The 56,610-nt window shown below is 66.9% G+C and carries 53 protein-coding genes and 1 tRNA gene (2 of these 54 only partly in view); 17 read left to right on the top strand and 37 right to left on the bottom strand.

Features of this window, described 5'->3' with window-relative positions; genetic code table 11:
• Together DKT77_RS08235 and DKT77_RS08230 are read left to right on the top strand one after the other, a co-directional pair.
• Positions 1-20: the final stretch of a hypothetical protein gene (locus tag DKT77_RS08235; protein ID WP_109811223.1), read on the top strand. Its footprint begins 322 nt before the window's first position; 20 of the gene's 342 nt are visible here — the last part of the coding sequence; its start codon lies beyond the left edge, outside the window; its stop codon occupies positions 18-20.
• 110 nt (positions 21-130) lie between these two features.
• Positions 131-706 carry an exopolysaccharide biosynthesis protein gene (locus DKT77_RS08230; RefSeq protein ID WP_109811222.1) on the top strand — a complete coding sequence of 192 codons (576 nt, stop codon included), beginning with the start codon at positions 131-133 and terminating at the stop codon, positions 704-706.
• A 12-nt stretch (positions 707-718) separates the two neighbouring features.
• Here DKT77_RS08230 and DKT77_RS08225 read toward each other — a convergent pair whose 3' ends face one another.
• From DKT77_RS08225 to DKT77_RS08210, 4 genes are all read right to left on the bottom strand, one after another.
• Positions 719-1,396, bottom strand: coding sequence for an SDR family oxidoreductase (locus DKT77_RS08225; RefSeq protein ID WP_109811221.1), 678 nt, complete (start codon positions 1,394-1,396; stop codon positions 719-721).
• 224 nt (positions 1,397-1,620) lie between these two features.
• Positions 1,621-3,054 (bottom strand): NAD(P)(+) transhydrogenase (Re/Si-specific) subunit beta, encoded by a 1,434-nt coding sequence (locus DKT77_RS08220; protein ID WP_109811220.1) that lies wholly within the window; start codon positions 3,052-3,054, stop codon positions 1,621-1,623.
• 14 nt (positions 3,055-3,068) lie between these two features.
• On the bottom strand, positions 3,069-4,640 hold the full coding sequence (locus tag DKT77_RS08215; RefSeq protein WP_109811243.1) for a Re/Si-specific NAD(P)(+) transhydrogenase subunit alpha: 1,572 nt from the start codon (positions 4,638-4,640) through the stop codon (positions 3,069-3,071).
• A gap of 129 nt (positions 4,641-4,769) precedes the next feature.
• A complete protein-coding gene (locus DKT77_RS08210; RefSeq protein ID WP_109811242.1) occupies positions 4,770-5,219 on the bottom strand; it encodes a methyltransferase family protein in 450 nt (149 codons plus the stop codon).
• A gap of 326 nt (positions 5,220-5,545) precedes the next feature.
• On the opposite strand from DKT77_RS08210, the gene DKT77_RS08205 reads away from it, so the two are divergent.
• On the top strand, positions 5,546-6,037 hold the full coding sequence (locus DKT77_RS08205) for a GNAT family N-acetyltransferase (protein ID WP_238547752.1): 492 nt from the start codon (positions 5,546-5,548) through the stop codon (positions 6,035-6,037).
• Positions 6,038-6,055: 18 nt separating this feature from the next.
• Here the strand turns inward: DKT77_RS08205 and DKT77_RS08200 are convergent, their stop codons facing one another.
• The 3 genes from DKT77_RS08200 to DKT77_RS08190 all read right to left on the bottom strand — a co-directional run bounded on the left by DKT77_RS08200 (position 6,056) and on the right by DKT77_RS08190 (position 8,661).
• A complete protein-coding gene (locus tag DKT77_RS08200) occupies positions 6,056-6,832 on the bottom strand; it encodes a gamma-glutamyl-gamma-aminobutyrate hydrolase family protein (RefSeq protein ID WP_109811218.1) in 777 nt (258 codons plus the stop codon).
• Between the two features lie 111 nt (positions 6,833-6,943).
• Positions 6,944-7,114 carry a DUF2256 domain-containing protein gene (locus DKT77_RS08195; protein ID WP_238547751.1) on the bottom strand — a complete coding sequence of 57 codons (171 nt, stop codon included), beginning with the start codon at positions 7,112-7,114 and terminating at the stop codon, positions 6,944-6,946.
• On the bottom strand, positions 7,114-8,661 hold the full coding sequence (locus tag DKT77_RS08190; protein WP_109811217.1) for an FAD-binding domain-containing protein: 1,548 nt from the start codon (positions 8,659-8,661) through the stop codon (positions 7,114-7,116). The genes DKT77_RS08195 and DKT77_RS08190 overlap by 1 nt, the downstream gene beginning before the upstream one ends.
• Positions 8,662-8,773: 112 nt before the next feature.
• On the opposite strand from DKT77_RS08190, the gene pepN reads away from it, so the two are divergent.
• Complete coding sequence (pepN, locus tag DKT77_RS08185; protein ID WP_109811216.1) at positions 8,774-11,323, top strand: aminopeptidase N; 2,550 nt, start codon at positions 8,774-8,776, stop codon at positions 11,321-11,323.
• Between the two features lie 76 nt (positions 11,324-11,399).
• Positions 11,400-12,272 carry a lysophospholipid acyltransferase family protein gene (locus DKT77_RS08180; protein ID WP_109811215.1) on the top strand — a complete coding sequence of 291 codons (873 nt, stop codon included), beginning with the start codon at positions 11,400-11,402 and terminating at the stop codon, positions 12,270-12,272.
• Positions 12,273-12,320: 48 nt separating this feature from the next.
• Here DKT77_RS08180 and DKT77_RS08175 read toward each other — a convergent pair whose 3' ends face one another.
• From DKT77_RS08175 to DKT77_RS08125, 11 genes are all read right to left on the bottom strand, one after another.
• Complete coding sequence (locus DKT77_RS08175) at positions 12,321-13,082, bottom strand: ABC transporter permease (protein ID WP_109811214.1); 762 nt, start codon at positions 13,080-13,082, stop codon at positions 12,321-12,323.
• Positions 13,079-14,002 (bottom strand): ABC transporter ATP-binding protein, encoded by a 924-nt coding sequence (locus tag DKT77_RS08170; RefSeq protein WP_109811213.1) that lies wholly within the window; start codon positions 14,000-14,002, stop codon positions 13,079-13,081. Before DKT77_RS08170 ends, DKT77_RS08175 begins: the two co-directional genes overlap by 4 nt.
• 14 nt (positions 14,003-14,016) lie before the next feature.
• Positions 14,017-15,141, bottom strand: a complete 1,125-nt coding sequence (ribD, locus tag DKT77_RS08165; RefSeq protein ID WP_338016073.1) for a bifunctional diaminohydroxyphosphoribosylaminopyrimidine deaminase/5-amino-6-(5-phosphoribosylamino)uracil reductase RibD — start codon at positions 15,139-15,141, stop codon at positions 14,017-14,019.
• Entirely contained in the window at positions 15,138-15,605 is a 468-nt protein-coding gene (nrdR, locus tag DKT77_RS08160) for a transcriptional regulator NrdR (RefSeq protein WP_109811212.1), read from the bottom strand. Before nrdR ends, ribD begins: the two co-directional genes overlap by 4 nt.
• Positions 15,606-15,747: 142 nt before the next feature.
• Positions 15,748-16,188 carry a hypothetical protein gene (locus DKT77_RS08155; RefSeq protein ID WP_109811211.1) on the bottom strand — a complete coding sequence of 147 codons (441 nt, stop codon included), beginning with the start codon at positions 16,186-16,188 and terminating at the stop codon, positions 15,748-15,750.
• Between the two features lie 7 nt (positions 16,189-16,195).
• Positions 16,196-16,633: a secondary thiamine-phosphate synthase enzyme YjbQ gene (locus DKT77_RS08150; RefSeq protein ID WP_109811210.1), complete on the bottom strand. Its 438-nt coding sequence runs from the start codon at positions 16,631-16,633 to the stop codon at positions 16,196-16,198.
• Between the two features lie 31 nt (positions 16,634-16,664).
• Positions 16,665-16,952, bottom strand: coding sequence for an HlyU family transcriptional regulator (locus DKT77_RS08145; RefSeq protein WP_109811209.1), 288 nt, complete (start codon positions 16,950-16,952; stop codon positions 16,665-16,667).
• 12 nt (positions 16,953-16,964) lie between these two features.
• Entirely contained in the window at positions 16,965-18,956 is a 1,992-nt protein-coding gene (gene rpoD / locus DKT77_RS08140) for an RNA polymerase sigma factor RpoD (protein ID WP_109811208.1), read from the bottom strand.
• Between the two features lie 123 nt (positions 18,957-19,079).
• Positions 19,080-21,035, bottom strand: a complete 1,956-nt coding sequence (dnaG, locus tag DKT77_RS08135; protein ID WP_109811207.1) for a DNA primase — start codon at positions 21,033-21,035, stop codon at positions 19,080-19,082.
• 81 nt (positions 21,036-21,116) lie between these two features.
• Positions 21,117-22,565: a Glu/Leu/Phe/Val family dehydrogenase gene (locus tag DKT77_RS08130; protein WP_109811206.1), complete on the bottom strand. Its 1,449-nt coding sequence runs from the start codon at positions 22,563-22,565 to the stop codon at positions 21,117-21,119.
• A 104-nt stretch (positions 22,566-22,669) separates the two neighbouring features.
• Positions 22,670-23,155, bottom strand: a complete 486-nt coding sequence (locus DKT77_RS08125; protein WP_109811205.1) for a hypothetical protein — start codon at positions 23,153-23,155, stop codon at positions 22,670-22,672.
• Positions 23,156-23,270: 115 nt separating this feature from the next.
• On the opposite strand from DKT77_RS08125, the gene DKT77_RS08120 reads away from it, so the two are divergent.
• The 5 genes from DKT77_RS08120 to DKT77_RS08100 all read left to right on the top strand — a co-directional run bounded on the left by DKT77_RS08120 (position 23,271) and on the right by DKT77_RS08100 (position 28,009).
• Positions 23,271-23,504, top strand: a complete 234-nt coding sequence (locus DKT77_RS08120; RefSeq protein ID WP_109811204.1) for a hypothetical protein — start codon at positions 23,271-23,273, stop codon at positions 23,502-23,504.
• A 199-nt stretch (positions 23,505-23,703) separates the two neighbouring features.
• Positions 23,704-24,993 (top strand): homoserine dehydrogenase, encoded by a 1,290-nt coding sequence (locus DKT77_RS08115; RefSeq protein ID WP_109811203.1) that lies wholly within the window; start codon positions 23,704-23,706, stop codon positions 24,991-24,993.
• Positions 24,994-25,054: 61 nt separating this feature from the next.
• On the top strand, positions 25,055-26,020 hold the full coding sequence (gene glpX / locus DKT77_RS08110; protein WP_109811202.1) for a class II fructose-bisphosphatase: 966 nt from the start codon (positions 25,055-25,057) through the stop codon (positions 26,018-26,020).
• Positions 26,020-27,786 carry a single-stranded-DNA-specific exonuclease RecJ gene (gene recJ / locus DKT77_RS08105; protein ID WP_109811201.1) on the top strand — a complete coding sequence of 589 codons (1,767 nt, stop codon included), beginning with the start codon at positions 26,020-26,022 and terminating at the stop codon, positions 27,784-27,786. The genes glpX and recJ overlap by 1 nt, the downstream gene beginning before the upstream one ends.
• Before the next feature lie 148 nt (positions 27,787-27,934).
• Positions 27,935-28,009 (top strand) — tRNA-Glu (locus DKT77_RS08100).
• Positions 28,010-28,094: 85 nt separating this feature from the next.
• On the opposite strand, the gene DKT77_RS08095 is transcribed toward DKT77_RS08100, so the two are convergent.
• Positions 28,095-28,805 (bottom strand): GDSL-type esterase/lipase family protein, encoded by a 711-nt coding sequence (locus tag DKT77_RS08095; protein ID WP_109811200.1) that lies wholly within the window; start codon positions 28,803-28,805, stop codon positions 28,095-28,097.
• A 260-nt stretch (positions 28,806-29,065) separates the two neighbouring features.
• Between DKT77_RS08095 and DKT77_RS08090 the strand changes: the two genes are divergently transcribed.
• Positions 29,066-29,968: a lysophospholipid acyltransferase family protein gene (locus tag DKT77_RS08090; RefSeq protein WP_109811199.1), complete on the top strand. Its 903-nt coding sequence runs from the start codon at positions 29,066-29,068 to the stop codon at positions 29,966-29,968.
• 49 nt (positions 29,969-30,017) lie between these two features.
• Here DKT77_RS08090 and DKT77_RS08085 read toward each other — a convergent pair whose 3' ends face one another.
• Entirely contained in the window at positions 30,018-30,776 is a 759-nt protein-coding gene (locus DKT77_RS08085) for a DUF1223 domain-containing protein (RefSeq protein ID WP_109811198.1), read from the bottom strand.
• Between the two features lie 250 nt (positions 30,777-31,026).
• On the opposite strand from DKT77_RS08085, the gene acnA reads away from it, so the two are divergent.
• On the top strand, positions 31,027-33,780 hold the full coding sequence (acnA, locus tag DKT77_RS08080; RefSeq protein WP_109811197.1) for an aconitate hydratase AcnA: 2,754 nt from the start codon (positions 31,027-31,029) through the stop codon (positions 33,778-33,780).
• A gap of 274 nt (positions 33,781-34,054) precedes the next feature.
• A complete protein-coding gene (locus DKT77_RS08075) occupies positions 34,055-34,582 on the top strand; it encodes a VPLPA-CTERM sorting domain-containing protein (RefSeq protein WP_146204979.1) in 528 nt (175 codons plus the stop codon).
• 120 nt (positions 34,583-34,702) lie between these two features.
• Here DKT77_RS08075 and DKT77_RS08070 read toward each other — a convergent pair whose 3' ends face one another.
• From DKT77_RS08070 to yajC, 9 genes are all read right to left on the bottom strand, one after another.
• Positions 34,703-35,239, bottom strand: coding sequence for a DsbE family thiol:disulfide interchange protein (locus DKT77_RS08070; RefSeq protein WP_109811195.1), 537 nt, complete (start codon positions 35,237-35,239; stop codon positions 34,703-34,705).
• Positions 35,232-35,393, bottom strand: a complete 162-nt coding sequence (ccmD, locus tag DKT77_RS08065) for a heme exporter protein CcmD (protein WP_109811194.1) — start codon at positions 35,391-35,393, stop codon at positions 35,232-35,234. The genes DKT77_RS08070 and ccmD overlap by 8 nt, the downstream gene beginning before the upstream one ends.
• Complete coding sequence (locus DKT77_RS08060) at positions 35,390-36,121, bottom strand: heme ABC transporter permease (protein ID WP_109811193.1); 732 nt, start codon at positions 36,119-36,121, stop codon at positions 35,390-35,392. Before DKT77_RS08060 ends, ccmD begins: the two co-directional genes overlap by 4 nt.
• Positions 36,122-36,177: 56 nt before the next feature.
• Positions 36,178-36,834 carry a heme exporter protein CcmB gene (gene ccmB / locus DKT77_RS08055; RefSeq protein WP_109811192.1) on the bottom strand — a complete coding sequence of 219 codons (657 nt, stop codon included), beginning with the start codon at positions 36,832-36,834 and terminating at the stop codon, positions 36,178-36,180.
• A complete protein-coding gene (gene ccmA / locus DKT77_RS08050) occupies positions 36,831-37,517 on the bottom strand; it encodes a heme ABC exporter ATP-binding protein CcmA (protein ID WP_238547750.1) in 687 nt (228 codons plus the stop codon). Before ccmA ends, ccmB begins: the two co-directional genes overlap by 4 nt.
• A 91-nt stretch (positions 37,518-37,608) precedes the next feature.
• Complete coding sequence (locus tag DKT77_RS08045) at positions 37,609-37,968, bottom strand: Mth938-like domain-containing protein (protein ID WP_109811190.1); 360 nt, start codon at positions 37,966-37,968, stop codon at positions 37,609-37,611.
• Between the two features lie 31 nt (positions 37,969-37,999).
• On the bottom strand, positions 38,000-38,968 hold the full coding sequence (gene secF / locus DKT77_RS08040) for a protein translocase subunit SecF (RefSeq protein WP_109811189.1): 969 nt from the start codon (positions 38,966-38,968) through the stop codon (positions 38,000-38,002).
• Positions 38,969-38,971: 3 nt separating this feature from the next.
• Complete coding sequence (gene secD / locus DKT77_RS08035; protein ID WP_109811188.1) at positions 38,972-40,633, bottom strand: protein translocase subunit SecD; 1,662 nt, start codon at positions 40,631-40,633, stop codon at positions 38,972-38,974.
• 66 nt (positions 40,634-40,699) lie between these two features.
• Positions 40,700-40,978: a preprotein translocase subunit YajC gene (gene yajC, locus DKT77_RS08030; RefSeq protein ID WP_109811239.1), complete on the bottom strand. Its 279-nt coding sequence runs from the start codon at positions 40,976-40,978 to the stop codon at positions 40,700-40,702.
• A 351-nt stretch (positions 40,979-41,329) separates the two neighbouring features.
• Between yajC and DKT77_RS21340 the strand changes: the two genes are divergently transcribed.
• Both DKT77_RS21340 and DKT77_RS08020 read left to right on the top strand, forming a co-directional pair.
• Entirely contained in the window at positions 41,330-43,024 is a 1,695-nt protein-coding gene (locus DKT77_RS21340) for a pentapeptide repeat-containing protein (protein WP_274520062.1), read from the top strand.
• Positions 43,025-43,477: 453 nt separating this feature from the next.
• The gene (locus DKT77_RS08020) at positions 43,478-44,143 is read left to right on the top strand and encodes a D-lyxose/D-mannose family sugar isomerase (protein WP_109811238.1); all 666 of its coding nucleotides are present in this window, start codon (positions 43,478-43,480) and stop codon (positions 44,141-44,143) included.
• 84 nt (positions 44,144-44,227) lie between these two features.
• Here the strand turns inward: DKT77_RS08020 and DKT77_RS08015 are convergent, their stop codons facing one another.
• The 3 genes from DKT77_RS08015 to DKT77_RS08005 are packed head-to-tail and all read right to left on the bottom strand — an operon-like array spanning position 44,228 to position 49,573.
• Positions 44,228-47,629 (bottom strand): AAA family ATPase, encoded by a 3,402-nt coding sequence (locus DKT77_RS08015; RefSeq protein WP_109811186.1) that lies wholly within the window; start codon positions 47,627-47,629, stop codon positions 44,228-44,230.
• Positions 47,626-48,819 (bottom strand): metallophosphoesterase family protein, encoded by a 1,194-nt coding sequence (locus DKT77_RS08010; RefSeq protein WP_109811185.1) that lies wholly within the window; start codon positions 48,817-48,819, stop codon positions 47,626-47,628. The genes DKT77_RS08015 and DKT77_RS08010 overlap by 4 nt, the downstream gene beginning before the upstream one ends.
• A gap of 28 nt (positions 48,820-48,847) precedes the next feature.
• Positions 48,848-49,573 carry a hypothetical protein gene (locus tag DKT77_RS08005; RefSeq protein ID WP_109811184.1) on the bottom strand — a complete coding sequence of 242 codons (726 nt, stop codon included), beginning with the start codon at positions 49,571-49,573 and terminating at the stop codon, positions 48,848-48,850.
• 92 nt (positions 49,574-49,665) lie between these two features.
• On the opposite strand from DKT77_RS08005, the gene DKT77_RS08000 reads away from it, so the two are divergent.
• Positions 49,666-50,664 (top strand): helix-turn-helix transcriptional regulator, encoded by a 999-nt coding sequence (locus tag DKT77_RS08000; protein ID WP_109811183.1) that lies wholly within the window; start codon positions 49,666-49,668, stop codon positions 50,662-50,664.
• A 507-nt stretch (positions 50,665-51,171) separates the two neighbouring features.
• Here the strand turns inward: DKT77_RS08000 and DKT77_RS07995 are convergent.
• Entirely contained in the window at positions 51,172-52,005 is an 834-nt protein-coding gene (locus DKT77_RS07995) for a hypothetical protein (protein ID WP_146204978.1), read from the bottom strand.
• A gap of 234 nt (positions 52,006-52,239) precedes the next feature.
• The gene (locus DKT77_RS07990) at positions 52,240-52,659 is read right to left on the bottom strand and encodes a PaaI family thioesterase (protein WP_109811181.1); all 420 of its coding nucleotides are present in this window, start codon (positions 52,657-52,659) and stop codon (positions 52,240-52,242) included.
• Between the two features lie 58 nt (positions 52,660-52,717).
• Between DKT77_RS07990 and DKT77_RS07985 the strand changes: the two genes are divergently transcribed.
• Complete coding sequence (locus tag DKT77_RS07985) at positions 52,718-53,536, top strand: enoyl-CoA hydratase (RefSeq protein WP_420798306.1); 819 nt, start codon at positions 52,718-52,720, stop codon at positions 53,534-53,536.
• Positions 53,537-53,552: 16 nt separating this feature from the next.
• Here the strand turns inward: DKT77_RS07985 and DKT77_RS07980 are convergent, their stop codons facing one another.
• The 3 genes from DKT77_RS07980 to DKT77_RS07970 form a co-directional block, all read right to left on the bottom strand.
• Positions 53,553-54,323: an enoyl-CoA hydratase-related protein gene (locus DKT77_RS07980; RefSeq protein ID WP_109811180.1), complete on the bottom strand. Its 771-nt coding sequence runs from the start codon at positions 54,321-54,323 to the stop codon at positions 53,553-53,555.
• Positions 54,324-54,405: 82 nt separating this feature from the next.
• Positions 54,406-54,879: a cytochrome c-type biogenesis protein gene (locus tag DKT77_RS07975; RefSeq protein WP_109811236.1), complete on the bottom strand. Its 474-nt coding sequence runs from the start codon at positions 54,877-54,879 to the stop codon at positions 54,406-54,408.
• 8 nt (positions 54,880-54,887) lie between these two features.
• A protein-coding gene (locus DKT77_RS07970) for a heme lyase CcmF/NrfE family subunit (RefSeq protein WP_109811179.1) crosses the window boundary here: on the bottom strand, positions 54,888-56,610 show its 3' portion. The gene runs 266 nt beyond the window's last position; the window shows 1,723 of its 1,989 coding nt (coding positions 267-1,989); its start codon lies off the right edge, out of view; it ends in the stop codon at positions 54,888-54,890.

Genomic DNA, 56,610 nt, shown 5'->3' with positions numbered 1-56,610 from the left:
ACGCCGCCGGCTGCCCGTGACCGGCGCGCGCCCCAACTGACAGCGCGTCCGTTACCATGGACGCAAGGGAACCAGACCGCTCGGCGCGCATTGTTCCTTTGCACTCCTCACCGCGAAGGATACCTGACCAATGTCGAACCGGCCGCTTCACACGATCCGGCGGGATCTGTCCAATCTTGCCGAAGACGAATCCCGCGTGTCGCTCGGCGCCGTAGTGCGAACGTTGGAAACGCGCGGGTTCGGACCGCTGCTTGCGGTGCTGGCGGGGTTTCTTCTCTTGCCGGTGGGGATGCTGCCGGGCTTTCCGGCTCTGATCGGCCTGCTGCTGATCGCCACCGGCGGTCAGATGCTGCGTGGCAAGGCCGGATTATGGCTTCCAGGCCCGATCGCGCGGATCGACCTGCCGGCGGACCGGCTTCAGTACAGCAGCGACAAGGCCGGCCCTCCGGTCCAGCGCGTGCGCCAACTGGTGGCCGAACGGATGACATTCGCCGTCGGGGTCACCGCCACCCGTGCCATCGCCGCGATGCTGCTTGTGTTCGGCCTTGCGATGATCGGGCTCGGCTTCGTGCCCGGCCTGCCGTTCCTTCTGGCCCTGCCGGTGCTTCTGTTCGGGCTTGGGCTGACCTTCCGCGACGGTCTTCTGGTCTGTGCCGGGGCGCTGTGCACCCTGCCCGCCGTGGCGACGGGCTGGGCCGGGGTATAGGCCGCGAGGCGATCAGCCGGTCGGCATCACAGTAATTTCCTGAACGCTCGCCCGCTCTGGCCGGGTCAGTGCGAAGACCACCGCATCGGCCACGTCCTCGGGCTTCAACTTGTCGGGCTTGGGTTCCGAAAAGAACGGCGTGTCCACCATGCCCGGCGCGATGACGGTGCAGCGCCCGCCCCATTCGCGCATCTCCTGCGCCATGTTCCCACCATAGCCGTGCACGAACCACTTAGACGCGCCGTAGATCGACCCGGAAATGTGGATCTTGCCTGCAACCGACCCGGTCAGAACGAGGTGCCCGCGCGTCTTGCGCAACTCCGGCAGCGCAGCTTTCGCGGTGTAGAGCAGTGCCATGATGTTCAGGTCAATCAGGCGGCGCCATTCCTCCGGGTCGCCGGTCTCGGTCCCGGGCGTGTCGAGCCCCATGCCCGCATTGGCGAAGGCCGCGTGAAGGCCGCCGAAGCGTTCGGACACGGCGGCGATGGCGGCCGTCTGCGCGTCGAGATCGGTGGCATCGCCGGGGACGATGAAGCTCGCCTCGCCCAGTTCCTTGTGCAGCTTGGCCAGCTTGTCTTCGGAGCGCGCCATCAGCCCGACATTCCAGCCCGCCGCGACAGCGGCCCGCGCCGTGGCCCCGCCGATGCCGCTGGATGCGCCGGTGATGAAAACTGTCTTGCGGTCGGTCATGGGTATCTCCTTCTTGGTGTTATGGATCACCTAAGCACGATCCGCGGCCATGCCAGCCCATGCCTGCCGCGCGACGCGGGTGCCCTTGCGGCACTGTCACCGCGCGGGGGGGTACGGGCTCCCAGCAAGGTTCCTACAACGGTCCGGCGGCCTGCGGCGGGCGCCGGGCATGAAAAAACCCCGGCGGCGACGCCGGGGTTCAAGATCGTTTCGGTCGGGACCGCCTAGCTGATCTTGGTCAGCAGCGCGTTCACAGACTCCTTCGCATCGCCATAGAACATGCGGGTATTGTCCTTGAAGAACAACGGGTTCTCGATCCCGGAATACCCCGCGCCCTGGCCGCGCTTTGACACGAAGACCTGCTTGGCCTTCCACACTTCCAGAACCGGCATCCCCGCGATGGGGCTGTTCGGGTCATCCTGCGCCGCCGGGTTCACGATGTCGTTCGACCCGATCACGATGACAACGTCCGTATCCGGGAAATCTTCATTGATTTCATCCATTTCCAGCACGATGTCATAGGGGACGCGGGCTTCCGCCAACAGCACGTTCATGTGCCCCGGCAGACGTCCGGCCACCGGGTGGATCGCGAAACGCACCTCCTTGCCCTGCGCCCTGAGCCGCTTCGTCAGCTCGCTCACGGCCTGCTGGGCCTGCGCGACCGCCATGCCATAGCCCGGCACGATGATTACGCTGTCTGCCTCGTCCAGCGCCGTCGCCACTCCGTCCGCGTCGATGGCGATCTGCTCGCCCTCGATCTCGGCCGCGGGCCCCTGCGTGCCGCCGAAGCCGCCCAGGATCACGCTGATGAAGCTGCGGTTCATCGCCTTGCACATGATGTAGGACAGGATCGCGCCCGAAGAGCCGACCAATGCACCGACCACGATCAGCAGGTCGTTGCCGAGGCTGAAGCCGATCGCCGCCGCCGCCCAGCCCGAGTAGCTGTTGAGCATGGACACCACCACCGGCATATCGGCGCCGCCGATGCCCATGATCAGGTGGTAGCCGATGAACAGCGCGCAGAGCGTCATCAGGAACAACGGGAGGAACCCGCCGGTGGAGAAGTACCACACGAGGCACAGCACCGAGATCACCGCAGCGGCGATGTTCAGAAGGTGCCCGCCGGGCAGTTTCTTGGCCGCCGACGACACCTTGCCCGCCAGCTTGCCATAGGCGATCACCGACCCGGTAAAGGTGACGGCCCCGATCAGGATGCCGAGATACAGTTCCACCCGCAGGATGGCCTGTTCCACGCCGTCCTTCTTGGCGATCAGCGCGCCGAAACCTTCCAGCCCGGCTCGTGCGGCATCGTCCATCGCCAGCACGCGGCCCAGTTCGAAATGAGCGTTGTAGCCGACGAATACCGCCGCAAGACCGACGAGCGAATGCATCGCCGCGACCAGCTGCGGCATCTCGGTCATCTCGACCCTGGTGGCGACATACCAGCCGATCACGCCGCCCGATGCGATCAGGACGACCGACAGCACCCACAGGCCCGACCCGGGCCCGATGAGCGTGGCGAACACCGCGAGCGCCATGCCGACAATGCCGTACCAGACCGCGCGCTTGGCGCTTTCCTGCCCCGACAGACCGCCGAGGCTGAGGATGAAGAGGACTGCCGCGACCACATAGGCCGCCGTCGTGAATCCGAATTCCATTGTCCCCTAACTCCTTACGATTTCTGGAACATGGCGAGCATGCGCCGCGTCACGAGGAAGCCGCCGAAGATGTTGATCCCGGCCATGAACACCGACAGCGCGGCCAGTACGATCACCAGGAACGACCCGGAGCCGATCTGCATGAGCGCGCCCAGGATGATGATCGACGAAATCGCGTTGGTGATCGCCATCAGCGGCGTGTGCAGCGAATGGCTGACATTCCAGATCACCTGGAACCCGACGAAGACGGACAGGACAAAGACGATGAAGTGCTGCATGAAGCTCGCCGGTGCCACCAGCCCGACCGCCAGCAGCAGCGCCGCGCCCACGGCCAGCAAGGTCACCTGCTGACGGGTCTGCGCCTTGAAAGCTGCCAGTTCCGCGGCGCGCTTTTCCTCGGGCGTCAGTTCCTTGGCCTTTTCCTTCTTGGGCGCTGCCGCGATCGCCTTCACCTTGGGCGGCGGCGGCGGGAAGGTGATCTCGCCCTGGTGCGTGATCGTCGCGCCGCGGATCACGTCGTCTTCCATGTTGTGCACGACCTTGCCGTCCTTCTCGGGCGTCAGGTCGGCCATCATGTGGCGTACGTTGGTCGAATAAAGCGCGCTCGATTGCGCGGCCATCCGGCTGGGAAAATCGGTATAGCCGATGATGGTCACGCCGTTGTCAGTGACGATCTTCTCGTCCTTCACGGTCAGCTTGCAGTTGCCGCCGCGTTCCGCCGCAAGATCCACGATGACCGAACCGGGCTTCATCGCCTCGACCATGTCGGGGGTCCAGAGTTCGGGCGCCTCGCGGTTCGGGATCAGCGCCGTGGTGATCACGATGTCCACCTCGGGCGCCTGCTCGCGGAAAAGCTTGAGCTGCGCTTCGCGGAATTCCGGGCTTGAAGGCGCGGCATAGCCGCCAGACCCGGCGCTGTCCTGACTGTCCTCGAAATCGAGAAACAGGAACTCCGCCCCCATGGACTCGATCTGTTCGGCCACTTCGGGTCGCACGTCGAAGGCGCGCACGATGGCGCCCAGCGACGTGGCGGTACCGATCGCGGCAAGACCTGCAACCCCGGCGCCGACGACCAGCACCTTGGCGGGCGGCACCTTGCCTGCGGCGGTGACCTGCCCCGTGAAGAACCGGCCGAAATTGGCACCGGCCTCGATCACCGCGCGATAGCCGGCGATGTTGGCCATCGACGACAGCGCGTCCATCTTCTGCGCGCGGCTGATGCGCGGCACCATGTCCATTGCGATGACGGTCGCGCCACGCTCCTTTGCGCGCTCCATCAGCGCCTCGTTGGCGGCGGGCCAGAAGAACCCGATCAGGGTCTGACCTTCACGCAACTGGTCGATTTCACCCTCCTGTGGAGGGCGCACCTTGGCGATGACATCCGCGGCAGCGAACACGGCCGCGGCGTCGGGCAGCACTTCGACACCGGCCTCCGAATAGGCATCGTCGGTGATGCCCGCGGCGGCGCCTGCGCCGGTCTCGACCACACAGTCGTAGCCCAGTTTCGCCAGCTGGGCGGCGGATGCGGGCGTCAGCGCAACGCGCGCTTCTCCCGGCTCAACCTCGCGTATAACTCCGAACTTCAAGATGATCGCTCCTTCCTCACGGCGCCTTTCGGCGACCTTGGTGCCCCCATGGATCGGACACGTTCCCTGCAAAGGGCTGCGTCATTGTTGGGACGATTGCAAGATATGCCTTGGATGTAACGCACCCGGTCAGATCCAGCGGCGGGTTGTTTCTGCGTAACGGTCGAACGCGGCGCCGAAGCGCTCGCGCAGCCGGTCCTCCTCGGAAAGGATGAACCGGTCGGTGATCAGCCAGACGAAAAGCGGCACCAGCAACAGCGACGGCCAGGCTTCCCAGCGGAAGATCAGCCCGCACAGGATCAGCGTGTCACCAAGGTAGATCGGGTTCCGGCTGCGCCGGAAGATCCCGGTGCTGACCAGCGCGTCGGGAACGAGGTGCGGGATAACCGTAGTGCGCGCACGGTGCATCTCGGTCGCTGCCAGCACGATCAGCACCAGGCCGCCGCCCACCAGAAGCCCGCCGACAAGATCCGAGGCCGCGCTGTCGCCCGGCCCGACCGGCAGCCGCGCCGATTGCACCCAGGCCAGCGACACGAACACGCCAAGCCAGATCGGCGGAAGGTCGATCCATTTCGTCATGTTCAGTCCCAATCCAGCCTTCCTTGCCCGTTCTGTGATGGTCCGGGCAGACCTTGCCCCGATCCTTGCCGGGCTTGTTTCGTTAACCGGGCAACAAAATTGCTTCCTGCTAGCCCGCCGGTCCTGATTTTTCAAACGGTTTCCTGACCCGGTGCAACATCGGGCCGTCCGGAGGGGTTGTGGCATTGCCCATTGCGGTCCGACCGTGAACCGTGACAGAAGACACACGTTTTTTCCGATGTCACGGAGGCCGCCGCGATGGCGTACCGCTTGTTTCCCCGCACACGGCTTGCGCCGAAGCCGCTGCCCCGCCCGGATCGCGCGCCTTGATCCGCATTCGGCCCTTCATCGCGGCGGATGCCGATAGGCTGGCGGAGGTGTTTTCCCGTGCGGTGCGCGAAGGCGCGGCCGGGGCCTACAACGAGGCGCAGCGCCGTGCCTGGGCCAGCGCGCCCGATGCACCGCCAGCCTGGAACGAGCGGCTTGGGGCCGAGATCACGCTGGTCGGCGAACGCGACGGGCGCGTGGCCGGGTTCATGACATTGGCCCATGACGGACATATCGACCTTGCCTTCGTGCTGCCCGAGGAGATGGGTCGCGGACTTGCTGCAGCGCTGCACGACCGGGTCGTGGCCGAGGCGCAGGCGCGCCGGATGTCACGCCTGACCACCGAGGCGAGCATCATTGCGCGGCGGTTCTTCCTGAAGCAAGGCTGGCGCGAACTGTCGGAACAGCAGATCGAACTGCGCGGCGTACTGTTGACGAACTACGTTATGGAAAAGCGCCTGACTGCCCTCGCGCCTGCGGCAGACGCCTGACGCAGGGAGGCACGCCGCTCAGGCGCTTTTCAGTTGGCTGCTGGCGCCACAAGCACGCCAGTCGGCCAATGCCTTGCCGAACGCGGTGAACAGAACGCGCGAGACCGGGTCGTTCGCCGCGTTCCATTCAGGATGCCACTGCACTGACAGCGTGAAGCCGGGCGCGTCGCGGACATAAATCGCCTCGGGGGTGCCGTCGTCGGCGGTGCCGTCGATCACGATGCGCGCGCCCGGTGTCTTGATCCCCTGCCCGTGCAGCGTGTTGGTCACGACCTCTTCGGCGCCCATTAGTCGGTGGAACACCCCGCCGCGCGTGAATCGGACGCTGTGGCGAAGTTCGAACTTCTCTTCCAGCGTCCCGTCGGGCGGCATGCGGTGGTTCATGCGGCCTGGCAGATCGCGGATTTCCGGGTGCAGCGTGCCGCCCATCGCCACGTTCACTTCCTGAAAGCCGCGGCACACACCCATCACGGGTTGGCCGCGCGCCACGCATGCCCGCACCAGCGGCAACGTGATCGCATCGCGGGCCCGGTCGAATGCGCCATGGGCCTCGGTCGCGGCCTCGCCGTATTCCTCGGGATGCACGTTCGGTCGACCGCCGGTCAACAGGAACCCGTCGCAGATGTCCAGCAATTCCTCGATCGACATAAGGCGCGGATCGGCCGGGATCAGCAGCGGGATCGCCCCTGACACCATCGACACCGCTTCACTGTTCATGGTTCCGCCGGCATGGGCAGGGTATTCGTCGTTGATCAGATGTGAATTCGAAATGATGCCGACAACCGGTCGAGTCATGTCACGCCTTTCCTGTTCGTTTGGAATTTAGTCGTTTTCCCGCCTCGCGTCGAGAAGCGCTCCCGCACAGACCGCCCCGCATATGTGCACTGCCGCGAAAACAGGCAGGTTTCAGCGTTTGTCGCGCCCCGGATCGGCAGGCTTGCGCGCCCCGGCGCAGCGACGCGAGCAATATCGCACCTCGTCCCAGGTGCGGGCCCATTTCCTGCGCCACGTGAACGGCAGCCCGCAGCTTGCACAGGTCTTGGTGGGCAGGTCGGCCTTCTTCACCCCGCGCGGCATCAGAACCCGAAGCTCCCTTGTCGGTCGTCGTCTTGGGCTGCGGGACGGCGGCGTCGCGGCTGGCGATCGTTGACGAAATGCCCGGCGCTATCCTTGCGGCTGGCGTGCTTGTGGACGATCCGCGCGGCTTCTTCCCGAAAGGCGCCGCCCTTGCGCACCGCCCAGACCCGCTCGCGCGCCGTGCGCGCGGCCTCTTTCACATCGACGATGGGCGGCGGATAGCCTTGGTCGGCAAGACTTTCGGCCCCGGACCAGCGCCATGGCTCGTGCACGAACGCATCGGGCACCTCAGCAAGTTCCGGCACCCAGCGCCGCGTGAAGGTGCCGTCCGGGTCCTGGTCGTGGCCCTGCTTGACCGGGTTGTAGATCCGCACCGTGTTCATGCCGGTGGTGCCCGACTGCATCTGCACCTGGCTCCAGTGGATGCCGGGTTCGTAGTCGGTGAACCGACGGGCAAGATGCAGCCCGGTGACGCGCCAGTCCAGCCAAAGGTGATAGGACGCCACCGCCATCAGCATGGACCGCATCCGGAAATTCAGCCAGCCGGTATGATCGAGAAAGCGCATGCAGGCGTCGACGAAGGGCAGCCCGGTGCGCCCCTCGCACCACGCGGCAAGACGCGCGGTGTCGGGCGTGTCGGGGCGCATCCCGTCGTAAGCGCTGTGCAGGCAGCGGAATTCCAGCGAGGGCGCGTCCTCGAGTTTTTGCATGAAATGATCGCGCCATGCGAGCCGTGACTGGAACGACTTCAGCGATCCGGCCCAGCCGTCGCGGGTGCCGCGCACCTCGCGCTGGCGCGCGCCGGTGGCCTGGGCCGCCTCGCGCCCCGACAATGTGCCAAGCGCCAGATGCGGGCTGAGCCGCGAGCACGCCCATTCCCCGTCCAGCGGTGAAGACATGGCCGCGCGGTAGCCCTGGCCGCGTTCCGTCAGGAACCCACCCAGAAGCGCAAGCGCCGCGCTGCGACCACCCCGCTGGCGGCCTGGGCACGGGTCCGGCGCCAGGCTCAGATCAGCGGCCGACGGGATCGGACCGGGCGCTTCTTCCAGATCGGCGAAAGGCACCCCTGTCGCGGCAACGGGTTCTGCTTGCGCCGCGCGCAGGAACCTGTCGCGCCGGGCGGACCAGCCGTCGCGCCCCGGCAGGCGTCGCACCACACCCGATTGCGGTACCTCGTGCCATGCCACGCCGGCCGCGCGGGCCCACGCGGCGACGCGCAGGTCGCGGGCGTAGGTCCAGCCGTTGCCGGTTTCTTCATGGCTGACGATCCGCGAGATGCCGTGCCGGGTGCACAGCGCAGACAGCACCGCGACCGCCTCGCCGCGCCGAACGATCAGCGGCGCGCCGTGGCGGGCACAGTCTGCGCGCAGTTCGTCAAGACATTCGGCGGTGAAGGCCCATTGCCGGGCCGAGGTGTCGGGCAGCGCCCAGTAATCCGGCTCCGCGATGTAGAGTGGAAGCACGCTGTCCGGGCCCCGCGCGGCAAGAGCCATTGCGGGATGGTCGGCAAGGCGCAGGTCGCGCTTGAACCAAAGGATCGTCGTCATAGCGTGTCAGATAGGCGGAGCGGCCCGCCGGGAAAGACCTCGCGTTGTTGGCCCGCCCTTGTGCCGCGCGGCGCAACCGCTACACCTTGAGCAGCCCCAAGCGGAGAGAGCGATGCGCGATCCAGCCCCCAAGACGATCTATCTGGCCGACTATACGCCGCCCGCCTACTGGGTGGATGACGTACACCTGACCTTCCGCCTTGCGCCGTCGTCCACGCGGGTGGTGTCCCGCATCCTGTTTCGCCCGAACCCGGACGCGCCCGGGCCATTCTTCCTGCATGGCGAGGCGCTGACGACGATCTCGGTTCGGATCGACGGACAGCCAGTCTCGCCGACGCCGGTCGAAGGCGGCATCGTCTGCGATGTGCCGGACCGTCCTTTCACCTGGGAAGCCGAGGTGGAGATCGACCCGCAGGCCAACACCGCGCTGGAGGGGCTTTATCTATCTGGCGGGATGTACTGCACCCAATGCGAAGCGGAGGGTTTTCGCAAGATCACATATTACCCCGACCGGCCCGATGTGATGGCCCCGTTCACGGTGCGCATAGAGGGCGACGCGCCGGTGCTTCTGTCCAACGGCAACCCGTCGGGCAGCGGGCCGGGCTGGTCCGAATGGCATGATCCCTGGCCCAAGCCCGCCTACCTGTTTGCACTGGTTGCCGGCAATCTCGTGGCGCACCGGGACAGGTTCACCACCCGGTCGGGCCGCGACGTGGAACTCGCGATATGGGTGCGCGAGGGCGATCTGCACAAATGCGCTTTCGGCATGGACGCGTTGAAGCGGTCGATGGTCTGGGATGAACGGGTCTATGGGCGGGAATACGATCTCGATGTTTTCAACATCGTCGCGGTGGACGATTTCAATATGGGCGCGATGGAGAACAAGGGGCTGAACATCTTCAACGCCTCCGCCGTGCTGGCCAGCCCGGACACCGCGACCGATGCCAATTTCGAACGCATAGAGTCGATCATCGCGCACGAGTATTTCCACAACTGGACGGGCAACCGGATCACTTGCCGCGACTGGTTCCAGTTGTGCCTGAAGGAAGGGCTCACCGTTTTTCGCGACCAGCAGTTCAGCGCGGACGAACGCAGTGCGCCGGTCAAGCGGATCGATGACGTGCTGGCCCTGCGTGGGCGGCAGTTCCGCGAGGACAACGGCCCGCTGGCGCACCCCGTCCGGCCCGAGAGCTTCGTCGAGATCAACAATTTCTACACCGCCACCGTCTACGAGAAGGGGGCCGAGCTGATCGGGATGCTGCGCCGCCTTGTCGGCGCGCAGGCATATGACCGCGCGCTGCAGCTGTATTTCGAACGGCATGACGGCCAAGCCTGCACGATCGAGGACTGGATCGCCGTGTTCGAGGACACGACCGGGCGCGACCTGCGCCAGTTCAAGCGCTGGTATTCGCAGGCCGGCACGCCGCGGCTCGATGTGACGGACAGTTTCGAGGACGGGCGCTACACGCTGCATTTCCGACAGCACACGCCGCCCACTCCGGGCCAGCCGGACAAAGACCCGCTGGTGATCCCGGTCGCGGTCGGGCTTCTTGCCCCGAGTGGCGAGGAGGTGGTGTCGACCACGTTGCTCGAAATGACCGAGGCGGAGCAGAGCTTCGCTTTCGACGGGCTGTCGGCGCGGCCGGTGCCATCGCTCCTGCGCGGGTTTTCCGCGCCGGTGATCCTGACGCGCTCCGCGGACAATGCCGAACGCGCCTTCCTGCTGGCCCATGACACCGACCCGTTCAACCGCTGGGAAGCCGGGCGCGCGCTGGCCAAGGATGCGCTGATGCGCATGGTGACGGACGGTGCCGCACCCGATGCCGCGTTCATCGAAGCGCTGGGGCTGCTGCTGGACGACGACTCCCTCGACCCCGCGTTCCGCGCGCTGGCGCTGCATTTGCCGGGACAGGACGATCTGGCCCAAAGCCTGTTCGACGCCGGGGTGACCCCGGACCCCGGCGCGATCCACGCGGCCTGCGAGGCGATGGCCGATGCAATGGCCGAGGTGCTGGAACAGCGACTTGCCACGATTTACGATGCAATGCAGGTTCCCGGCCCCTACAGCCCCGATGCGTCGGCGGCGGGCCGCCGCGCGCTAGCCAATGGCGCACTCTCGCTGCTCAGTCGCCGGGACGGGGCGGCGCGGGCCGCGACACAGTTCGCGGCGGCGGACAACATGACCCAGCAGCTTGCGGGCCTTGCCGCTCTGGTGCGGCGCGGACGCGGCGAGGACGCCTTGGCCGCTTTCTACGACCAGTGGCGCGGGGACCGGCTGGTGCTGGACAAGTGGTTCGGCCTGCAACCCGGTCTCGCGCAGCCGCAAGACGCGGCGGATGTCGCAACGAGGCTGACTGCGCACCCCGATTTCGACTGGAAGAACCCCAACCGCTTCCGCGCGGTGCTGGGCGCGCTGGCCGCCAATGCCGCGGGATTCCACCACCCGTCCGGCGCCGCCTACACGCTGATGGCGGACTGGCTGATCCGTCTGGATCCGGTGAACCCGCAGACCGCCGCGAGGATGACCACGGTGTTCGAGACATGGCGCCGCTATGACGCGGACCGGCAGGCGCTGATCGCCGATGCTCTGGAGCGGATCGCTGCGACGCCCGGCCTGTCGCGTGACACCGGCGAAATGGTCAACCGCATCCGGGGGGCGTGAGGGGAACCTTTATGTTGCCCGCGTGTTGGGCTAACTTGGTCACACAGGTTTCGCAAAACCGTGGTTTGGTAGCCCGATGAAAGACAGACTCGACCCCCTGATCGCAGAGCGTGCGCCGTGGCTCTATGCCAATCACCCGTGGTCCGCTCCGTCGCGCGCGGTGCTGATGCGGATGCTGGGATACGACCGCACCGTGCGGCTGGGCGAGTACCTTCAGGACCGCTCCATGCCCGAGATCATGGCGACGATGGGCGCACTTCTGGCCAAGGATGTGGAAGTGTCGGGGCTGGGCAACCTGCCCGCCCGCGGGGCCGCGCTGGTCGTGGCGAACCATCCCACCGGGATCGCCGACGGCATCATCCTGAACAGCGTGATCGCCCGCGCGCGGGGTGATGCGTTCTTCTATGCCAACAGCGACATCCTGCGCGTGTTGCCGCAGATGGACAGCCTTATCTGCCCGGTCGAATGGCGGCTGGAGAAACGCACCCATGCCAAGACGCGCGAAACCATGGCCTATACCCGCAAGGCGGTAGATGCAGGCAGGCTGGGCGTGATCTTCCCGTCCGGGCGGCTGGCCAAGCGGCGCGGGCTGCGGCTGTTCGAACGGCCGTGGATGGCCTCGGCCGCGATGATCGCGCGCAAGTTCGACCTGCCGGTGATCCCGGTCAACATCCGCGCGCGCAACTCGGCGCTGTTCTACCTGTTCGACCTGATGCATCCCACGCTGCGCGACATAACGTTGTTCCACGAGACGCTGAACAAGCACCGCCAGCCCTATCGCATCACGGTGGGAGAGCCGATCTCGCCATCGGCGCTGCCGACGAAATCCGAGGACGGGATCGAGATGCTGCGCGCCGCGACGCTGGCGCTTGGCGGGCGCTATGCGCCGTCCGTCTCGTTGGTTCAGAGCACGCGGCTGCCGTCTTGGGCGAAACCGGCCATCGGCTGACCCGACAAGCGGCTCCGCAACACCCTTCGACCCTGCCAGCCCCGGCTGTCAGTCGCGAAGGCGCCAGCCGGTACGGAAGATCCATGCCACGACGCTCACGCAGGCCATCGTGAACAGGGCGATCGCCGCCAGCGACCAACCGACCGCGATATCGGACTGCCCGAAGAACGCCCAGCGGAACCCCGAGATCAGGTAGACCACCGGGTTGAACAGCGACACGGTCTGCCAGATTGGCGGAAGCATGGTGATGGAATAGAAACTGCCCCCGAGGAATACCAGCGGCGTGATGATCAGCAGCGGGACCAGTTGAAGCTGCTCGAAATTCTGCGCCCACAGGCCAATGATGAAGCCCAGCAGGCTGAAGGAGATGCATGTCAGCAGCAGGAAAGCCAGCATGGCCGCGGGGTGCAGGATCGTAAGGTCGACGAAAAAGAAAGCGGTGCCGAGGATGATCAGCCCGACGATCAGCGCCTTGGTGGCTGCGGCGCCGACATAACCGATGACGATTTCGAGAAAACTGACCGGTGCCGACAGGTGTTCGTAGATCGTCCCGATGAATTTCGGGAAGTAGATGCCGAACGAAGCGTTCGAAATGGATTGCGTCATCACCGACAGCATCACGAGGCCGGGCACGATGAATGCGCCATAGGCCACGCCCTCCACCTCGTCGATCCGGGAGCCGAGCGCGGCCCCGAACACCACGAAGTAAAGCGATGTGGACAGCACAGGCGACAGCAGGCTCTGGCCGAGCGTGCGGTTGAAGCGCGCCATCTCGTGGCGGTACATCGTCCAGATGGCGTGGCCGTTCATGCGGTGTCCTTCAGCAGGTCGACGAAGATATCCTCGAGCGAGCTTTCCCGCGTCTGCACGTCCCGCAGCCCGAGCCCCGCCGCCGTGACATCGGCCAGCAGCGGCGCAATGTCCACGCCGTCATTGGCGTCGTAGCTGTGCAGCAGCGCCTGCCCGCCCGGTTCCAGATCCAGCCCTTTGCCCGTCAGCGCGGCCGGCAAATCGGGCAGCGGCGCGCGCAGTTCCATGCGCAGCGTCTTCTTGCCCAGCCGTCTCATCAGCCGCGCCTTTTCTTCCATCAGCAGGATGCGCCCACCGTTGATCACGCCGACCCTGTCGGCGATCGCCTCGGCTTCTTCGATGTAGTGGGTCGTCAGGATGATCGTCACGCCGTCCGCCTTGAGGGCGCGCACGATGTCCCACATGTCGCGGCGCAGCTCCACGTCCACGCCTGCGGTCGGCTCGTCGAGGAACAGCACTCGCGGGTCATGGGCCAGCGCCTTGGCGATCATCACGCGGCGGCGCATCCCGCCCGAAAGCTCGCGTGCCATGGCATCTTTCTTGTCCCACAGCGACAGGCGGCGCAGAACCTGTTCGACCCGCGCGGGATCGGGCGGCAGCCCGAAGATCCCGCGCGAGAAGGCAATCGTGTCGCGCACCTTGGTGAAGGGCTCCAGCACGATTTCCTGCGGCACGAGCCCGATCAGCCGCCGCGCCGCCCGGTAGTCTGCCAGGACGTCATACCCACCCACACGGATCTGCCCGGAGGTTGGCCGGGTAATCCCGCAGATGCTCGAGATGAGCGTGGTCTTGCCCGCGCCATTCGGTCCCAGCAGGGCAAGGATCTCGCCCTCTTCGATGGAAAGGTCCACATCCCTGAGCGCCTGGAAACCGCTGCCATAGGTCTTGCTCAGCGCGTCGATCTGGATAATGGCGGCCACGGCAGGTCCTGTTGTCAAGTCGGGGCAGACAGGGCACGCCGCCGCCAGTGATGAAGAATATCGTCGCCGAGCGCGCGGGTTTCAACCAGCGCGAACCGCGGGGCCTGATTCAGTGCGGAAATGCCCATCGCGCCAAGCCCCGGCCAGCCTTCGGCCCCGAGGATCAGTCCGGCAGTGTAGCCGATCAGGTCGTCCACCACCCCCGCCGCCAGAAGCGAGGCCCCGAAGGCGCCGCCGCCTTCGCAGAACACGCTGTTGATCCCCGCCGCACCAAGCGCCGCCAGGCAAGCCGCCGGGTCGATCTGCCGGTCCGCGCCGGGCTGAACGACCATGCAGCGCGCGCCGCGGTTCTGCCAGCGGGCGATCCGGTCGGCGGGTGCGTCGGGACCATGAAGCAACCAGAGCGGCGCTGTGCCCGCGCCGCGCGCCATCACGCCGTCCTCCGGCAGGTCGAGCCGACGGGACACGATGACCCGCACCGGTTGGTGCGCCATTCCGAGGTCCCGCACGGTAAGCGACGGATCGTCAGCCCGCGCGGTGCCGCCCCCGACCATGACCGCGTCGTGCCGGGCGCGCAGGGCATGGACGTGGCGGCGGGCGGCGGGCCCGGTGATCCAGCGGCTTTCGCCCGATGCGGTGGCGATGCGCCCGTCGAAACTGCCTGCCAGCTTGAGCGTCAGCGCGGGGCGCCCGCGCCTCTGGCGGGACAGAAACCCGAAATGGGCGATCTCGGCCTCGGCCGCGCAGACGCCTTCGGTCACCGGGATTCCGGCCGCGCGAATGCGCGCCACGCCGCCGCCATCGACGCGCGGATCGGGGTCGCGCAGCGCGATCACGACCCGACCGACCCGCGCCGCGACCAGCGCGTCGCAACAGGGCGGTGTCTTTCCGTGATGCGCGCAGGGTTCGAGTGAAACAAAGGCCGTGGCGCCCTCGGCCGCTTGCCCGGCTTGCGCAAGCGCCACGGTTTCGGCATGGGGCCGCCCGCCCGGCTGGGTCCACCCGCGCCCGACGATCCGCTCGCTCTGCACGAGGACGCAGCCCACCGCAGGGTTCGGCCAGCACCGACCCTGTCCGCGCTGCCCGAGCGCAAGCGCCAAAGCCATGAAGCGCGTGTCGCGGGCCGCGCCCCCGGTCACGTTTCGGGAGGTGTTTCGGGCCGCAATTCCGACACGAAACGGTCGAAATCGTCTGCCGCCTGGAAGTTCTTGTAGACGCTGGCAAAGCGCACATAGGCCACGGTGTCGATCCGAGCCAGCGTCTCCATCACGATCTCGCCGATGGTGCGCGACGGGATGTCCTGTTCGCCCAGGCTTTCCAGCCGCCGTACGATGCCCGAGATCATCTTTTCCATGCGTTCGGGCTCGATGGGACGTTTCTGGAGCGCGATGCGGATAGACCGTTCCAGCTTGTCGCGGTCGAAATCCTCGCGGCGGCCGTTGGACTTGATCACCACGAGGTCGCGCAACTGAACCCGTTCATACGTGGTGAAGCGCCCGCCGCATTCGGGACAATACCTGCGCCTGCGGATCGCCACATGATCTTCGGCGGGACGTGAATCCTTGACCTGCGTGTCGACGTTTCCGCAAAAGGGACAGCGCATGTGACCTCTCCTTGCGAGGGTCTTGCCCTCCGTGTCTAGGACTATAGGCACCTTACCACAAATTGGGTAGCCCCGATTTTCGGACGCAAGATCAACGGCGCCGCAGGCGCAAAGGTGCCCCGTGTGCCGTGAACCGCTCGTGTCAGTTGAACGTGAAGCCCACGCCGCGCCCTTCCCAGCACAGCGACTGGGCGAAGGCCACCGTGAAGGACGCCCCGCGCCGGTTCATCGGGGCGTTGGTCACCAGCGGTAGGGTCCGCGGGCCTTGCGGCGCAATCTCGAACACCATGCTGCGCCCGCCCGCCACCGTCTGGCTGGGGCCGTCCGGGTCCGTGACGACGACGCGTTGCGCGCCGCGGGCGTTGCGCATGATCCGGGCGTATTCCCCGGCGGCACAGAAATAGTCGCCCCCCGACGTGCCGGGCCGGGCCAGGACTTCGAACCGCCCTGCCGATAGCTGGTAGATGCGCAGGTCGTTGCGCGCCACGAAGGACGGTTGCGGCCCGGTGAGCGCGGCGCACCCGGCCAGCAGCAAGGCGAAAAGCAGAACGGCGCGACCGGAAAGGCGGATTGCATGGGTCATAAAGCGATCATACGCCCGGCGCTGCGCGAACGGAACCGTCCAAGGCAAGATGCGCCGCAACAGTCCTGCGGTGTGGCGCGGCCCGATGTTCGAAAAGGTAGATGCCTTGCCAGGTTCCAAGCGCAAGCCGACCGTCGATCACCGGGATCGACAGGCTGACCGGAAGCATCGACGCCTTGATGTGGGCAGGCATATCGTCTGGCCCTTCGTTGCGGTGCACCAGATAGCGCATCGACGGATCGTCGGCCGCCGGCACGAGGCGACGAAAGAACGCCTGGAGATCGCGCTGAACATCCGGGTCGGCGTTTTCCTGCACCAGAAGCGAGCAAGATGTATGGCGCACGAACAGCGTCAGCAGCCCTGTGCCCGACACCCACGAGGCCACGTCTCGGCCGAACTCATAAAGCCCCGGACCGCGTGTCCGAATCGTGAAACTGGTCTGCATCGCCCTGCCCGCTCAAGGACTGGATACCGGATCAGTCGAACATCCGGTCGCCCTGTTCGTCGATCACCTGCCGTGCCTTGGCAAGACTGGCCGCCGCCGCCGCGTCGGCGCTGTCCAGCGTGTCGGCCCGGATCAGGCGGTGTGTCTTCTCCACCCCGTCCACCACCTTTACGATCCGCGCGGCAACGCGCCACTTGCCGCTTTCGTTGATAGGTTCCGGATGGATGTCATAGCCGTCGTGCCGAACGGGCTCCGCCGAAGGCGCAGCCTCGGGCGACTTCTCAGGGCCCTTTCCGAACAGGCGGGACAGGATCGACATTCAACGACTTCCTTACTGATCTAGGAACGAGCGCAGCTTGCGCGACCGGCTGGGATGCTTGAGCTTGCGCAGCGCCTTCGCCTCGATCTGACGGATCCGTTCGCGGGTGACGCTGAACTGCTGGCCTACCTCCTCAAGCGTGTGGTCGGTGTTCATGCCTATGCCAAAGCGCATCCGAAGCACCCGTTCCTCGCGCGGGGTAAGGCTGGCCAGAACCCGCGTCGTCGTTTCCTTCAGGTTGTCCTGAATCGCACTGTCCAGCGGCAGGATCGCATTCTTGTCCTCGATGAAGTCGCCAAGCTGGCTGTCTTCCTCGTCGCCGATCGGCGTCTCGAGGCTGATCGGCTCCTTGGCGATCTTCATCACCTTGCGGACCTTCTCCAGCGGCATCTGAAGCTTGGCGGCCAGTTCCTCGGGCGTCGCTTCGCGGCCGATCTCGTGCAGCATCTGGCGGCCGGTGCGCACCAGCTTGTTGATCGTCTCGATCATGTGCACCGGAATGCGGATCGTGCGCGCCTGATCCGCGATCGAGCGTGTGATCGCCTGCCTGATCCACCATGTCGCGTAGGTCGAGAACTTGTAGCCGCGGCGGTATTCGAACTTGTCCACCGCCTTCATCAAGCCGATATTGCCTTCCTGAATAAGATCAAGGAATTGCAGGCCGCGGTTCGTGTACTTCTTGGCAATCGAGATCACCAGACGCAGGTTGGCTTCGACCATTTCCTTCTTGGCTTGCCGCGCTTCCTTCTCGCCCTTCTGGACCTGCTGCACGATCCGCCGGAATTCCGTGATGTCGAGCCCGACATACTGGCCGACCTGGACCATCTCGGCGCGCAATTCATCAACCTTCACATGCGAACGTTCGAACAGCGCCTGCCAGCCGCGCCCGGCATTGGCCTTCATCCGGTCCACCCAGTTCGGGTCGAGTTCGGCTCCGCGATAGGCATCGATGAAGTCGCGCCGGTTGATCCGCGCCTGGTCGGCCAGCTTCACCATGGCGCCGTCGATCGACATGATCCGGCGGTTGATGCCGTACAACTGGTCGATCAGCGCCTCGATCCGGTTGGCGTGCAGGTGCAGCCCGTTGACCAGTTCCACGATTTCCGACCGCAGCTTCTGGTAGATTTCCTCGTCTGCATCGCTGAACCCGTCGTCGCCCGCCAGCGTGGCGTTCATCCGGCGCTCCTGGATCTCGGCCAGCGTTTCGTAGTCCAGCGCGATCCGGTCCAGCGTTTCCAGCACGCGCGGCTTCAGAGCGGCTTCCATCGCGGCCAGCGACATGTTGGCCTGATCGTCGTCCTCGTCGTCGTCCTCGCGCTGGATGGGGTTGCCGTCGGCGTCGTATTCCTCCTGCTGGCTCTTGTCCTCCTTGGCAGCTGGCGCAGCGTCGCCCAGCGGCGCGACGACGGGTTCGACGGCGGCCTCGCCGTCTTCGTCCATCGCATTGCCGAAGGTGGTTTCAAGATCGATCACATCGCGCAGCAGAATGTCCTCGGACAGCAGTTCATCGCGCCAGATTGTGATCGCCTGGAAGGTCAGCGGGCTTTCGCACAGCCCCGCGATCATGGTGTTCCGGCCGGCCTCGATCCGCTTGGCGATGGCGATCTCGCCCTCGCGCGAAAGCAGTTCGACCGACCCCATCTCGCGCAGGTACATGCGCACCGGGTCGTCGGTACGGTCCAGCTTCTCGGTTTCGGTCTGGGCAACGGCAACCTCGCGGGAACCGCCGGTGGTCACGAGGTCGGTTGTCTTGCCATCACCCTCCTCGGCCTCTTCTTCCTCGATGATGTTGATGCCCATCTCGGACAGCATCGACATCACGTCCTCGATCTGCTCCGAAGACACCTGATCGGGCGGCAGGACTTGGTTGAGTTGATCGTAGGTTATGAAGCCGCGTTCTCGGGCCTCGGCGATCATCTTCTTGACCGCGGCCTGGCTCATGTCGAGCATCGGCTCCGCATCGGAATTGTCCTGCTTTCGATCGTCAGTGTCCTTGGCGGCCATTCGGGGCTCCTTGCTGGCGTCGGTGCGTCGCGTCAGGTGATACGAGAATCACATAGGTCGCCCAAGTGATTCGCGCCCGTGTCTAAGCGGTTTTTTTTGACATTTCCCCCATAAAATACCGAATCAATGGCTGCGGTCGCGGGATTTAGTGAAGTCTATGTCACGAATCAGCTGATCGAAGGCCGACCTTTCATCCTTGTTGAGTTTGGCACCGTTGGTGCCTGTATCGTATTCCGTGCGGTCGTCCAGCGACTGCCGCGTCGCGCGGTTGCGCGCCTCGGTCGCCTGAACAAGCCGCCAGACGACCCGATCGGGAACCGGACCGTCGATGTCCTCGACCGCCTCGCGCAATTCCTCGGCATGGCCGCGGGCGGCAGCCAGCTTGCCCAGTTCCTCGGCAAGGCCAAGCGCGGCCAACTCCGTGTTGCCGGGATTGCGCACTGCCGGAACCAGCGCGACATGCGCATGCCCCATCAAGGTTTCAAGGGCCTGCGCGCCCACGACCTGCGAAAGCCGTTCGCGCAGCGTGCCCTGCGGCCGGGCATGCCAGTCCAGGATCGCGGCCCGCAGTGCGGCATGGTCCGATGATCCAAGCGGCAGGTCGGCCAGCGCGTCGGCATGGGTATCGAGAATGGCGGGCGTGCAGATCACTGTCGCCAGGATCACCCGTTCGCGCAGTTCGGTCTCCACCTGCGCGGTGTCCGCGGCAGCCAAGAGCGACCGTCTCAGGCTCTGGGTGGCGGCGTGGTCCACCTGCCAGCCGCCCGCGCCCGGCTTGCGCCCGGTCCTGCGAGCGGGGCGGAACGTCTGCCATTGCAGGTCGCGCAGTTCCTGCCGGTAGTGATGTTTCAGGCTCTGGTCTGGGATCTTCTCGGTCAGTTCCCGCAACCGCTTGTCTAGGCCAGCGCGCCGTTCGGGGCTGTCGAAGACCTGCCCCTCGGTTTCGCGCTGCCACAGCAGGCGCACCATCGTCATCGCTCCGTCGAGAGCACCCTGCATCGCCGCCGGGCCCTGTGCGCGCAGCAGGTCGTCCGGGTCCTGCCCTTCGGGCAAAAGCGCGAAGCGCAGACCGTGGCCGGGCTTGAGCAGCGGAAGCGCAATGTCGATCAAACGCATGGCCGCGCGCAGCCCGGCCTTGTCCCCGTCCAGCGCGATCACAGGTTCGGGCGCGATGCGCCAAAGCAGTTCAAGCTGGCTGGCTGTGATCGCCGTGCCCAGCGGCGCGACGGTTGCGCCGAAACCCGCCTCCACCAGCGCGATCACGTCCATATAGCCTTCGGCCACAATCAGCGGCCCGGCCTTGCCCGCCGCAGTGCGCGCGGGCCCGTGATTGTAGAGCGAGCGCCCCTTGTCGAAGAGCGGCGTTTCCGGCGAATTGAGGTATTTCGCCCGCGCTTCCGGCGACATGGCGCGCCCACCAAAGGCAATGCAGCGCCCGCGCGGATCGCGGATTGGAAACATGATGCGGTCGCGGAACCGGTCAAACGGCGCGCCGCCGTCATCAGGGGCGATGGCCATGCCGCATTCTACGATCAGGTCGGCCGCGATGCCCTTGCCGGTCAAGTGCTGCCAGAGCGCGTGGCGCCCGTTCGGGGCGAAGCCGATCTCGAACCGTTTCAGCGCCTCAGCGCCCAGACCCCGACCCGAAAGATAGTCGCGCGCAGCGCCGGCTGCGCTGGCGGACAGTTGCAAGCGGAAGAAGCGCAAGGCCTCCTCCATCACCTCGGCCAGGCGGGTATTGCGATCCGCCGTCACACGCGCCTGCGGATCGGCGGCAGGCATGGTCATCCCGGCCTCGCGTGCGAGAATCTCGACCGCCTCCATGAAGCCGACGTTCTCGGTTTCCTGAACGAAGCCGATGGCGTCGCCCTTCGCCTGACAGCCGAAGCAGTAATAGAACCCCTTGCGGTCATCCACATGAAAAGATGCGGTCTTTTCCTGATGAAAAGGGCAAGGCGCCCACATGTCGCCCTTGCCCTGGTTGGATTTGCGCGGATCCCACGCGACCTTGCGCCCGACCACGTGAGCAAGGCTGGTGCGGCTGCGCAGTTCGTCCAGAAAACCGGGAGGGAGACTCATGCACGCACTATGCCGCCCGCGCCCCTGCGGTGTCCAGCGGGCAAAATCCGGGGCGCGGCCGACCTGCGGCGCGGCGCGGACCTAAAGGCCCATCGCGCGATAGCTCGCCGCGACCCGTCCGATCGACACGAGATAGGCCGCAACGCGCAGGTCGGTCACGTCCTCACGGCTGTGCCACACCTCTCGCATGGACTGATAGGCCGTGCGCATCGTGTCATCGAGCCCCGAGCGCACCAGTTCAAGTTCGTCCGCGCCGCGCAGGTACTTCGTCTTGAAATCGGGCGTCATCGTCCAGGCATCACCGAGGTACTTGTCCAGCCGCTCCAGTTCGTCCACCACAAGCTGGTGCCGGGCCTCTTCCTGGCGCCGCTGCATCCGCCCGAACCGGATATGGCTCAGGTTCTTGACCCATTCGAAATAGCTAACGGTCACCCCGCCTGCGTTGGCGTACATGTCAGGGATCACGATCACACCCTTCTCGCGCAGGTATTCGTCGGCGCCCGCCGTGATCGGCCCGTTCGCAGCCTCGATGATCAGGTTGGCCTTGATCCGCGTGACGTTGTTGAGGTTGATCACCCCCTCCAGCGCGGCCGGGATCAGGATGTCGCAGTCCGATTCCAGAACCGCAGCGCCATCCTTGCTGTGCGTCGCGTCAGGAAAATCGCTCACTCCACCGTATTTCTTGATCCAGGCTGCCACCGCTTCCACGTCCAGCCCGCGTTCGTCGTAGAGAGCCCCGTCGCGTTCGATGATCCCGATGATCTTCGCCCCGTCCTCTGAGCGCAGGAAACTGGCTGCATGATAGCCGACATTGCCAAGGCCCTGCACGATGATGCGCTTGCCGTCCAGCTTGCCGGAAAGGCCTGCCTCGGCCACGTCCTTGGGGTGGCGGAAGAACTCCCGCAGGGCATATTGCACGCCGCGGCCCGTCGCTTCGACCCGGCCGGCGATGCCGCCCGCGTGCAGCGGCTTGCCGGTCACGCACGCATTGGCGTTTATGTCGGTGGTATTCATGCGCCGGTACTGATCGGCGATCCAGGCCATCTCCCGCTCGCCGGTGCCCATGTCGGGCGCGGGCACGTTCTGCGACGGGTTGATCAAGTCGCGCTTGGCAAGTTCGTAAGCAAATCTTCGTGTTATGCGCTCAAGTTCATGTTCTTCCCAGGCCCGTGGATCGATGCACAGCCCACCCTTGGAACCGCCGAACGGGGTTTCCACAAGCGCGCACTTGAAGGTCATCAGCGCTGCCAGCGCCTCCACCTCGTCCTGGTTGACATTCATCGCATAGCGGATGCCGCCCTTCACGGGTTCCATGTGTTCGGAATGGACCGACCGGTAGCCGGTGAAGGTGTGAATCTGCCCGCGCAGGCGCACGCCGAACCGCACGGTGTAGGTGGCGTTGCACACGCGGATCTTCTCCTCCAGGCCGGGAGATAGATCCATCAGCGCCACGGCGCGGTTGAACATGAGGTTGACGCTGTCGCGGAAGCTGGGTTCGCGGATCGCGGTCCCGTCGGTCATACTGGTCATGGGTGTCCCTTCCTGTGCGGTGCGGGGCCGTTACACCGGCCCTCGGCACAAGCCTAACGCGAGAGCGTTACGGAACCCTAGCAATTTCATGACTTTTGAATGCCCTAAAGGGTGGTACCGTTTTTTTCCATCAACATCAGGGTGATGGCTTCGGCCAAGACCTTACCCTGCGCGTTCGGCGTGACCCCGCCGATACCGAGCCGCCGTCCGAAGCGCCACCAAAGGCCCGGTGCCCAGTCGCGTCCGAGCGGAGTTTTCAGAACGATCGCGAATCCGCCCGACGGCTTGAAGGCGAAGACGCCTCGGTCGACATTGGCGATGTCGTCGATCCGCGCGAGGCAGGCGCCCGAACTGTCGAACAGACCCTCTCGGGTCAAAACGATCCGGCGCGCGGTCGCGGCCCAGAGTTGCCACGCGCACCACAGCATGAACGCCCCGGTTCCAACGGTAAAAGCCAGCCATCCCAGATCATTGGGCGGCGATGTTACAGCAACCCAGAGCAGCAGCGCGGCCACCGCGGACAGGCACAGGACAGCGATGCCGCGGCGGGCGGGAGACGGGGTGAGCGTGCAGAGGATACCGGATTCCATGCCAGCCGCTTACCCCATTCGCGCACCAAGCGCGAGAGGCTTCGGCATCGGGACTGGCGGGCCGCCCGCCCCCGGTGCTAGGGTCGCGCAGCAGACCGGCAAAGGACGGCGCCTTGTGAGAAAAATCATTGTTTTCATTGCCCTGTCGGCCTGCGCGCCGGAAGGTTTCCCGGACGATCCAGTGTTTTCGGACCCTGCCGGGCTGGAGATGCCACGCATCGCCCCGCTGGACCAGATCGTGGATGCGGCGGGCCAGCCGAACGCGACCGAGGGCGCGGAGGCGGAGTTGCAGGCGCGCGGCGGCGCGCTGCGCAGTCGGGCGGACGCGTTGCGCGCTCAACCGCGCTGAAGCGCCATTCGGCGCATCGGAGACCGTGAAGGCGTTCCAAGGAATACTGCAGGAGTATCGTAGCGAAGTGTCGGCATGTGTGCCGCCTCCTCGTCCCGGCCCCCGTTCACCGGTCCCGGCCCGCGCTTCGCGTTGCGCCCCTTCGCAAAGCCGGATAACACCGCCGACGACCGATAACGACATTGACGGAGCGCCGCACATGACCACCCCCCTGCGTCTTGGAATTGCCGGGCTTGGAACCGTGGGCGTGGGCGTGGTGAAGATCCTGCAGCAGCACGGCGATTTGTTGCGCGCCCGCACGGGCCGCGACATCACGCTGAGCGCGGTGTCCGCGCGCAGCCAGAAGAAGGATCGCGGCGTCGACCTGTCCGGTTATGCCTGGGAGGATGACCCGGTCGCGCTGGCGGCCCGCGACGACGTGGACGTGCTGGTGGAACTGATGGGCGGCACCGACGGGCCGGCCAAGGCCGCGACCCGCGCGGCGCTGGCGCGGGGCAAACATGTCGTCACCGCGAACAAGGCGATGATGGCGGTGCACGGGCAGATGCTGGCCGAACAGGCCGAGGCAAAGGGCGTCGCGCTGCGGTTCGAGGCGGCGGTGGCGGGCGGCATCCCGGTGGTCAAGGCGTTGACCGAAGGGCTGGCGGGCAACCGCGTCACGCGGATCATGGGTGTGATGAACGGTACCTGCAATTACATCCTGACGCGCATGGAAAGCGCCGGGCTGTCCTATGCCAAGGTGTTCAAGGAGGCGGCCGATCTCGGCTATCTCGAGGCGGACCCGCAGCTTGACGTGGGCGGGATCGACGCAGGGCACAAGCTGGCATTGCTGGCGTCCATCGCGTTCGGCACGCAGGTCGATTTCGACAGCGTGCAACTTGAGGGCATCGACAGGATCACGATCGAGGACATCACCCGCGCGGGCGACATGGGTTACCGGATCAAACTGCTGGGCGTGGCGCAGATGTCGTCCGGTCGCGGACTGGAACAGCGCATGACGCCCTGCCTCGTGCCGCGCAAGTCGCCGCTGGGCCAGCTGCGCAACGCGACGAACATGGTGGTGATCGACGGCGACAGCAGCGGACAGATCGTATTGCGCGGGGCGGGCGCGGGCGAAGGGCCAACCGCCTCGGCGGTGATGTCGGACGTGATCGACATCGCGCGCGGGCTGATCCTTCCGGTGTTCGGCCAGCCCGCGACCACGCTGGTCGGCTCCACCCCGGCGGTCGCGTCGGCGCCGGCGGCCTATTACCTGCGCCTGTCGCTGTTGGACAAGCCCGGCGCGCTGGCCCGCATCGCCACCGCGCTGGGGGATGCCGGTATCAGCATCGACCGGATGCGGCAGTATGGGCACGCGTCCGGCGCGGCGCCGGTGCTGATCGTCACCCACAAGGCCACGCGCGACGCGCTTGACCACGCGGTGGCCAAATTTGACTCAACCGGCGTTCTGAGCGCGGCGCCGGTGGCGATCCGGATCGAAGAAGTGTAGACCGGGAGCGCGAACTGCCCCGGCGTAACCAGTGCCGACAGAGTGACAGCGAGGAACACCGATGACGACCCCCACCGATTTCAATGACCGTATGCTTTCCCTTGGCCTCGCCCGCGTGTCGGAGGCGGCAGCGATGGCGTCGGCCCGGCTGATCGGGCGCGGCGACGAAAAGGCGGCGGACCAGGCCGCGGTCAACGCCATGCGCACGCAGCTCAACATGCTCGACATCGACGGAACCGTGGTCATCGGCGAGGGCGAGCGAGACGAGGCTCCGATGCTTTATATTGGCGAGCAGGTCGGTACCGGCGACGGCCCGGCGGTGGACATCGCGCTCGATCCGCTGGAGGGCACGACGCTGACCGCCAAGGACATGCCGAACGCGCTGACGGTGATCGCGATGGGTCCCAAGGGGTCGATGCTGCACGCGCCGGACGTCTACATGGACAAGCTGGCGATCGGGCCCGGCTATCCGCGCGACGTGGTCACCCTGGGCATGAGCCCGGCGGAGCGGGTCGCCGCGTTGGCCGCCGCCAAGGGCGGGTCGATGGAGGACATCACGGTTTGCGTGCTGGAGCGTCCGCGCCATGACGACATGGTGGCAGAACTGCGCGGCACCGGTTGCGCGATCCGCCTGATCACCGATGGCGACGTGGCCGGCGTGATCCATTGCGCGGACCCGATCAAGACCGGGATCGACATGTACATGGGATCGGGCGGCGCCCCCGAGGGGGTTCTGGCCGCCGCCGCGCTGAAATGCCTTGGCGGGCAGATCTACGGCAAGCTGCTTTTCCGCAATGACGACGAGCGCGGGCGCGCGGCCAAGGCCGGGATAACCGAGCCGGACAAGGTTTACGATCTTGACGGGTTGGTGATGGATGACGTGATCTTCGCGGCCAGCGGCGTGACCGACGGCTCGCTTGTGTCGGGCATCAAGCGCGAGGTCGGCTACGTGACGATCGAGACGATCCTGATGCGGTCCAAAACCGGGTCGGTGCGGCGCATGAGCTATCGCAACCCCACCAGCTGATGGCCGATCCGGCACCGGCCTCCGCCGACGCGGCCTTTCTCGGGGTCTCGCAGTCGCTTTCCGGCCGGCGCTGGGTCGGGCCGGACGACATGGCTGCACGCGCCGCGCTGGCGCTGGCGCAGCGCACCGGACAGCCACCCGCGCTGTGCGCGGTGCTGGCCCGGCGCGACGTCGCCCCCGAGGACGCCGCGGCGTTTCTGGATCCGCGCCTCAAGGATCTGTTGCCCGACCCGCTTGTGCTGAAGGACATGGGCGCGGCAGCCGAACGCGTGGTCGCCGCCGCGCGCGGTCGGCAGCGGGTCGCCGTCTTCGCCGATTACGATGTGGATGGCGGCGCCTCGGCCGCGCTGCTGCTGCGCTGGCTGCGCGGACTTGGCGTGGCGGCCACGCTCTATGTGCCCGACCGGATCGACGAGGGCTACGGGCCGAACGCGCCGGCGATGGCCGCGCTGGCGGCCGCCCATGACCTGATCGTCTGCGTCGATTGCGGCACGCTGAGCCACGAACCTGTGGCAGCGGCAGCGGGGGCCGACGTGGTGGTGCTGGACCATCACCTCGGGGGCGAAACGCTGCCGCCGGCGCTGGCGGTGGTCAATCCGAACCGTGCGGACGAAGACGGTGCGCTGGGGCATCTGTGCGCTGCGGGTGTCGTGTTCCTGATGTTGGTGGAGGCGAACCGGCAGCTGCGCGCGGCGGGCGTTGCAGGGCCTGACCTGATGGCGCTGCTCGATCTGGTGGCGCTGGCCACGGTGGCCGACGTGGCGCCGCTGGTGGGGGTGAACCGCGCGCTGGTGCGGCAGGGCCTGAAGGTGATGGCGCGGCGCGGCAACGTCGGCCTCGTTGCACTGGCGGACAGCGCGCGGCTGGACGTGGCGCCGGGGGCCTATCACCTTGGCTATGTGCTCGGGCCGCGGATCAACGCAGGCGGGCGGATCGGAGCGGCGGATCTTGGGGCGCGGCTGCTGGCCACCGACGATCCGGCCGAAGCGGCAGGACTGGCGGCGCGGCTTGAGCAGCTCAATACCGACCGCCGCGAGGTCGAGGCCGCGGTGCGCGCCGCCGCGATGGCGCAGGCCGAGGCGCGCGGCCTCGATGCGCCGCTCGTTTGGGCGGCTGGCGACGGCTGGCATCCCGGCGTCGTGGGCATTGTCGCCGCCCGCCTGAAGGAAGCGACGAACCGCCCCGCCGTGGTGATTGGGTTTGACGGCGCGGACGGCAAGGGGTCGGGCCGGTCGGTGACGGGGATCGACCTCGGCGCATCCGTGCACCGGCTGGCGGCGGAGGGATTGATCGAGAAGGGCGGCGGTCACCGCATGGCGGCCGGACTGAGCCTGCACCGCGACGGGCTGGAAGCCGCGATGGCCCGCCTGTCCGAGTTGATGGCGCGGCAGGGCGCGGGTGCGCTGGGGCCGCGGGATCTGCGTCTTGACGGTGTGCTGATGCCCGCGGGTGCGACACCCGAGCTTGTCACCGCGCTGGAGACGGCGGGGCCCTATGGCGCCGCGGCCCCTGCCCCGCGCTTCGCGCTGCCCGACATGCTGGTGCGCGCCGCGCGGCGGGTCGGCGAGACACATCTGAAACTGACGCTGGCCTCGGGTGGCGGCAGCCTCGATGCAATCGCGTTCGGTGCATTCGACGGGCCGATGGGGGCCGCGCTGGAGGCTCGGATCGGCGGCACGGTCCACGCCGCCGGGCGGCTGGAGCTAAACACCTGGGGTGGGCGCACGCGGGTCCAGCTGCGGCTTGAGGACGCCGCCCTGCCCTGATCGGCACCCTGCGACAGCGATGGTCCGCGCTGCGTGAAAGCCGCCGCAACGGCAAGCTAAAGGCGGCCAAAAAATTCGTGGCGCGGGACGAAAAACCCCTTGCGGCCCCCCGCCAGTTTGCCTAAACCCCGCGACACGCCACGGCGCTGGCCCGTTCGTCTATCGGTTAGGACGCCAGGTTTTCAACCTGGAAAGAGGGGTTCGATTCCCCTACGGGCTGCCACTTTTTCCGCAATACACTGAAATATCATATCGCAGTCCGCGAGGCAGCGGTGAGCTTTCTTACTTCCGTTTCAACGCGCGGTGACTCAACGCGCGGTGAGATGGGCGGTGATGCGCGAGGCCCATAGCCGATATCCCCGCGCGTTCAGGTGCACGCCATCATGGCTCAGTCCAGGTGGCAACCCACCGGGGTCCGAAAGCCCCTCAAGCGGCAGGTAGGCCGCCCCCGCCTTTCGCGCGACGTCCGGCAAGACCCGGTTCAGCGCGGCTATCTTGGCCGCCATGCCCGCCCCGCAGCGGGCCGGGTCGCACTGGATCGTGGATTGCAGAACGACATCGATCCCGGCCGCAACAAGTTGCGCGGCGATCCGTTCGTGCCGGGCCGCCACCTGCGGAACCGGCATCCCCCGGCTGATATCGTTGATCCCAGCCATCACCAGCACCGTGCCCACCTGCCCGCTCAGGATCGGGTCGAGCCGTGCCAGTATGTCCGCCGTCGTATCGCCGCCGATGCCCCGGTTGGCGACCCGTGCTGCGCCAAGCAATTCGCCCCACGGGCCCGCTTCGGTCAGGCTGTCGCCGAGCAGCACGAGGTCGGCTTGCGTTCCGAGCGCGGCGAACAGTGCCACGCGGTCCGGGCGGTTGACCTCCTCGGTCAGGTGCGCAGGCACCACGAGGCGCTTCACCGCGGAAAGTTGGAAAAACGGAAAAATCTGATACGCTCCGACCGCCACGCCATATGAAAAGGCGCACAAAACCAGCGCGGCCACCACCGCAAGCGTGCGAGGCTTAAGCACGAAGCCCTCGGCACGCGCGCCGCATCACGGCGCAGGAGACGGCGCGAACGACGTGGCATCGACGACAAGAGCGGTCTGCGTCTGGCATGGAAAGATTCGACCTGCGGACGTGGGCCTTGCCACGTTCACCGCTTTGCGGCGGCGGATCAAGCGCGGCGGCGAGGTCACGGGCCCTAGGCTGTTGTCGGGCTGCAGTTGCCATCCTATACGGGGCGTCGGAGCGGGCCACCGGCAGCCAGGCGGCACGTCGGGACGGTCCGATGCGGACAGGAGGCACGGCGCAGGTGGCGAAAGCTCAGGACGGCAATCCCTGGACCCGGCGCGCGATCCTCGCGCTGCTGGAAGTGCCCCGGCTGCTGCCGTACCGGATGCGCTTGCCGGTGATCGGCTGGCTGATGGCATACGTGTTCGCGCCGCTTGCCGGATACCGTCGCCGGGTGCGGGACAACCTGCACTACGTGCTGCCCGACTTGCCCGAACGCGAGGTGCGCCGTCTGTGCCGCGCCGTGCCCGCCAATACCGGACGGATGCTGGCCGAGATCACGTCCGGGCAGCGCTTCATCGACGAGATCGCCCGCACGCCGATGCAGGGGCCGGGCCTGCCCGCGCTGGACGCAGCGCGCGCGGCGCGGCGACCGATCGTCATCGTCAGCGGGCATTTCGGCAATTTCGACGCGGCACGCTGCGCGCTGGCTCAGCGCGGGCACCAGATCGGCGCGCTTTATCGTCCGGTGGACGATCCGGCGCTGGACCGGTTGTTCCACGACGTGCTGTCGCGCATCGCCGCGCCGGTTTTCCCGCGCGGACGCAAGGGCCTGGGAAGCATGGTCAAGTTCCTGCGCAAGGGCAACGCAGTGGCCATCCTGCTGGACCAGTACGTTCACGAAGGCACGCCGCTGACCTTCTTCGGGAAGGCCGCGCGCACGTCGCTGTCGGCGGCTGAAATGGCGCTGAAATACGATGCCCTTCTTGTGCCGGTCTACGGCATCCGGCGCGGGCACGGCTTCGAGATCGTGGCCGAGGCGCCGGTGCCACATAGCGATCCGGCGACGATGACGCAGGCGATCAACGACAGTCTGGAGGCGCGGGTGCGCGCAGACCTTGACCAATGGCTCTGGATTCACCGCCGATGGAAGCCCGAGCTTGAGGCCGCGCAGGGCTGAGAGGCCGGCCGCGCAAGCGTCGGCGCCGTTCGTTGCTGCAATTGCTTGGTCAGTCCAGCCGGGCCGCCGAAAGGACCGGCCCTGGCCCGTCTTCCTGCACCAGTACCGCGCCGCGCAGCGTATCCGGCCCCGTCGGCTTCTGAAGGGTGAATTCGGCGGGCGCCGTACCGTCCCATGTGCCTATCAGCGTCCAGTCGGTGACGATGTTGGCATAGTGCAGCGTGCGCCCAGCATTCTCGCCGCGTTCGATATGAACTTCCGCCAGCGGGCGGAAGCGCAGCGCGATCACCCGCGCGGGTCCGTCGATCGCCCGAAGCGGGGTAAGCCGCACGGTCAAGGCGCCGTCCTGCGCCGGTGTCACGTCGATGCGCACCCGGGCCGGGCGATCCTTTTCGGAGGCGATGGCGTTGAGCACCTTGTTGGGCTTGTAGCCCGCCACTTCGAGATGCCCGCCGACGATCAGTTGCGGGGTGTAGATCATCCGCCGTCCCGCCGAGCGGGCGTATTCCTTCTGCCGGGTGGTGAAGGCGGCCTGGGCGAAGCTGTCTTCCCAGCCGATGTAATCCCAGTAGTCTACGTGCAGCGCCAGCGGCAGCACGTCGTCGCGCTGTGCGAGTTCGGCGAGAAGCTCGTCCGCGGGCGGACACGACACGCACCCCTGCGAGGTGAAGAGTTCGACCACCACCGGGGCGCGCGCCGCCGGTGCAGCCTCGGCCTGCACCGCCCCGCCGTCCTGCGCCGCAGCGCCGGTGAAGGCGCACGCCCCCGCCAAAAGACCCGCGAGCCATGCCCTTGCCAATTGCTGCATTCGATCGTCCCCTCGTTGACCGCTCTGGCGAAACTAGGCCAAGCGGGGGAGCGGGGCCAATCACCGTTTCGAGATTTTCGCGCCCGGCCGCATCGGTCGGTCGCGGCCCTTGGGGAGGGACCGATGTGGCGCGCGCATTCTGTGTGCGACGGTATACAAAAGGCCGCACCCCCCTGCCCTTGATCGGGTTTCGGCAAAACGGCATACCGGCATCAGCTTCACTCCGCTGGATATCGGGAGAACCACAGCCATGACTATCATTGTCGGCCAAGACACCGCGAAAACACGCAAGACCCTCACGGTCGGAGGCGAGTCCGTCGCCTATTATTCCATTCCGGCGGCCGAGGCGGCCGGGCTTGGCGATTTCTCCAAGTTGCCCGCCGCGCTGAAGGTCGTTCTGGAAAACATGCTGCGGTTCGAGGATGGCAAGACCGTCAGCGTGGACGACATCAAGGCCTTCGCGGAATGGGCGAATCTGGGCGGCAAGAACCCCCGCGAGATCGCCTATCGCCCCGCGCGCGTGCTGATGCAGGATTTCACCGGCGTTCCGGCCGTGGTGGACCTTGCGGCGATGCGCGACGGGCTGAAGGCGCTGGGCGGCGATCCCGAGAAGATCAACCCGCTCAACCCGGTGGACCTTGTGATCGACCATTCGGTGATGATCGACGAATTCGGCAATCCGCGCGCCTTCCAGATGAACGTGGACCGCGAATACGAACGCAACATCGAACGCTACACCTTCCTCAAGTGGGGCCAGAAGGCATTCAACAACTTCCGCGTTGTGCCGCCGGGCACCGGCATCTGCCATCAGGTGAACCTTGAATACCTTGCCCAGACCGTCTGGACCGACGTGGATCAGGACGGCGCCACCGTTGCCTATCCCGACACGCTGGTCGGCACCGACAGCCACACCACGATGGTCAACGGCGCGGCGGTGCTGGGCTGGGGCGTCGGCGGGATCGAGGCCGAGGCCGCGATGCTGGGCCAGCCGATCTCCATGCTGATCCCCGAAGTCGTCGGCTTCGAACTGACCGGCAAGATGATGGAAGGCACCACCGGCACGGACCTCGTTCTGAAGGTGGTCGAGATGCTGCGCGCCAAGGGCGTGGTCGGCAAATTCGTGGAGTTCTATGGCGCGGGCCTCGACAACCTGCCGCTGGCGGACCGCGCGACGATCGCCAACATGGCGCCCGAATACGGCGCGACCTGCGGTTTCTTCCCGATCGACGGCGAGACGCTGCGCTATCTGCGCAACACCGGCCGCGAAGAGGCGCGCGTGGCGCTGGTCGAGGCTTATGCCAAGGAAAACGGCTTCTGGCGCGGCGACGACTACGCGCCGATCTACACCGACACGCTGCACCTTGACATGGGGACCATCGTGCCCGCGATCTCGGGTCCCAAGCGCCCGCAGGATTACGTCACGCTGGACAAGGCGGCGACGAAGTTCTTCGACGTGGTGAACGAATACCGGGGCGTCGACACCAGCCCTGCCGCCCGCGAGATGGCCGCCGAGGCGCCCACACCTGACACGCCGCGCGACCCGCGCAAGTCGGTCAAGGTCAAGGGTGAGGATTACGAGATCCGGGACGGGTCGGTCGTGATCGCTTCCATCACGTCCTGCACCAACACCTCCAACCCCTACGTCATGATCGGTGCGGGGCTTGTCGCCCGCAAGGCGCGCGCGCTGGGGCTGAACCGCAAGCCCTGGGTCAAGACCTCGCTCGCGCCCGGCAGCCAGGTCGTGTCGGCCTACCTCGAAGCCGCCGGCCTTCAGGAAGACCTGGATGCGATCGGCTTCAACCTTGTCGGCTACGGCTGCACCACCTGCATCGGCAACTCCGGTCCGATCCAGACGGAGCTGTCGCAGGCGATCGCCGAGGGCGACCTGATCGCCACTTCGGTGCTCTCGGGCAACCGTAACTTCGAAGGCCGGATCAGTCCGGACGTGCGCGCCAACTACCTCGCCTCGCCACCGCTGGTGGTGGCCTATGCGCTGGCGGGCGACATGAACATCGACCTGACGACCGACCCGCTGGGCACGTCGAAGGACGGCGAACCTGTCTACCTGAAGGACATCTGGCCGACCAGCAAGGAGGTTGCCGAACTGGTTGAAGAGACCGTCACCCGTGACGCCTTCCAGTCGAAATACGCCGACGTCTTCAAGGGCGACGACAAGTGGCAGGAGGTGGAGACCACCGACAGCCTGACCTACGACTGGCCCGCCTCGTCGACCTACGTGCAGAACCCGCCCTATTTCAAGGACATGGCCCCCGAGGCCGGCACGATCAGCAATATCGAGGGTGCCAAGGTTCTGGCGATCCTCGGCGACATGATCACGACCGACCACATCAGCCCGGCCGGATCGTTCAAGGACACCACGCCCGCGGGCAAGTACCTTGTCGAACGGCAGGTTCCGGTGCGCGAATTCAACTCCTACGGCTCGCGCCGCGGCAACCACGAGGTGATGATGCGCGGTACCTTCGCCAACATCCGCATCAAGAACGAGATGCTGGACGGTGTCGAGGGCGGCTACACCAAGGGCCCGAACGGCGAACAGATGTCGATCTTCGACGCCGCCATGGCCTATCAGGACGCCGGCGTGCCGCTGGTGATCTTCGGCGGCGAGCAGTACGGTGCGGGATCGAGCCGTGACTGGGCAGCCAAGGGGACCAACCTGCTCGGCGTCAAGGCTGTGATCGCAGAAAGCTTCGAGCGGATCCACCGGTCCAACCTCGTCGGCATGGGCGTCATCCCGTTCGAGTTCACCGGCGGCGACACTCGCAAGTCGCTGGGCCTGAAGGGCGACGAGACGGTGGCGATCCATGGACTGGAGGGCGATCTCAAACCGCTCTCCGAAGTGCCCTGCACGATCACCTTCGCGGACGGATCGGAAAAGACGATCCAGCTGAAGTGTCGGATCGATACCGCGATCGAAAAAGAGTACGTCGAGAACGGCGGCGTGTTGCACTATGTGCTGCGCAACCTTGCGAAGTCTGCCGCCTAACCCAGACCTCGACACGACGCACCAAGCGAATCAAGCCCCGGCCGATGGTCGGGGCTTTCTCTGTTCGTTCGCCTATAGAGGGAACTTCGTGCTCAGAATAGCAGCGCAAGCCGCGGCCCGGGCCGCCGCAGTACCGCAAAAGGCGAGCATACGAAGCGCTTTCCCAAGCATCTTAGTTAATTTTATTTTGCGACATCGTTAAGGATTGCGTACGATAGACTTGGGTTGGAGTGCGTCAGCACTTAGGCGAACTCTCTTTATGAGGAGTTTTAGAATGAGACTTGAAACTATGCTCAAGGGCGGCGTTGTTGCCGTCGGAATGGCAATCACCTCGTTTGCGGCGCAAGCTACCCCGGTGCTGGACGGCGGGTGGTTTGAGGACACTATTCAGGCCGTCAACGTGTCCTCGGATTTTTCGCCATACGAGTTCACGTTGCTGGACGATGCTTTCTTTCGCATCACAGACGCGTTTCTTGTCGGTGATATCTACACCGTGTTTGAAACCGGCGGAACCACGCCCCTGCTCACGACCTCGTTCCAAGGCTTTGCTGCCGGCTTCGGAGACAACGCAACAGCGGATAACGGCTGGACCAGTGACAGGCTGAGCAGCGCAGAAATCCTTCTGTCCGCCGGTACGTACAGCCTTGAAGTATTCGGTGACGGCGCCGGTGGGCTTCCGGCCGGATTTTTCGTCCGTCTCGATTCCGCCACGCAAGTTGTTCCGGTGCCCGCGGCCCTGCCCCTTCTCGCTGGTGGCATCGCACTTCTCGGTGTGGCCCGTCGGCGCAAAAGGGAAAGCTGAAACCACCCTGCGGGTGCCCAGTTCGGTGCCCGGAAAAATTGGACGCAAGAGCGGGGGAAGAAGACCTTCCCTCGCTTTTTTGTCGAGACAGGCAGGTGACGGGGCGATGCGTGCCGGTGTCTATCGTGATGCGGCTTCGATTGCCGGACGGATGGTCGACGCAAGCACGCTTTCTGTGATGGGCCCGGCGAACCGCAGAATGACGGTGCCGTCTCCGTCGATCACGTAGGTTTCGGGCACCCCATAAAGGCCCCAATCCAGCGCGGTTCGCCCTGTCGCATCCGCCCCAACGGCAACATAGGGATCACCGAGGTCGCGCAGGAACGCCAGCGCCTTGTCGGGTTCATCCTTGTAATTGACGCCGTAGATCGGCAGCCCTTCGGCGGCGAGCTGTTCGAGTTTGGGATGCTCCACCCGGCAGGGCGCGCACCAGCTTGCCCAGAAATTCACCAGCTTCACCCCAGGCGCATCCAGCGCGGCACGGTCGAAGCCCGGCTTGTCGCCCAGTGGCGTCAGCGCCACGTCAGGCGCGGGCGCGCCGGCCACGGCCGACGGAAGCGCATCGGGGTCGTCACGGAACATCCCGAAATAGAACAGCGCGGCCATCGCGGCGAAGACCAGAGGCGGCAGTGCAACCAGCGGCGAAACCTTAGCCATCCGACCGGCCCCGCCGCGCCTCGACCCGGCGCAGTTCGGCGCGCACCTTGGCGCCGCGACGCAGGCTGGCCCAGACCAGCCCGGCAATCAGAACGATCGACACGATATAGGCGGCCGCCACCTCGGCGGCGTATTTTCCAAGATCGGGCATCATGCCATGCGCTCCCGGTTCAGCAGGGCCTGAAGGCGCCGCTGGCGGATCTCGGTGCGGGTGCGCAGCAACACCAGCGCCACGAACAGCAGAACGAAGCCCGCGATCGACACCAGCAGCGGGTGGTAGAACACATCGGCCACGTTTTCCTCCTTGTCGAGGCTGAGCGACGCGCCCTGGTGCAGCCCCTGGTTCCAGAACAGCACGGCGTAGCGCGACAGAACCGCGAAGACCGATCCGACAAGGCACAAAACCGATGTCAGGTCCGCCGCGGTGTCTGCGTTCTCCACCGCTTCCCAAAGCGCGATGTAGCCGAGATAGAACAGCCCCAGGATCAGGAAAGAGGTAAGCCGCGGGTCCCAGGCCCACCAGGTGCCCCACATCGGCTGACCCCAGATCGCGCCGGTCGCCAACGCGATCACCGTCATCACCAGCCCGACCGGCGCCGCGGCCCGTGCCGCCAGCGCGCTGACATGGTGCCGCCGGATCAACCAGATCAACGAGGTGACCAGCATCATGAGCCACGCGTTGATCGCCATCAGTGCCGAGGGCACGTGCAGATAGATGATCTTGACGGTCGAACCCTGCCGGAAATCGTCGGGAGTGAAGAAGAAGCCCCACACCAGCCCGACCACGAGGCACAGCGCACTGAGCCCGGCCATCCACGGCAGAAGCACCGCGCTGACCTGCATGAACCTCTTGGGGTTCGCGTATTCCCAAAGGGATGCCATGCCCCGAGATTTAAGCGCGCCGCGATCCTGTTGCACGTCCCAATTCCCCCCTGATGTTAGCGCAAATTGACGCGGAGCGCCGCCGCCGCCGCGAATGGCATCAGCGCCGCGCAGCCCAGGCTGATCCCGGTCAGCAGCGCCAACGGGGTTCCGGCCTCCATGCCCTCGGCCCCGCGACGGGCGGCCTCGGCCCCGAAGATCAGCGTCGGCACGTAGAGCGGCAGCACCAGCAGCGACAACAGCAGCCCGCCCCGACGCAGCCCGACCGTCAGCGCCGCGCCGAACGCGCCGATCACGCTGAGCGCGGGTGTCCCCAGCGCCAGCGACACGACAAGCCACACAAAGCCCTGCGGCGGAAGGTTCAACAGCACCGCCAGCAGCGGTGCCATCAGCGTCAGTGGCAGTCCGGTGGTCAGCCAGTGCGCCAGCGCCTTGACCGCGACGACGCCCTCCAGCGGGATCGGCGCGGTGGCCAGCAGGTCTAGCGAACCGTCCTCGTAATCAAGCGCGAACATCCGGTCGAGCGACAGAAGGCAGGCCAGCAGCGCGCCGATCCACAGCACACCCGGCGCGATCCGGGTCAGTACCGAAGTCTCGGGACCGACCCCGAACGGCACCAGCACCACGACGACAAGAAAAAACGCAAGCCCCAGCCCGAAACCGCCGCCCGCACGGGTGGCGATGGCAAGGTCGCGGCGCAGCAGGGCAATCACAGGAAGGCCCCCGCATCGTCATCGCCGTCGAACGCGCCCCGCCGCGCCGCTCCGGCACCCTGACCATCATACGCCCGGTCATCGGTCCCGCCAGGCACGGCCGTGGCGCCGGCCCGGAACGGCGCCAGTTCAAGCACCCGCGCCTCGGAAAGTCCAAGGTCGATATGGGTCGCCATCACCGCCGCGCCGCCCGCCGCCAGATGCGCGCGCACCGCCGCTGCGAACAGCGCGACGCTGGCGCTGTCCAGCGATACGGTCGGTTCGTCGAACATCCACACCGGGCGCCCTGTGACCATCATCCGCGCCAGCCCAAGCCGCCGCTTCTGGCCGGCCGACAGGTTCTGCGCGGCCCGCGACTCCAGCCCCGCAAGGTCGAACGCCGCAAGCGCGGGTGCGATGTCATCCTGTCCGAATACGCGGGCCCAGAAGGCAAGGTTCTCGGCCACACTGAGCGTCGGTTTCACACCGTCCGCGTGCCCGGCATAGGCGACCGCGTCCTCGCCCGCCGCGACCTGCCCCGCAAGCGGCGGCTGAAGCCCGGCCAGCGTGCGCAGAAGCGTCGTCTTGCCGATGCCATTCGGCCCGCGCAGGATCAGCGCCTCGCCGCGCGCAAGCGTGAAGGACAGCCCGGACAGCACCGGCACGCCGCCGCGCGAAATCGCAAGGTTCGCCGCGCTCAGCACGGTGCCGCGCCCTGTTTGCGATTGATACCGTGGATGTGGATGGGCTGGCACGCGGCGCCCGCAGGCACCCGGTGGGCGCGCAGCGTGCCGTTCACGCGACCGGCCGCGCCGCAAGCCCGATCCGGCGCCCCTCGGACAGCAGCACATTGTAGGTGCGGCAGGCCGCCGGGCTGGCCATGATCTCGACCCCGATGCCCGTCTCCTCCAGCGCAGCGCGCAGGTCTGCGGGTATATGCGCGATCTCGGCCCCGGTGCCGACCAGCAATACATCCACACTGCCCGCCAGCGCCAGCAGCGGTGCGGCATCGCCGTATCCGCCCCAGGTGACCGGATCGCGTCCCGGCGCGACCAGAAGACCACCGCTGACGACCTTGCCGCCGATCCGGAAGAAGCCGGACCCGTAGCCGTCCACCGGCTGCCCATCCGAATACCGCACCTCGTTCAGTCGCATTGCAGATCTCCCCTCCGTACGGCGGCGCTGCTCAGGCGTCCGCGTCGCCGAACTGCGTGCCGGCCTCGGCGTCGGGCTTGCTCCAGTCCCGCTTCACGCCAAGTTGCAGCACGATGTTCTTTGCCACGTAGAGCGACGAATAGGTCCCGACCACGATCCCGAAGGTGATCGCGAAAACGAAGCCGCGGATCACGTCTCCGCCCAGCACCAGCAGCGCGATCAGCGCCAGCAGCGTGGTGCCGCTGGTCATGACCGTGCGGCTCAGGGTTTCGTTCACGCTCAGGTTCATCACGTCGACCAAAGGCATCGTCTTGAACTTGCGCAGGTTCTCGCGCAAGCGATCGAAGATCACCACCGTGTCGTTGATCGAATAGCCGATGATCGTCAGCAGCGCCGCGATGGTCGCCAGATCGAACCGGATCTGCAGCACAGAGAAGATCCCGATTGCGAGGATCACGTCATGGAAAAGCGCGGCCACCGCGCCCACGGCGAACTGCCATTCGAAGCGCAGCCAGATATAGACCATGATGAGCAGCATGGCGACGCCGACAGCGATCAGCGCGCTGCGCACCAGTTCACCCGACACCTTGGGGCCGACCGATTCAACCGAAGCGAAGGTCAGTTGCTGGTCCAGCGCCTGAAGCGCCGCCTCCACTTCGGCGATGGTTTCGGCGGACACGCTTTCCTGCCCTTCCTGCGCCTGAAGCCGGATCATCGCCACGTTGCGTTCGGGCCCGAACGTCGGATCGAACACTTCGGTGATGCGCACGTCGCCAAGGCCCAGGGGATCGATCGCGCCCCGGTAGGCGCCCACGTCGACGGCGGCCGGGCTTTCGGTCCGGATCGTGGTGCCGCCCGAGAAGTCGATCCCGAAATTCAGGCCCATCACCATCCAGACGATCAGCGACAGCACGACCGCGACGATGGAAATGCCGCTGGTGATGGTCCGGTAGCGGAAGAAGTCGTAACTCGTGTCTTGCGGAACAAGGCGCAGGCGCATCGGTCAGACCTCGATGGTTTTGGGGCGCGCGCGGTCGAACCACGTCACCATGATGAGTCGCGTCACGTAGATCGCGGTGAAGACGGAAGTGATGATGCCAAGCGCCAGCGTTACCGCGAAGCCGCGCACCGGGCCGGAGCCCATCGTGAACAGGATCGCAGCGACCAGAAACGTCGTGACATTGGCATCGAGGATCGCGGACAACGCCCGTTCGTAGCCCAGTTCGATCGCGCGAGCGGGGCCGCGCGCCGTGCGCATTTCCTCGCGGATACGTTCGAACACCAGCACGTTGGCATCCACCGCCATGCCGATGGTCAGCACGATCCCGGCGATGCCCGGCAGCGTCAGCGTCGCGCCGATCATCGACAGAAGGCCGAACATCATCGCCACGTTCAGCAGCAGCGCGATGTTGGCGAAGATGCCGAACAGGCCATAGCTGAGCGCCATGAACACCAGCACCGCGCAGAAGGCCACGATGCAGGCCAGCGCGCCCGCCTCGATGCTGTCCTGGCCCAGTTCCGGGCCGATGGTCCGCTCTTCGAGGAAGGTCATCTCGGCCGGCAGCGCGCCGGCGCGCAGCAGAACCGCAAGCTGCGTGCTTTCCTCGACCGAGAAGCGCCCGGTGATGATGCCGGAGCCGCCGGGAATGTGGCTCTGGATCACGGGGGCGGAGATCACCTCGCCGTCGAGCACGATGGCGAAGGGGTTGCCGATATTCTCGGCGGTGTAGTCGCCGAACTTGCGCGCCCCGGTCGGGTTGAAGCGGAAATTCACCGCCGGGCGGCCGTTCTGATCGAAGGCGGGCTGGGCGTCGGTCAACTCTTCGCCGGATACCACGACCCGGTCCTCGATGATGTAGAACACGCCCTGTTCGTCGAGCGAGGGCAACAGCACGTTGCCCGCCCCCGGCGCTGCACCCGCGGTGTCGGTGCGTCCGACCACCGGCTGGAAGGTCAGCCGCGCCGTCGTGCCGATCAGCGCCTTCAGTTCGGCCGCTGATCCGACACCCGGCACCTGGATCAGGATGCGCGTGTCGCCCTGTCGCTGGATCGTCGGCTCGCGGGTGCCGACCTCGTCCACGCGGCGGCGGATGATCTCGAGGCTCTGCTGGATCGTGCGGCGGTCGGTCGCCTGCTGCTCGGCCTCGGACAGCGTGACGATCAAGAGGTCACCCTCGCCCCGCACTTCGATGTCCGACGCGCCCACACCGGTCAGCGACACGATGGGCCGCGCAAGGTCGCGCACGACCTCCATGGCGCGGGCCATGCCCTCAGGGTTGCCGAGCCTCACATGCAGCTCGCCCGCGGGCCCGTCCACCCGGCGCACCGGGCCGACCGCGTCACGCTCCGCCCGCAGGGCGTTGCGCACATCGGGCCACAGCCCGCGCATCCGGTCCTCGTAGACGTCCTCGACATGGACCTCGGCCAGCAGATGCGCGCCGCCCCGAAGGTCGAGCCCCAGGTTCACCAGCCCAGAGGGCAGGAACCCCGGCCAGCCCGCAAGCGCGGCCTCCCGCTCCGGCGTGGCGCCCGACTGCTCGATCGCGCGGGCGGCGTCGTTATGGCTCTCCACCCGGGAGTAGAACACGTTGGGCAGCGCCAGCAACACCCCGGCGGCCACAACCGCCCAGATCAACGCCCGTTTCCATGTGGGTATGTGCAGCATGCGCCCTCCGCGGCGTGCAGCGGGGCGCGGATCGCGCCCCGGTCAGGCCCCCTCGGGGGCCGCCTATCATTTCGCCGGTTCGGTCTTGCTCAGCACCTGGGCGACGGTGTTCTGGATCACGCGCACCTTGACGTTCTCGGCCAGCTCGACCTCCAGCTCGCCGTCGTCCTTGACCTTGACGACCTTGCCGATCAGCCCGCCCTGCGTGACCACCTGATCGCCCCGGCGCAGCGCGGCCACCATCTTCTGGTGTTCCTTGACCTTCTTCTGCTGCGGACGGATCAGAAGGAAATACATGATCGCGAAGATCAGGATCAGCGGAACGAAGCTGGTGAAGGCAGCCATTGGGTCGCCCCCGGCCTGCGCGAAGGCGGGCGCGGCGAAGGCGAAGGTTGCGGCGGCAAAAGCAGCGGTGGAAAGCATCGTGTATCCTCGTCTGGCGGGCCGGTGCGGCCCCGCATGTGTGTCGGGTGCGAATTGGCGCGGACCCTAAGCGCCCGCCGGGACGAAGGCAAGCAGGCCCGCCCGTGCACCGCCAACACATAGGCACGCCCTTGAGCGCCCGCCACCGCCTCGCTACGCTGAAAGAAGGTTAATGGGATTTTCAGGGGCTGCGTTTGAGCGATCTTATCCATCGGGATGCCCCCGGCACCCCCTATTCAACCCATCGCTTCCGAACCGCGCGGTAGTGGCCCGGTGACCGCGCTCGCTGCCCTCGCCGCCAGCCTCGGTGGCACGCTTGCCCTCCTGCTCGCGGCAACCGTGGTGTCGGATGCAAAGGTCCACCGTCAACTCTCGAAGGAAGCTGCGACACGCATCGCGGCGGGCTTCGCACCAGTCCTGAAATTCGTCGCGTCCTGCCGGGGGCGTCAGCCGTGGTGGTTCTTTGCACTGCTCGTATGCGCCTTGGTGCTCGTCCCCGTCTGGGGCGCGCTCTTCTGGCGCACGATTACCCTGCTCTTCGGGATCTTCGATGTGACCGGCGATTTGCTCAACGCCGATCCGAACGACTCGCTCCGCTGGTATGTCCTCGGGCTGGTCGGACTGATCACCGCGCTCGGCGGTCTGCTCGCAGCCCCGCTCGCCATCATCCGGACCTACGCGACCGAACGCCAGACCCGCACCGCCGAGGAAAACCTGACCACCGACCTGATCAACAAGGCGGTGGAGGGCCTCGGCGCGCAGAAAGAGGTGAACCGCCTCGGTCGTACGGTCAGGTTCACGGATGAGAACGATCAACCTGACTCGATTTTCGAATGGAAGGGAACGCGAGAGTCCTACGAAACCGTCGGGGTGACTCATGTCGCCGATTGGCAGAACATCACCCAGACCGTTCCCAACATCGAAGTCCGCCTCGGCGCGATCTACGCCCTCGAACGCATCGCGCAGGACAGCGACCGCGACCATGTGCGCGTGATGGAAATCCTCTGCGCCTACATCCGCCAGAACGCCCCGGCCAGCGGCGCGCAGCCGAACCCGCTCGACCCGTGGCCGGACTACCGCGAAGACCCAAGTGATGAGGTGCTGAAAAAGCGCGCCGAGGATCTGAAAACCCGACGCGCCGACAGGCAAGCTTGGATCGGGCGTCTGCAAGCGGACGACGCTCCTCGCGCCGACATTGATGCCGCGATGGAGGTCATCGGCCGCCGCAGCGACCACCAGCGCGCTCTGGAACAGAAGCGCAAACACCGCCAGAGCAACGAGCCCTACCGCCTCGACCTGCGCAAGACCAACCTGCAAGCCGCCGACCTCTCCAACCTGAACCTCGCCCGCGCCCTTCTCGCCGGGGTGCATCTGGAGGGGGCGGACCTCAGCGGGGCGCGGATGGAGGGGGCGGACCTCAACGGGGCGCGGATGGAGGGGGCGAACCTCTACGAGGCGCATCTGGAGGGGGCAGACCTCGCCGAGGCGCGGATGGAGGGGGCGGACTTCCGCAGGGCGCGGATTGAGGGGGCGAACCTCACCGAGGCGCGGATGGAGGGGGCGGACCTCCGCAGGGCGCGGATGGAGGGGGCGGACCTCTACGAGGCGCGGATGGAAGGGGCGAACCTCTACGAGGCGCGGATGGGGGGGGCGGACCTCCGCAGGGCGCGGATGGAGGGGGCGGACCTCAGCAGGGCGCGGTTCTCTGAAAAAACTTCCCTAAGACCGGCTACTCTTCAAGGTGCCAGTCTTAGGGATGTTAACCTGTCGATACCAGACACGGACCTTGACGACTTGCCCCGCCTCCTTGCGGAGGCGTTCGGCGATGTCGGCGCCATTCTGCCGGAAGGTTTGACAGCCGGGGAACCGCCGCTCGAACACTGGTCCACCGAACGCCTCAACCAAACAGACTTCCAAGTCGCATGGCTCGCCCACAAGCGCGCCATCGGCTACCGCCCGCCGGACTGATCCCGCCACGCCCCGACGGCGGCTCACATGCGCGCGGCGCTCCTCCAAGACTCATACGGGAGTCATATGGGAATCATATGCGATTCATACGCCGCGAGTCCGTCCGTCTCCCCTGCTTCGCGGTCGGACGCGCCCAGCCGGCCGCAACCGCCGCGGCGCGGAGGTGCCGTCATCGCCAACCCGCCCCAGATGCGCAACCGTCCGGGCGCCAATCAGCGCGAAAGGGCCCGGCGGCGCGGCTTTCCGTTTGACGGTGTTGATGCAGGTGACACGGCTTCACGGCGGCGATAGGCTCCGCGCGAAGGATCGCCCACCGAAAGGATGACCCGCCGCCGGCGCAGGCCCGGTGACGACACCTTGACGATAACCGCCATCGCCGCGACAAAATGCGGTGCGGCGACGGCGGGCTGTGCGCCCCGGCGCAAACCGCATCTCGCACTACGGAAAGGCACCATGAAACGTACTGAGATCAACGACATAATCGCCGCGGGCGATGCCTTCATCCGCAGCTTCGGCTATGTCATGCCGCCCTTCGCCTACTGGAGCCCCGACGAGATCCGCGCGCCGCAGGCGGACACGATCCGCAGTCGCGGGCTGGGCTGGGACATCACCGATTACGGCGCGGGCCGCTTCGACGAAATGGGGCTGTTCCTGTTCACCACCCGCAACGGCACGCTCGACGATCTCGGAAAGGGGCGTGGGATGCTCTATGCCGAGAAGATCATGATCTCGCGCCGTGATCAGCTGTCGCCCATGCACCGCCACGATCTGAAAGCCGAGGACATCATCAACCGGGGCGGCGGTGACCTTGTGATCGAACTTTTCGCCCCGGACGCGGAAGGCGGCATCGACCCCGCAGCGCCCGTCACGGTGCCCTGCGACGGCGTGATGCGGCACCTCGATGCCGGGGGGCGGCTGCGTCTGAAACCCGGCGAAAGCGTCACGCTCATGCCCGGCATCTGGCACGCGTTCTGGGCCGAAGGGTCCGATTGCCTGATCGGAGAGGTGTCCACCGTCAATGACGACCGGACCGACAACGTGTTCCGCGACCCGATCGGCCGTTTTTCCACTATCGAAGAGGACACGGCCCCGCGTCACCTGCTGGTATCGGATTACTAGGCGTGCGCCACCGCCCGGCGCGCGCCGCGGCGGGCCTGCAGGTGGACGAGGGCCGAACCGCGTTCGGCGGCGTGGCGGGTCGGCTCAGTTTGCCTGAAGGTCGATGATGCGCAGGCCGGGGATCTCGTCCTCAGCCATCTGCACGAGGTGGCGGTGATGCGTGAACAGGATCGCCTGCCCCATCCGCCCCATCTCGGCCGCAAGCCGCAGCGCCGCCGCCGCGCGGTCGTCGTCGAAGGTTTCAAGGATATCGTCGGTCAGGAACGGCAGCGGGCCAAACCGGTCGGTGAAATCCGCATGCCCGGCCACGCGCAGCGCGAGGTAAAGCTGCCCGCGCGTGCCGGTGGACATGGCATCGGCGGGAACCGCCGCGCCATTGCGTATCCCCACCAGCCGCTCGCCGCTGCCGGTGGGCTGAGCCTCAAGCCGGGGCCACTCGCCGCCTGTCATCTGCCGGAACGCGGCCTCGGTGGCCTGCAGCATCGGACCGCGCCGGTCCTCGCGCAGGCGGCGGAGAGCCCCGGCCGCCGCAACCAACCCGATCCGCGTCAGGGCGGCGCGGCGGGCGGCTTCGCGCAGCTCTTCCAGCACGGCGGCGCGCTCCTGCGCCAGATCGACACCACCCTCGCCGTTCAGCGCGACGTCCAGCGCAGCGCGCGCCTCCGCCCGGCGTCCGAGGGCATGGTCGCGCGCGGCTTCGGCCTCCTTCACCGTATCGGTGAGCGCCTCGGTGCGCACCGGGTCGTCCTGCGCCTCCTCCTCGGCAAGCGCGGCGGGGTCATGCCATTCGGCCAGCGCCGTCCGCTCCTTCGACAGACTGGCGATTTGCGCGCGCAGCTCGTCCCGTGCCAGCAGCCGCGCCAGAGCAGCCTCCGGATCTTCGCCGGGCACCGAGTCCTGACCGGCGAACACCGCGTCGCGCCGATCGATGGCCGAAGCGATCTTTCGGTCGAGGCGCTTCTGTTCTTCGCGCGCGGCCGCCGCGTCCCGCTGCGCGGCGGCGATCGCACGGTCCGCCGCTCCGGCGGCCGCTGCGCGATCGCGCGCCGCGCGCAGCAACCCGGCCACCGATGCCCCGCGCGCTTCGTCCCCGAGCGCCGCAATAAGATCGCCCGCGCGCGTGTCAAACGCATCGAGTGCGTCCTGCATCCGGGCGACCCTGCGTTCAAGCTCACCTAGCGCGGCGTGTTGCTCGCCCAACTCCGCAAGATCGTCGTAGAGGCGCAGCAGCGCTTCGCCGGACAGACCGGCGCACCAAAGCCCGGCCGTAAGCCGGGTCAGTGCCGCCTCCGCGTCGGTCACTGCCGCCGCGCAGCGGGCCTCGGCGGCCTCCAGTTTGCGCACGACGCCTGCGGCCTCCTGCCGACTGGCGATGCGTGCACGGCGTTCATCGAGATCGGACCGAAGCCGTCGGGCAGCGGGCAGACCATCGGGCATCGCCGAAACCGTGCCTCCGACCTCCCGGACCGCACCCGCAACCGCCCGCAAAGCAGCATTGCTGGCATCCAGCGCGCGCGCGTGGTCGGCCTGCGCGGCCTCTGCAGCCAGACGCGCGCCGGCGGCCGCAATCAGCGCCTCGCGGCGTTCGGCGAAGACGGCAGGGGACACCGACGGGTCAAGCCCGAGACGCCCGGCGAGCTGGGCGGCGGCGCCCAACGGCGTTTCCTGCGCGGCGCGCGCGGCCTGTGCGGCGTCTGTTCGGCGGGCGAGCCTTTCGCGCAGAAGATGGACCTCCGCCTCCATGCGGGCGCGGTGCGCACGGGCCTCGCGGCTGGCCCCGTGACGGTCGCGCGCGGCGTCGTCCTGCGCCATGGCTTCGGCGAACGCATCCGCCGAGGCCGCGTCGAGCGCGCCGCGATGTGTGGACCAGAGCCGGTCGCGCGCCGCCCGGCTGGCCGCGATGTCGGCGTCGGTCACCACGTCGCCCAAGCCTGTTTCGGCCTCAAGGGCCGCGGTCTGGGCAGCCAGCGCTTCGGCAGCATCGGCTGCCGCGCCATCCGCTTTTGCGACCTCGGCCGCTGCGGCCTGCACCGCCTGTTCGGCCGCGCGCAGTTCGGCGGCGGTCGGCAGCCCGGCTTCGGTCAGTACGTCCCAGCCGGATGGCAGACCGGCCGCCGCAAGATCCGCCGCAAGCGCAGCGTCCCGCGCCGTGGCGGCAAGTGCCTCGGGGTCGAGCCGGAGCGAGTCGAGCGCGGCCAGCGCATCGGCCAGCGCCTCCGAGCCGTCTGGCATCACTTCGGACGGGCCTAGACCGTCACGTGCGGCGGCCAACGTCCGGCGCGCTTCGTCCCGCCCGGTCCGCGCGGCGCGCAGATCCAGCGCCGCGTCCCGGATCGCGGACATCACGTCGCGTGCCAGCACCACATGCGCCGGGTCCGCTTCCGGACCGGCAAGGCGCTCAGCCAGCATCCGGACGGATGTACGCAGCCGGTCGCGCTCGGCCCGGCGATTGCCAAGATCTGCATCAGCGGCAGTCGCACGCATCACGAGCGTCTGGCCGTCACCGAAAGGGACGTCCTCCAACTCGGCCAGCAGCGCGCCGATCCGCAGCCCGTCCGGGTCCGGCGTCTGATCTGCGCGGCGCCGTTCGGCATCGGCCAGCGCCTCATCGGCCCGCGCGCGCCCCTCCCGCGCCACGGTCAGCGCCTCAAGCGCCTGCGCCAGCCGCGCGGCAGCCTCGGGCGGCAAGTCCGGCCCGGCCGGGTGATCGGCCAAGCGGTCTGTCAGCACGTCGATCTCGCGCGACAGATCCCGGCGCGCATCGGCGGCCTCCCGCAGGCGCAGCGCGCGCTTGGCATAATCGCGCTTTGCCCCTGCTTCCGCCAGCGCCGCGTCGGCGGCTGCGGCTTCGGCCTGCAGCGCATCGAAACGGCGCGGATCGAGCCGCGCGGCATCCAGCCTGTCCTCGATCCCGCGCAGTGTATTGCGCGCCTCGGCCAGAACCGTGCTGCGCCCACGGGGCTTGTGAAAGCCGTCGATTTCTTCCTGCGCCTGCCTGAGCGTTTCAGCGAAGCCCGACAGGCCAGATGAACCCGCGTACAGAAGCTGGCCAAGATCGCCCTGCGCCTTTGCGATCTCCTCGCCGCCCTCGCGCAGAACCCTGTCATCGAGCGAGAAGCGCGTTCGGTAGGCGTCCCGATCGAGCCCGTGCAGCAGCACCTCCAGCCGCCGTTCGTCCACCGCGCGGCCTCGTGCGTCGGTCAGCGACCCCGTGCGCTGCCCGGTCCGGCGCAGGGTCAAAGGGCCATCGGCGGTCTCGAGTGTGGCGCCGATCAGCATGTCCTTTCGCGCGTGCTGGAATGCGTAACGATGCTGCAACGGCATTTCGAACAGAAGGTCCAGCCAGGCGTGGAGCGCGGTGCTCTTGCCCGCCTCGTTGGGGCCGTAGACGATGGCCACGTCCGGCCCGTCGCCTGCCGGACCGAAGTCGAGCGTACGGTCGGTGAAGCGGCCGTAGCGGATCAGATCGAGCGTGCGCAGCCTCATTTCGTCTCCCCCTTCGCACCAAGGCGCAAAGCCATCAGCGCAACGCCCTCGTCGATCAACGCATCCAGTTCGCCGTCGTCAAGCGTGTCGCGGATGTCACCCGGCAGCGCCTCGCGCAGATCCCTGATCGCGGCGCGCACCTCGTCGCGAAAGCCGGGCGTGGCCGCGTCCTCGCGCATGAGCGCCGCCAGATCGTCCGCCGCGCCGGGCACGGCGGCGCGCACGGACGGTCGCAGGCGCAGCCGGTCAAGGAACACGCCATCGGTCGCCTCGGCCGCGGCCTCCGCCTGGGCCTGCAGCATCGCGGGATCGCCCAGTTCCGCCGCGCTTCCGGACGCTTCCAGCCGAACCGCGACAAGCGCGCCGGGCGTGGCCGCATCAGTCAGCGCCATGTGCAGCCTCGCGTCCCGGCCCGCCTGGTCCTCGACCCCGGCCAGTTCCACTTCCAGCCGGACGAAGCGCAACAGTTCCAGCGGCATGGCGCGGGCGCGTACCCCGTCGAGGTCAAGCTCCACAAGCGTGGCGGAGCCGCCCGCCGTCTCGCGTATACTGCGCCCCTGCGGGATGCCCGGCATCACGGCCAGCCGCCCCTCGCCCGGGTATTCGGCCCGTTTGTGGATATGCCCCAGCGCCCAGTAGTCGTATCCATGGGCCAACAGGTCACCGAGGGCACAGGGCGCATAGGGGTCGTGGCCCGCTGCACCGTCCAGCGAAGTGTGCATCAGCCCGACATTCCAGCGCCCGGCTTCGGGCGCCGGGTAGCGCGGCAGCAGGCTTTCAGGCACATGCGGCGCGCTGAAGCCAAGCCCGTGGATCGACGCGTCGCCCAGCCGGAAGGTCGGCGCCTCGGGAGTCAGCAGCGTTAGCGCGTCGGACACCGGGCCGTAGCGGTCAAGGTCCAGAAGTGCGTCATGGTTGCCCTGGATCATCACCGCCGGGATGCCTGCATTCCCGAGACGACGAAGTTCGGTGGCCAGCGCGGCGCGGCTGCGCAAATCGGCGACACCTGCATCGAACGTGTCGCCCGCGAACAGCACGGCCTGAACGCCTTCGGCCAGCGCGGCATCGACCAGCCGGGTCAAGACCTGCCGCGATGCCGCGCGCAGCGCCCGCCCCAGCGCGGGATTGCGAGCGGCCTGCGTGCGGATCGGCGAGTCGAGATGCAGATCGGCGACGTGAAGCAACTTCATGCAGGGTCCTTTCCGGGGCGCGGCGCCATCATGCGGCGCTGCGCGTCGGCTGCAAGGGGGCGTCGCGATCCGGCGCGGCGCGGGTGCCCGACCACGCCAGCCATACGGTCGGGCGCATCTCTGCTTCGCCAAGAAAGGTGCGGATCGCAAACACGTTCAACGGCGGCGAAGACCCTGCGAAGGCAGCCCCCCATCCGCACGGAACGGACATCGACTCCGTGCCGCCGGCCCAGACCCCATCCGAAGCGGGCAGGAAGGCATCCCCCCGGTCCTTGATCGGCGCGCACCGGCGCAAGTGGTCGAGAGCGGCGCACATCTGGATGTCCATGTCCGCCAGCAGCGTGCGCAGGAAACAATCGGACCGTTCCGCGCGGCGCTGCATCGCGTGCCGGCTGACCTGAACACCCGTCAGCGTGAACGAGATCCGGCCGCGCCGCGCCAGCGCGTCGATCCGGGTCCAGCACACCCGCGCCTCGCGGAAGCAGGCAGTGCCGTCCTTGCAGACCGTCACATCAAGCACGCAACGGGCCAGCACGCGCAGCCCGCGGCCCGAGGGCGCGGCACGCAGCACGCCGCGCCGCCGCGCGAGGCGCCGTGCAAAACGGGAATGGCTGCGGGCATTGGGGGCCAGCCCATGCAGGTCTGTCATCAGGCGCGCCATGTCGGCGCTGCCGTCTTGCGCTGCCTGCAGCGCCTGTCGGGCATAGCCGCGCCCGAGTGACCGCCGCATCGCCTTTGCCGAAACAAGGTCCATCGTGAGCCCTCCATGCAGTTAACGAGTCGTTGACACACCGATGAGACACCGTAGGGATGACATAACCTGTCACCACCCCAAGGATTGCCCGCATGTCCTATGCCAAGGCCTCCAACCTTCTGCGGCTCGCCGACATGGCAAGCGCGCGCTATGACGGCGTGACGCTGGGCGATGTGCAGTCCGAATTCGACTGCGATCACCGCACGGCACAGCGCATGATGCGCGCGCTTGAAGATCTCTTTCCCAACGTGGACATCCTGGAGGGCGAGGATCGCCGCCGCCGCTGGAAACTGGCCCGGAGCGATCCGCGCTGGCTCCAGGCGCAGGGCCTTGGCGACAGCGAACTCGCGGCGATCGACCTTGCCGCGCGCCGTGCGGAGCGGGACGGCGCCCCGGACGAAGCACGCCGCCTGCGCGCCCTGCGTGACCGCCTGCTCGCCGCCATGCCTCGCGCCCATGCCCGCCGCACCGAAGCGGATGCCGAGGCGCTGCTTGAGGCGCAGGGCTTCGCGTCACGTCCCGGGCCGCGCGTGGTGGCGGATCTGCGGCTGCTGGGCACCCTGACCGAAGCGCTGCGCGCGCCCTGGGAACTGGACATCGGCTATCGCGGCGCACTGGACGCGGAACCGCAGCGGCGGCTCGTCGAACCACACGGAATGCTGCTTGGCATCCGCCGGTACCTGGTCGCGCGCCCGTCTGGCGGGGATGGCCGGATGCGGCGGTTCCGGCTGGACCGGATCGAGGGAGCGGCGATCACACAGCGCAGTTTCGCGCGCGATCCCGACTTTGACCTGAAGGTCTTCGCGGCGCGGGCCTTCGGATCCTACCACGCGGATGAGGAGTACGGCCCTGTGGAATGGCGCTTCTCGCCCGATGCCGCGCCGACGGCGCGGCGGTTCCTGTTCCATCCCGATCAGGAAATGACCGACATGCCGGATGGCGGGCTGACCGTCCGCTTCGCGGCCTCGGGCCACCTGGAAATGGCATGGCATCTCTACCAGTGGGGCGACTCGGTCGAGGTGATCTGCCCGCCCGCGCTCCGCGCTCTGGTCGCGCGCCATCAGCGCGGCGATTTCCCCGCCCTGCCCTGATCGGGGCGGCGGCCGCCTGACATGGCCCCGACACCAAAGAAGGCATCCAATGACAAAGACGCCTCTGGCCACCGCGGCCTTCGCACAGGACATGTCCGGCACGCTCGTGATCCAAACCTAGCAGCCCGATGCCGTCGCGCAGCAACCCGTGGACGCCTTGAAGGCCCGCCAACCGGACGGGACCGTGGAATGGGGTTGGGACGGCACGACCAAGGCCATAGCCAAACTTTCGGCCGAGTTCGGAGCCGGAACGCCGCAGCCCAATGATCGATGCACAAGGAAGAATCCGCTAGGTTCCAGCCGCAACTCCACGTCGCGCACCCCGACCGCCGAAGGACTTGACCGCGTTTGCGATGCCCACCGATATGGCGGCCCAGCTTGACGACGTCCGTCGGCTGGTCGGTTTCGCGGTGCGAGACAAGACGCGCGGCAGAAGTCACGAGAGCTCCGCAGAACGGCATGCGCGGCGTTTCCGCCGCGTGCCGGGTAGATCGGGCAAGGCCCGTGTCAGCTCCGCCGGACGTAGCTGCGCAGAAGCTGCAGTGCCCAAAGCATGAGCAGCAGGGTGGCCGGAAGCGGTACTGCTGTCACGCTAGGCAGGTTGCCGCCGCCGGTCAGGTCGGAGAACAGGTTGGTGATCGGGCCCGTGCCCTCGCTGCCACCCGGGCCGCCGAACAGCCCGCCGCCACCGCCACCGCCCGATCCACTGCCACCCGGCCCGCCGGTCCCGGTGATGAAGTTGGGCGATCCGCCGCCGAAGACTGTCCCGCCGGAGTTGGGCCCGCCCGATGCCAGCAACAGGTCGCCGGATGGATCGCCCAGAGGGCCCGGGATGAAGAAGCCGGGCTGGTCTGTGCCGGGGCCGGTCGCGGATGTGGGCGTGGCTTCCTCGCGCGGATAGAGGCTTGCGATTTCCACGACGAGAGACGTCGCCTGCGCGGTCTCCGCTTCTTCGCCGATCGGATCGAGCAGCGCCGGATCATCTTTCCACAGCTGTACGAGCATACCCGGCGCGCCTGTGCCGACAAGGTCGGCGGGATCCTGCGTACCGCGCCCGGCGACGCATTCGCCGGTAGGCTCGATCATCGTGACTTGCGGACGGCCGCGGCCGGATTCGGGCGGTGTTATGCTGACGATCGGGCAGCCGTCCATGTAGATGTAGACGGTTTCGACCGTGGACTGATCGCCATTGTTGATCAGACCGACGACCGATGGCTCGTCCAGCAGGATCTCGTCTGAGGGGCCGACACCGCCCGCGCCTTCGGCATCTGCATGCAGTGGGCTGGACAACGCAACGGACAGAGCGACCGACAGCCCGAAAGCCGCTCGCAGGGTCGTCAAGGGTCCGCAAAACTGTTCCATTTCGTCCTCGCTCGCACTCGGTCACAGCGCGCCGGACAGACATCGCCGGGCTGCTACCAAGGCAGAAAATACTTTCGTAGGGGCTGCGATACAAAATGCCATGAAGGTATCGCGGCTATACATCCGGATATGTTTCCGGTCAGGCCGGGCTGACTTTCGACTCACCCCAAGCCATACGAAGGATATACTCAGCCTTACCTTCGTGTCGCAATCCTAAGGTATTGAATAGGTTAATGAAGCTCGTGCGACTGGTCGCTCCTCGGCGCCGCGCGCGAAAATCCTCACATCGCCCACGGCCAGCACGCGGCCCAGCTTCAGTACTTCCACATCGGCCAGCAAATCCTTGTCCGCAGGCGGTTTCCGCATGAAATCAATGGAACACGAAGTGGTCACCGCCAGCGCCTTTGGGCCGACCATCGCCAGCACGGCAAGGTAAACCCCCACGTCGGCCAGCGCGAACATCGTCGGACCCGAAACCGTTCCGCCCGGCCGCAAGTGGCGCTCGGACACCCGCAAGGCGACCCGCAGGCGCATTGGTGCGACCGAAAGGATCTCGAACTCTTCGGCCACCTGCGGGAATTCCGCATCGAGAAACGCCTTCAGCGCTTCCAGGCCCAACTTCACCTCTTGCATCGCTTTGCCTCCTGCCCCAAGCGCGGTTAAGCTGGCCGCAAATGGGTGGAGACACAAGATGAACGAGATGACAGCGAATACTGCCGCTGCGCAGGACTACGTGCTGCGCGAGGACGAGGAGGCGATCGCCTGCCTGACCCTGTCGCGGCCCGGCGCGCTGAACGCGCTGTCCGACGGGATGCTGGCGGCGCTGCGCGGCAAGCTGAACGATATCGCGAACGATCCGTCGGTGCGCGTGGTCGTGCTTCGCGGCGCCGGCAAGGCATTCTGCGCCGGGCACGACCTGAAGGAGATGACCGCAGCCCGCGACGCGCCCGATGGCGGCGCGGCCTATTTCGCGGACCTTTTCGACCGGTGCGGGCAACTGATGCAGGCGATCCCGCGCCTGCCGCAACCCGTCATCGCCGAAGTGCATGGCATCGCGACCGCCGCCGGATGCCAGCTCGTCGCCACCTGCGACATGGCCGTGGCGGCCGAGGGGACGCGCTTTGGGGTAAACGGCGTGAATATCGGGCTGTTCTGTTCCACCCCGATGGTCGCGCTGTCGCGCAACGTGCCGCGCAAGCAGGCGTTCGAGATGCTCACCACCGGGGCCTTCATCCCTGCCGAACGCGCAGCCGAGATCGGCCTCGTGAACCGCGTCGTCGCAGCCGAGGCACTGCACGAGGAAACGATGGCGCTCGCGCGGGTGGTGGCAAGCAAGCTGGGCCGCGCAGTGCGGATCGGCAAGGGCGCGTTCTACGACCAGTTGGAGCGTGACCTGCAGGGCGCCTATGCACTGACCCGCGACGCGATGGTCGAAAACATGCTCGACCGCGACACTGCCGAGGGCATCCAGGCCTTCATCGAGAAGCGGCCGCCAAGCTGGAACCAGTGAGGCGGCGCGCAGCCGGTCAGCGCCCTTCGTAGGCCGGGCGGCGCTTTTCAAGAAAGGCCAGCACCCCCTCGCTGAAGTCGCGGGTCTGGCCGCACTGGCCCTGCAATTGCGCCTCGAGTGCGAGTTGCTGTTCCAGATCGTTACCGAAACTGGCGCGCAGGGCCTGCTTGGTGTGGGCGTAGGCCACTGTCGGCCCGTTCGCCAAGGCACTCGCCCGTGCCGCGATATGACCCGCGAAAGCATCGTCGGGCACGGCTTCCCAGATCATGCCCCAGGCTTCGGCCTGCCGCGCGCTGACCGGTTCGGCGAACAGGGCGGCCCCCATAGCCTTGGCAAAGCCGACCTGCCGGGGCAACCAGTAGGTGCCGCCGGCATCGGGAATAAGGCCGATGCGGCTGAAGGCCTGCAGGAAAACCGCGCGTTCCGATGCGATCACAACGTCTGCGGCCAGCGCAAGGTTCGCCCCCGCCCCGGCCGCCGCACCGTTGACTGCCGCGATGGTCGGGATCGGGCAGTCGAAGATTGCCCGCAGCATCGGGGTGTACTCGTCGCGGAGCACCCGTTCGATATCGAGCGCGGCTGCGCCGTCGCCCAGATCCTGCCCGGAACAGAAACTGTCGCCCGCCCCCGTCATGACCAGCACGCGCGCGTTTTCCTGCGCAATACGGATGGCGGCCGGGATCTCGGCACGCATCTGTACGTTCAGTGCGTTCTTCACCTCGGCCCGCGCCAGCGTCAGCGTCGCGATCCCGTCCTCGATCTCAAGCGTGATGGCCTGGAAATCCATGCTCGTCCCCGTCCCGTTCCGTACCGTACCGTTGCGCGCCCACCCTACGACACACTTGGATCGCGCGCAGGAAAACGCGGGGTCACTTGCCCAGAATTCTCTCGAGGCGCGCGGTTTCCTCGTCCGACAGGTCTGGCGCCGCCTCGTCATCGGGGCGACGGCGGCTGCGCAGATATGCGGCAGCGATGCCGACACCGGCGACGAACATGGCTGGTCCCGCCAGCCACAAGATAAGGTTAGCCCCCGTCGCGGTCGGGTTCAGCAACACGTATTCGCCGTAGCGGTCCACGACGAAATCCACGACCTCCTCGTTGGTGTCCCCGGCCACAAGCCGTTCGCGCACCAGAAGGCGCAGGTCGCGCGCAAGACCAGCATTGGATTCGTCGATATTCTCGTTGCGGCACACGAGACAGCGCAGCCCTTCGGAAATGTCCCTCGCCCGGCCTTCGAGCGCCGGGTCTGGCAGGATCTCGTCCGGCTGCACCGCGCCAACGGGATGCGGCACCAACGCAAGGCACAGCGCCAACACCCCCGCCGCGGCGCGCGCGAATTGCATGGTTCCGGTCATTCCGCGGCCACCGGCGACGCGTCGCCCTTTGGTGCTGCGTCACGGCCCGCGCCCGCGGCGACGCGGAAGCGCCGGTCGCTCAGGCTGACGAAGCCACCCAGCGACATGATGATCGCACCCGCCCAGATCCAGTTGGCGAAGGGCTTGATGTAGGTGCGCACCGCCCAGCCACCCTGCGCCTGCGGATCGCCGATCACGAGGTAGAGGTCGCGGAAGATCCCGTTGTCGATCGCCGCTTCCGTCGTTGGCATCTGCGCGACCGGGTAGTTCCGTTTTTCGGGGAACAGCACCGCGACCGGGCGCCCGTTTCGCGTGACCACCATTTCGGCCATGATACTGTCATAGTTGGGGCCCGGCTCGCGGCGCACATCGGCCAGGGTCACGTCGTAGCCGCCGACATCGAAGGTTTCGCCGACCTGCGCAACGCGAATGTCCTCGCTCTGCCAGGCGGTCAGGGCCGAGATCCCGATGAACGTCACGCCCAACCCGATATGCGCGATGGTCTTGCCCCAGTCCGCGCGCGGCAGGTTCCAAAGCCGCCTCAGCCGCGAGCGCAGATCGCCCCGCCCGGTGCGCGACCACAGGTCGATCTTCGATCCCGCAATAAGCCACACACCAAGCGCGATCCCGATGGGCGCAAGGATGCTCCGCTCGGTCTGGAACGTCCAAACAAGCGCAGCGATCAGGAATGTTGCGATGACGGGCAGAAGCAATTGCCGGGCCACGCGGTCCAGCTTGGCGCGTTTCCACGGCATAAGCGCGCCCAGCGGCAGGATCACCGCCAGCACCACCATGAACGGCGTAAAGGCCGCGTCGAAGAATGGCGGACCGACCGACAGCTTGCGATCAAACAGCATTTCGGCGATCAGAGGCCAGATCGTGCCGACGAACACCACGAAGCACGACACGGCCAGCAAGATGTTGTTGGCCACAAGCGCGCTTTCACGACTGACAAGGCCAAAGACGCCTTTCGCCTGCATCGCGCCCGCCCGTGCGGCGAACAGTGTCAGCGCACCGCCCATGAAGGCTGCCGTTATCATCAGGATGAACACCCCGCGCTCCGGGTCGTTGGCGAAGGCATGGACCGAGGTCAGAACCCCCGAACGCACGATGAACGCACCGATGAGCGAGAAGCCGAATGCGAGGATCGCCAAGAGGATCGTCCAGCTTTTCAGGCTTTCACGCTTTTCCACGACGATGGCCGAATGCAGCAGCGCGGCGGCCAGCAGCCATGGCATGAAGGAAGCGTTCTCGACCGGGTCCCAGAACCAGTAGCCGCCCCAGCCCAGCTCGTAATAGGCCCACCAAGACCCCAGCGCGATGCCGATGGTCAGGAACACCCACGCCGCAAGCGTCCAAGGCCGGACCCAGCCGCCCCAAGCGGCATCGACGCGGCCTTCGATCAGCGCCGCGACTGCGAAGGAGAAGGTCAGAGACAGTCCGACATAGCCGAGATAGAGGAACGGCGGATGGAACGCGAGGCCCGGATCCTGCAGCAGCGGGTTCAGGTCCTGCCCGTCGAGCGGCGGCACCGCGAGGCGCAGGAACGGATTGGAGGTGAAGATGATGAAGGCCATGAACGCCAGTGTCACCGCCGATTGCACCCCGAGCACCCGCGCCTTCAGGCTGGGCGGGAGGTTGCCCCCGAACCATGCGGCCAGCGCGCCGTAAAGTGTCAGGATCAGCACCCAGAGCAGCATGGAGCCTTCGTGGTTCCCC

Source organism: Meridianimarinicoccus roseus (assembly GCF_003172915.1).
In the GTDB taxonomy this organism is placed as follows: Bacteria; Pseudomonadota; Alphaproteobacteria; order Rhodobacterales; family Rhodobacteraceae; genus Meridianimarinicoccus; species Meridianimarinicoccus roseus.
This window is presented reverse-complemented; position numbering and strand designations above follow the sequence as displayed.

Bases quoted from the DNA above. Each gene is read 5' to 3' on its own strand.
- DKT77_RS08230 (WP_109811222.1), top strand. From the start codon at position 131: ATGTCGAACCGGCCGCTTCACACGATCCGGCGGGATCTGTCCAATCTT.
- DKT77_RS08225 (WP_109811221.1), bottom strand. From the start codon at position 1,396: ATGACCGACCGCAAGACAGTTTTCATCACCGGCGCATCCAGCGGCATC.
- DKT77_RS08220 (WP_109811220.1), bottom strand. From the start codon at position 3,054: ATGGAATTCGGATTCACGACGGCGGCCTATGTGGTCGCGGCAGTCCTC.
- DKT77_RS08210 (WP_109811242.1), bottom strand. From the start codon at position 5,219: ATGACGAAATGGATCGACCTTCCGCCGATCTGGCTTGGCGTGTTCGTG.
- DKT77_RS08200 (WP_109811218.1), bottom strand. From the start codon at position 6,832: ATGACTCGACCGGTTGTCGGCATCATTTCGAATTCACATCTGATCAAC.
- DKT77_RS08195 (WP_238547751.1), bottom strand. From the start codon at position 7,114: ATGCCGCGCGGGGTGAAGAAGGCCGACCTGCCCACCAAGACCTGTGCA.
- DKT77_RS08190 (WP_109811217.1), bottom strand. From the start codon at position 8,661: ATGACGACGATCCTTTGGTTCAAGCGCGACCTGCGCCTTGCCGACCAT.
- pepN (WP_109811216.1), top strand. From the start codon at position 8,774: ATGCGCGATCCAGCCCCCAAGACGATCTATCTGGCCGACTATACGCCG.
- DKT77_RS08180 (WP_109811215.1), top strand. From the start codon at position 11,400: ATGAAAGACAGACTCGACCCCCTGATCGCAGAGCGTGCGCCGTGGCTC.
- DKT77_RS08175 (WP_109811214.1), bottom strand. From the start codon at position 13,082: ATGAACGGCCACGCCATCTGGACGATGTACCGCCACGAGATGGCGCGC.
- nrdR (WP_109811212.1), bottom strand. From the start codon at position 15,605: ATGCGCTGTCCCTTTTGCGGAAACGTCGACACGCAGGTCAAGGATTCA.
- DKT77_RS08155 (WP_109811211.1), bottom strand. From the start codon at position 16,188: ATGACCCATGCAATCCGCCTTTCCGGTCGCGCCGTTCTGCTTTTCGCC.
- DKT77_RS08150 (WP_109811210.1), bottom strand. From the start codon at position 16,633: ATGCAGACCAGTTTCACGATTCGGACACGCGGTCCGGGGCTTTATGAG.
- DKT77_RS08145 (WP_109811209.1), bottom strand. From the start codon at position 16,952: ATGTCGATCCTGTCCCGCCTGTTCGGAAAGGGCCCTGAGAAGTCGCCC.
- rpoD (WP_109811208.1), bottom strand. From the start codon at position 18,956: ATGGCCGCCAAGGACACTGACGATCGAAAGCAGGACAATTCCGATGCG.
- dnaG (WP_109811207.1), bottom strand. From the start codon at position 21,035: ATGAGTCTCCCTCCCGGTTTTCTGGACGAACTGCGCAGCCGCACCAGC.
- DKT77_RS08130 (WP_109811206.1), bottom strand. From the start codon at position 22,565: ATGACCAGTATGACCGACGGGACCGCGATCCGCGAACCCAGCTTCCGC.
- DKT77_RS08125 (WP_109811205.1), bottom strand. From the start codon at position 23,155: ATGGAATCCGGTATCCTCTGCACGCTCACCCCGTCTCCCGCCCGCCGC.
- DKT77_RS08115 (WP_109811203.1), top strand. From the start codon at position 23,704: ATGACCACCCCCCTGCGTCTTGGAATTGCCGGGCTTGGAACCGTGGGC.
- glpX (WP_109811202.1), top strand. From the start codon at position 25,055: ATGACGACCCCCACCGATTTCAATGACCGTATGCTTTCCCTTGGCCTC.
- recJ (WP_109811201.1), top strand. From the start codon at position 26,020: ATGGCCGATCCGGCACCGGCCTCCGCCGACGCGGCCTTTCTCGGGGTC.
- DKT77_RS08090 (WP_109811199.1), top strand. From the start codon at position 29,066: ATGCGGACAGGAGGCACGGCGCAGGTGGCGAAAGCTCAGGACGGCAAT.
- DKT77_RS08085 (WP_109811198.1), bottom strand. From the start codon at position 30,776: ATGCAGCAATTGGCAAGGGCATGGCTCGCGGGTCTTTTGGCGGGGGCG.
- acnA (WP_109811197.1), top strand. From the start codon at position 31,027: ATGACTATCATTGTCGGCCAAGACACCGCGAAAACACGCAAGACCCTC.
- DKT77_RS08075 (WP_146204979.1), top strand. From the start codon at position 34,055: ATGAGACTTGAAACTATGCTCAAGGGCGGCGTTGTTGCCGTCGGAATG.
- DKT77_RS08070 (WP_109811195.1), bottom strand. From the start codon at position 35,239: ATGGCTAAGGTTTCGCCGCTGGTTGCACTGCCGCCTCTGGTCTTCGCC.
- ccmD (WP_109811194.1), bottom strand. From the start codon at position 35,393: ATGATGCCCGATCTTGGAAAATACGCCGCCGAGGTGGCGGCCGCCTAT.
- DKT77_RS08060 (WP_109811193.1), bottom strand. From the start codon at position 36,121: ATGGCATCCCTTTGGGAATACGCGAACCCCAAGAGGTTCATGCAGGTC.
- DKT77_RS08045 (WP_109811190.1), bottom strand. From the start codon at position 37,968: ATGCGACTGAACGAGGTGCGGTATTCGGATGGGCAGCCGGTGGACGGC.
- secF (WP_109811189.1), bottom strand. From the start codon at position 38,968: ATGCGCCTGCGCCTTGTTCCGCAAGACACGAGTTACGACTTCTTCCGC.
- secD (WP_109811188.1), bottom strand. From the start codon at position 40,633: ATGCTGCACATACCCACATGGAAACGGGCGTTGATCTGGGCGGTTGTG.
- yajC (WP_109811239.1), bottom strand. From the start codon at position 40,978: ATGGCTGCCTTCACCAGCTTCGTTCCGCTGATCCTGATCTTCGCGATC.
- DKT77_RS08020 (WP_109811238.1), top strand. From the start codon at position 43,478: ATGAAACGTACTGAGATCAACGACATAATCGCCGCGGGCGATGCCTTC.
- DKT77_RS08015 (WP_109811186.1), bottom strand. From the start codon at position 47,629: ATGAGGCTGCGCACGCTCGATCTGATCCGCTACGGCCGCTTCACCGAC.
- DKT77_RS08010 (WP_109811185.1), bottom strand. From the start codon at position 48,819: ATGAAGTTGCTTCACGTCGCCGATCTGCATCTCGACTCGCCGATCCGC.
- DKT77_RS08005 (WP_109811184.1), bottom strand. From the start codon at position 49,573: ATGGACCTTGTTTCGGCAAAGGCGATGCGGCGGTCACTCGGGCGCGGC.
- DKT77_RS08000 (WP_109811183.1), top strand. From the start codon at position 49,666: ATGTCCTATGCCAAGGCCTCCAACCTTCTGCGGCTCGCCGACATGGCA.
- DKT77_RS07990 (WP_109811181.1), bottom strand. From the start codon at position 52,659: ATGCAAGAGGTGAAGTTGGGCCTGGAAGCGCTGAAGGCGTTTCTCGAT.
- DKT77_RS07985 (WP_420798306.1), top strand. From the start codon at position 52,718: ATGAACGAGATGACAGCGAATACTGCCGCTGCGCAGGACTACGTGCTG.
- DKT77_RS07980 (WP_109811180.1), bottom strand. From the start codon at position 54,323: ATGGATTTCCAGGCCATCACGCTTGAGATCGAGGACGGGATCGCGACG.
- DKT77_RS07975 (WP_109811236.1), bottom strand. From the start codon at position 54,879: ATGCAATTCGCGCGCGCCGCGGCGGGGGTGTTGGCGCTGTGCCTTGCG.